Below are 56,924 nucleotides of genomic sequence, written 5' to 3'. Positions count from 1 at the left end.
TTATTTTTGGTTATGAATTTACAAACCATGATGCAAAAAGAAAGAGTTTGGTGTATTATAGTGCTGCACCTATTATAAACTATCATAGGATGACAACTTTAATGGATATGACTAAACAAAGTCATTCTATTTTCGCTCTTGATTCTCATAATTTTAATGAATTTTTTACTTTATCCGGTGGAGCTAGATATGAATTTAGCTCTTATGATACCGATAGATCTTATAGAAATGAAATGAGTATGAACATACCCCGACCCCCATCATCTAATATTATAGACTCAACAACCCTTTTTGATACCGATAAAAACACCAATAATTTTGCTTTTGAAATCACCCCTAACTTTAAATACTCTGACACAGGCAATCTTTATCTTAAATACGAAAGAGGTTTTGTTTCTCCTACACCTGCTCAGTTTGTCAATCGCAACAAAACTGGCAATGGAATACCACCCTATTATTCGTCGAACCTAAAAGCTGAGATCTTTGATACCTTTGAACTAGGTATTGATGATTTTTGGTGGGATTTTTACGGCTTTAATCTAACTTTATTTTACACCCTAAGCAAAGATGAAATTTCTTATCTTGGAAACCCTCATGCCACAGGTGGAGGATTTTGGCAATATTATAATATAGATCAAACTCGCCGTTTAGGAGTAGAATTAAGTCTGAGTCAAAATTTTTTAGATGATGATTTAATCTTTAGAGAAAGTCTAACTTATCTTGATGCTAAAATTTCTAAAGGTGTTAATGACGGCATGAAAATTCCTTATGTTTCAAAAATCAAAGCCACAGCTGGGCTCGAATACGCTTGGAATAAAAATTTCTCAAATTTTATTGATCTAACCTATTTTTCTAGAGCAAAAGATGGTGGAACTATAGATGAAAATACAGGAAAAATGTCTAAAAATTCTTGGATAAGGGATTATTTTTTAACAGATATTGGTATGAAATATAATTATAAAAAATTACAAATTTTAGCAGGAATTCGCAATCTTTTCGATAAAAGATACTACACCTATCAAGACAGTATAAATGATCAATACCTAGTTGGGAATGGCAGAAACTACTATGTTGAATTTAAATACGCATTCTAAAATTTTAGTGATTATAGGGCTTGTAGTAGCTTATATAATCGCTTCTTTTACAGCACTTTGCTTAGGAGATGAGAATTTAAACCCAAAAGAACTTTTTTCATATATCTTTAGCCAAGATGAAATTTTAAGACAAATCATCATAGATGGACGCTTGCCACGCATTATAATGGCGATTTTAATCGGTATGCTTTTAGCTAGTAGTGGGGCTATCACTCAAAATGTATTTTCAAATCCTATAGCCGATCCTTATATCATAGGTATAGCTTCTGCGGCAACCTTTGGAGTGGTTTTGGCGTATTTGTTAAAATTAAATGATTATTATTATGGAATTTTAGGTTTTGTTTGCTCTGCCTTTTTTGCCCTAGGAGTTTTTAAAATTTCTTCTAAAGCTTCTATAGCGACTTTACTCATTATCGGCATAGCAGCTTCATCTTTTTTAGGAGCTTTTACTTCTTTTTTCACCTATCTTATAGGCGAGGATTCTTTTAAAATAGTCGCTTGGCTTATGGGAAATATAGGCAATGCTTCTTGGTTTCGTGTGGGAATTTTAATCTTGCCTTTAATTTTTTGTTTGTTTTATTTTTACGCTCATAAAAACGAATTAAACATACTTTTAAGCGGAGATGATGAAGCTAGAAATCTAGGGGTAAATGCTCAAAAATTAAAGATAAATTTACTCATTGTCTCATCCTTGGCTGTATCTTTTGCGGTTGCTTTTAGCGGACTTATAGGCTTTGTTGGACTCATCATTCCTCATACTATAAGACTTTTGCTTAAAAATTATGATAATGCCTTAGTTATCCCTTTATGTACAGCATTTGGAGGATTATTTTTACTTATTTGTGATACTTTAGCAAGAACTCTTTTAGCCCCTGTACAAATTCCGATTGGAATCCTAACTGCATTTTTTGGAGCTCCTATTTTTTTATACTTGGCTTTAAGTGCTAGGAGATTTTTATAATGCTAAAAATACAAGATTTAAGCTTTGCTTATCACCAAAAAGATTTACTAAAAAACATTCATTTAGAACTTAAAAATCAGGCTTTTATAGGAATTTTAGGACCAAATGGCTCAGGTAAAAGCACTCTTTTAAAACTTATACTTAAAAATTTAAGTCCAAATAAAGGAGAGATAAGTCTTTTTAATACAAATATCAAAGATTTTTCTCTTAAAGAATTTGCCAAAATTTGTGGCTTTGTGCCTCAAAAATCAGAATTAAACACCCCTCTAAAAGTCATCGATGTGCTTTTAATGAGCAAATATGCGAATTTAAAACATGCTTTTAGTTCTTATTCTAAAGAAGATATTTTAGAAATTAAAGAATTTGCTAAGGATTTAAGACTTGAAAATTTTCTAGAAAGAAGCATACTTTCTTTAAGCGGGGGTGAATTTCAAAGAATGCTTTTAGCAAGAGCTTTGCTTAAAAAGCCAAAAATTCTTTTTTTAGATGAACCTACTTCAGCCCTTGATTTAAACTATGCTATAGAGCTTTTAACTCTTTGCGAAAAACTAGTTAAAGAAAAAAATATAGCCGTTGTTGCCATCTTGCATGATTTAAATTTAGCTTCTATGTTCTGCGATAAAATCCTTTTTTTAAAAGAAGGGGAAGTAAAGTATTTTGGAACGAGTAAAGAGCTTTTTACTCAAGAAATTTTAAAAGAAATTTATGATTTAAACTGCGAGATTATTTATAAAAATTCTAAACCTTATATTTTAGCTTTAAAGGAGAAAAAATGAAAAAAATTTTAATTATTATGAGTTTGTTTTTAATCACACTAAATGCAAAAGAACGCCTTGTAGTGCTTGATCCTGCAAGCATAGAAACCCTTTTTATGCTTAAGGCTGAAGATCAAATCGTAGGCATTGCCACTTTACAACACTCAAATATCTATCCTAAAGATCAAACCTCAAAACTTACAAGTGTAGGCACTTTTTCAAATCCTTCACTTGAAAAAATAGTAGCATTAAAACCAAGTTTGGTGATTTTAAGCTCTTATTCTTTAAATTTAGAAGAAGGACTTAAAAATTTTGGTATCAAAAGTATCAATTTAAAAGCCGAGCGTTTAGAAGATATAACAAAAAATATCACAACCTTAGGCCAAATCACCAAAAAAGAAAAAGAAGCAGAGTTTTTAAAACAAGAATTTACCCAAAATTTAAAAAAATTAAGCGATAAACCCCTAAATAAAAGTGCGATTTATCTTTATTCTAGTAACCCTTTAATGGCCTTTAATGATAATTCTTTAATAGCTGATATTTTAAGACTTATAGGGATTAAAAATTTAAGTCCGCAAAGTCAAATTTCAAGACCTGTTATATCAGCAGAATATATACTGAAACAAAATCCAGACATACTCATTCTTGGAATTAATGCTAAAAACAACCTTTTAGATACAAATGCTTTATTGAAAAATACCAAAGCAGTTAAAACAGGAAGTATTTATTTTAACAAAGATACACATATATTATTACGTCTTAGTCCTAAGATAATAGATAGAATTCAAGAATTTAAAACAAAGCTAGAAAATAACAATTTTTAATCACCCAATCTTGCTTTAAAAAATTCGCAAGTTTGACAAAGTTTTTCTATGCGTTTATCTTCTTCAAAAGCTTTTTTCATCATCTTTATACGCGGTGATTTAAAAAGCTTATCAAAGTTATTTTCAAAAACATTTCCCAAGTTAATATCTGCTTTAGTATCCAAACAGCAAGGCACCAAACTTCCATCACTTAAAATCCCAATTTGCTCTTTTAAAGCATGACATTTTCCTTTTTTATAAAGGGGTTCATCTTTTAAATTTGGCCATTTAAAAAGTTTATTTTGATGAAGCAAAATATGTCTTTGCAAGCGATTTTTACTTAAGTTTGTATCAATCTTAACTTCAAATTCTTTGGCTAAAAACTCATAAATTTTTAAATTTGACTTAGGTGCTTTAAAATTAGCATCTAAATTCCAAAGTCTTAGATTGATAAAAGAAAGGCTTTTTTGCTCTAAATGCTTTTTGCAAAGTTCTAAAATAGGCTTAAAATACTGTTCTAAAGAAATTTTGCTTTGACTTAAAAAAGACATTAAAGAAATATTGATTTGATGGATATTCTCATACCCTAACAATAAAGCTTGATTTTTAGAATTTAGATAAAAGCCACTTGTAGTGATTTCAAGTTTCATAGCTTCATCTTTTGCGATTTTTAGATAATTTTCCAAATTAGGTAAAAGCAAAGGATCGCCCAAAAGATGAAAGGTAAAAAGCTCGGCTTTATTAGAAATTTCATAAGCTAAGTTTTGAAATTTTTCTTCACTCATTACCCCGCGAATTCCTTTTTGAGAAGGACAAAAATCACATTTTAAACCACAAATATCGCTTAATTCTATATATATTTTTTTAAATTTCATTATATTTCCTAGAGTAAACATTTTACCAAAATTTATGAAATTTATTAAAATATGTAACATTTTTATCGATATTTTTATCTTTTTTATTTCTCTTCTTTATTTTTAAATATATTAAACAAAAATCACACTATACTTAAATAAAAATCTAAAATTAAGGAAGGGTTTATGCAAGAGCTTACTCGCACGAAAAAAATTCGCTCTATTATTGCTGCAAGTAGCGGAAATTTAGTAGAGTGGTTTGATTTTTATATCTATGCTTTTACAGCAACTTATTTTGCTCATACTTTTTCAACTTCAGATAATCCTGTTATCCAGCAAATCAATGCCTTTGGGGTTTTTGCAGCAGGATTTTTTATGCGTCCTATAGGCTCTTGGCTTTTTGGCTCTTTAGCTGATAAAGTAGGTCGTAAAAAATCTATGGTTATATCAGTGGTTTTAATGGCTTTGGGCTCTTTTATGATAGCAGCCTTACCAAGCAAAGATACAGTGGGCGATCTTGCTATTATCTTACTTTTAATAGCAAGACTTATTCAAGGTCTTAGTGTAGGCGGGGAGTATGGTATAGCAGCTACTTATCTTTCAGAACTTGCTACGGAAGGAAAACGCGGTTTTTACTCATCTTTTCAGTATGTAACCCTAATAGGTGGTCAACTTTTGGCCGTTGCAAGCATTAGTATAATGTTTTTATTTTTTAGCATTGATGATATGAAAGATTATGCTTGGAGAATACTTTTTGTAATAGGCGGAATTTTAGCACTAGGCTCGCTTTTTGTAAGAAAAATGATGAATGAAAGTGCTACAAAACTTCACCAGCATGAAGATCGTGGTACTTTAAAGGCATTATGCAAATCTTGGAAACCTTTTTTAATGGTACTTGGGGTTACCTCTGGAGGTTCTTTAGCTTTTTACACCATTACAACTTATACTAAAACTTTTATGGAAAATACGGGTATGGATAAAATGCTTGTTAATAATCTTTTCTTAGGTGCTTTATTTATACTAATGATCATTCAACCTCTTTTTGGATATATAGGAGATAAAATAGGTCACAAACGATCTTTAATTGTATTTTGTATTTTGGCATTGGTAGGAATTTATCCTATTTTTTCACTTATAGCCAATAACGCACAAAATAATCCTTCTTTGACATTTATGTTAGTGGTATTATTGTTTGTTATTTTAAGTTTTTATACTTCAGTTGCTGGGATTTTTAAAGCAAAACTTTTTCCTGAACATGTAAGAGCTTTAGGGACAGGTTTGGGTTATGCTATTTCAAATGCTGTTTTTGGAGGATCTGCTCCTTGGGTTGCTTTACAATTTAAAAATGCAGGTATAGAAAATGGCTTTTTTATATATATAGCTATTTTTACAATCATCATGCTTATAGCTACTTTATGTTTGCCTAAAAAATCAGAGCTTAATTAATTTTAACGCTTTTAAAGAAAGTGCCGAAAGTGCGGTACTTTCTAACTCTTTTAAGGTTTTAAATTCATAATTTTTATTTTCATTGTTTAAAATTTGATGATAAACCTTGATATTAAGTTTATACTTAGTATAGCTGTGCTTAAACTCCCCTACAAAACCCATATCTTTAGAAAGTTTATACTCTCCTTCTTTAAAAAAAGGAAAATTATACATACCCTTATAAAGCTTATCTTGGCTTTGCCCTATGGCAAATTTTTTATTAAATTCAAACAAAAAAAGATTTAAATTTACACTCTCATAAAGTATTTTTTTAGCTCTTGGATAAAGCTCTGTATGAAATTTGCCTTGACAAAAATCATACAAAGGACAAATCCCACACTTTGCATTTTTACTCACACAAACCAAAGCCCCTATATCAAGCAAGGCTTGGTTATGATCAAAAGCATGATTTAAATTTAAAAGCTCTTTAGCTCTTTTTTCAAGTTCTTTCATGCTAGGATTTTCTAAAGCAAAAAGACGAGAAAGCACACGGCGTATATTACCATCAACAAAAGAAACCTTTTGATCATAACCAAAACAAGCTATAGCACCTGCTGTATAAGCTCCTATACCGCTTAATTTTTTTAGATCCTCAACTTCTTTGGGTAATTTAGCTTCAAACTTATCCACACATTCTAAAGCTGCCTTTTTTAAATTTCTAGCACGAGTGTAATAACCAAGTCCTTGCCAAGCCTTTAAAAGCTCATCTTCATTAGCATTAGCCAAACTTTCTAAAGTAGGAAATTTTTGCAAAAAGGGGAAATAAAACCTTTCCAAAACTGATTTAACTTGAGTTTGCTGAAGCATAATTTCGCTGATATAAACTCCATAAGCTCTATCAATATGCTTTAAACTTTCATCACAATTTTGACTTTGTAAATTACGCCAAGGTAAAGTTTTGCGTCCATTTTTTTCATACCAAAGAAGTAAATTTTCTTGTAGTTTTTCAAGCTCTTTTTTTTGCATAAATGAGAGTATAACAAAAAATTTTAAAATTTTTTGCTAAAATTAGCTCAAATTAAATTATTAAGGATATCCATGTTAGCTTTTTTTAAAGGTTTAGGTATAGGTTTTTTATGTTTATTACTTTTTGTTGCAGGAGTAGTTTTTAATGTAGAATTTTTAGGCAAAAAAGACTCTAATCATGATTTATATTTTTCAAGAAATATAGAAGTAAGCAATACACTAAAACCCGATATTTTATATGCAAATATTAATTTTTGGGCAAATGAAAATTTAAGCTCAAAAATCACATTAGACAATAGTGAAAAAGCCGAAATCACAAATACTTTCAATCAAATTTTAGAACGCTCAAAAAAAGAAAATTTTTGTAGCGGAGGAAGTTTTTCTTTAGAACCTAATTTTTCCTATAAAGATGGTATACAAACTCCAAAAGGTCAAAGATTTGATGCGAATTTAGAATGTGAATTTAAAGAAAACCAACTTGCAGATTTTAACAAGCTTTTAAATGACATCAATTCTATCATAGCTAAAAATAATTTCATCAGCGTTTCAACACCAGCCATACAAACAAAATTTTCAAAAGATACACTAAACAACAACAAAGAAAATCTCTACAAAGAGCTTTTAAAAACATCATACGAATATGAAAAAACTTACTCTTTAGATCTTAATAAAACTTGTGTATTGAAAAATTTACAAGTAAATACAAATGCCAATATCACACCTAGAATGTTAAATGCAAAATCTGACAATATAGAACTTTCATCTCCAATTATCAGCGAAAAAGAACAAATTTTAAGCGCGAAAGCTTTATTTATTTGCAAATAACTTAAGGCAAAATAAACTCCTTTTAAGTTTATTTTGCTATACTTTTATCTTCAATTCTTTCAGAAATTTATGCGGGAATAGCTCAGGGGTAGAGCACAACCTTGCCAAGGTTGGGGTCGCGAGTTCGAATCTCGTTTCCCGCTCCATAATCACCCGCCCGGGTGGTGGAATTGGTAGACACAAGGGACTTAAAATCCCTCGGAATTTTTCTTCCGTGCCGGTTCAAGTCCGGCCTCGGGCACCACTTTTTCAACATTATCAGGGCGACATAGCCAAGCGGTAAGGCATGGGCCTGCAAAGCCTTGATCTCCGGTTCGAATCCGGATGTCGCCTCCAAAAAGGCAAAACTTTACTTTATCGGGAGATGGCTGAGTGGTCGAAAGCGGCGGTCTTGAAAACCGTTGAGGGTCACACCTCCAGGGGTTCGAATCCCTTTCTCCCGGCCACCAAAACTTTCTAGTTTATCAAGCTTATGTCATTCCTAAAATTATAAAGGATGCTACAGATGAAAAATAATTTCGGTCTTACTATTTTTGTTATATCCTAAAAAACTTAGAAAAACTATGGTTAATATAACTAAAATAAGAAATACAAATGGAAAATTTAGAATTTATTATCTTAAAACAAAAATATAAAATTTTAAAAATATGTCAAATTTTAAAATACAAGGTAGCCAAATGAAAGAATTTTATATGAATTTAGCTTTAAATGAGGCTTGGAAATATCAGTTTTTAACCTATCCGAATCCGGCTGTAGGCTGTGTAATCTTAGATAAAAATGAAAAAATTTTAGCCATAAAAGCTCATGAAAAAGCTGGATTGGCTCATGCAGAACTTAATGCCATAGCTCATGCTTTTAAAAGTTTAAGACCTGAAATTTCATTGCCTAAAGAAGCAAACGCTTTACATGAGTTTATTTGCAAAAACCATCAAGGTGTATTTAAAGATAGCATAGCTTTTGTAACGCTTGAACCTTGCTCTCATCAAGGAAAAACGCCTCCTTGCGCAAAACTCTTTAGCGAGCTAGGTTTTAAAAAAATTTTCATCAGCGTTAAAGATGAAAATAAAATCGCAAGCGGTGGAGCTAAGTTTTTAAAAAAACAAGGTGTAGAGGTTGAATTTGACATACTTAAAGAAGAAGGAAAAAAACTTTTAAAACCTTTTTTAAAATGGCAAAAAGGGCAATTTAAACTTTTTAAATTAGCCCTTTCTATGAACGGCTCACCTTTTGGTAAAATCGTAAGCAATGAGCTAAGTCGTACTTATGCACATAAAATTAGAGCGGTGATTGATTTACTTGTAGTCGGTGGAGAAACCATAAGAAAAGATCACCCTATACTAGATGCTAGGCTTTGCAAAGCAAAAGCGCCCAATCTTTGTATCTTAAGCCGTCAAAATATAGATAATTTTGATAAAAATATCCCTTTATTTAAAGTTCCAAATCGCCAAATTTATACCCAAATTCCAAGTGAAACTAAATTTTTAATGTATGAGGGTGGAGAAAATTTTCTCAAAACCTTTAAAGATGAAATAGATATGTTTTTGATTTTTCAAAGTTCAAGTTTAAATGATGAAAAAAATGTTACAATACCTTTAAATTTCAAGCCACTTTATAGGAATTTTTTAGGGAGTGATACTTATGGCATTTATGAACTTTAGTGGATTTTTTTATGCAAGAAATGATTTAAGATTATTTAAAATAGAAAAGAAAAATGAATTAAAATCCTTTTTTTACAAAGACTACACCTTATCAAGCTATAAAGATGCTTTAAATTTAAACAATGAAATCTTTTTTTATCAAAGTTTAAAAGAAGGCTTATTTAAAGAAAATGATGAAATTTTAGTTTCAAATTTGGGTAAAAAGATCATACTTTTTAGAAATTTCACTCAAAATTGCGATAATTTTAATGAAGCAAAATTAAAACAAATATTGCTTTTATTTTTTTTATTATTAGCGAGTGTATTTTTTGCAAGTTTGGCTATGATTAATGAATTTGGAGCCATAGATCTTGTTTTTTTAATGATTTGCTTATTGCTTTTAGTGATGGGAGTAATTAATCTTGGCTTGCTTTTTAAGCAAATTCGTATTCTTAAAAGTTTTTCCAAAGAAGAAATGAAAGAATTTTTAAGTCAAAGAATGAAAAAATACACTAAAGTGTAAAAACACTTTAGCATACTGTTTTTAAATTTGTAGCAAGACCACCTAAAGAAGTTTCTTTGTATTTATAATTCATATCTTTTCCTGTTTCATACATGGTTTCTATAACCTCATCAAGGCTTACCATAGGAGTAGATTTACGTGTCATTGCCATTCTAGCAGCACTTATAGCCTTAATAGCTCCAAAGGCATTTCTTTCTATGCAAGGAATTTGCACAAGCCCTGCAACTGGATCGCAAGTTAAACCTAGATGATGTTCCATTGCCATTTCAGCAGCATTGCATGCTTTAAAAGCATTAGCCCCTAAAACTGTTGCCATAGCCGCAGCTGCCATCGAACTAGCACTACCAATTTCTGCTTGACAGCCTGCTTCTGCTCCGCTAATACTTGCATTTTTCTTATAAAAAGAACCTATAAGCATTGCTGTTAATAAAAACTCTATAGCCTTTTCATCGCTAAAACCTATAGTATGATTTTTAAGATAAAGCATAACAGCAGGGATAACAGCACATGCTCCATTTGTTGGCGCGGTTACAACTTTTGCTCCGCTAGCATTTTCTTCAGCAATCGCAATAGCATATAAAGAAATAAAATCTATAATGCCCATAGGATCAGCTGTCATCGCCACTCTTTCTTTAAGTCCTTTGGCTCTACGCTTTAAATGAAGTTTTCCAGGCAAATAATCTTCATTTGGATGCGTACCATTATAATACACTTCTTGCATTACTTCCCAAATTTCAAGACAATAAGCACGAATTTCCTCTTTAGTGTGAAATTGCAATTCATAACGATAAGAAAGCTCTGCTAAATCCCAATCTCTTTTATCGCAAAGCTCTAAAGCTTCTTTTGCATTGTTAAGCTCTATATCTAGTTTTTTCTTTTTATTTTGGTTGGAATTTTTACCTTTTTTTTCTAATTGTGCAGCTGTTAAAACAAAGCCTCCACCTACAGAATAATAAGTTTCTTCATCAACTAACCCACCTTTACAATCATAAGCTTTAATCTTCATACCATTCTCATGTAAAGGTAAAAAATCTTTGGAAAATATCAAATCTTTTTCATAATTAAAACAAAGTTTTTTCTCACCACAAAAATCAATTTGAGCATTTTCAATAGCATTTTTATTTACTTCATCTTGTATTGCTGCGCTTAAATTTTTAGCTTCTAGGCCATTTAACCCCCAAATTACAGCCTTATCACTCAAGTGTCCTTTACCTGTTAATGACAAAGAACCATAAAGAGTAACCTCAACTCTATCAATTTCATCAAGCTTTTTAGCAACTTTTTTACAAAATAAATTTCCAGCAAGCATAGGCCCTAAAGTATGAGAAGAAGAAGGACCGACACCTATTTTAAAAATGCTTAAATTACTCATTTTTTATCCTTAATTTATAAAAGATTGTGAATTGCAGCAGAAATTGCAACTATTCCCATTACCAAAATAAAAAGATCTAAAAATTTATTACGAAATCTTGCCAAAATATCAAAACGATAAATACAATAAAGCGGCATCAAGAAAAGCAAAATAGCCAAAACAGGACCACCAATAGCCTCAATAATTCCTATAACACTTGGATTTTTATACGCAACAAGCCAAGCGATAACAAAGGTAATGATCGCTGTTAAAGTTTGAGCGAATTTACCTTGAATTTTACCATTACTTGCTTTATATAAAATACCGTTTAAGCCTTCTTGAGAACCAAGATAATGTCCTAAGAAACTTTTACTAATGGCCACAAGTGCAACAATAGGCCCAACATAAGTCAGCAAAGAAACTTCAGGAAATTTATTTGCTATAAAGGTAAGAATATTGATATTTTGATCTTTTGCTGATGCAAAATCTTCTGGTGTAAAAGTTAAAGCGCAAGAAAAAACAAAAAACATTACAACAAAAACCATAAGAATAATTGCCAAAGAAATAATTTTTCTAGCGCGAGGTTCAGCATAATCACCATATTCTTTTTTACAATAACAAGCAAGTGAAGAAATAATAGGAGAGTGATTAAAACTAAATACCATCACAGGAATAACAAGCCATAAAGTAACCCAAAAATTACTTGTTGAAATTACGGAAAAATCAACATTTGTAAATAATGATGAATTCCATTGTGGAATTAAAAGCAATGAAAAAATAAATAAAAATATAATAAAAGGAAAAACAAGAAAACTCATTGCTTTTGTTACAACATTTTCACCAAGAATAGAAATCAAAACCAAAACTCCAACAATCAAAAAACTCACCCACCAACGAGCAGCATGAGTAAGATCTGCATTGAAATTAAACTGATTGATTAAGAACTCAAGCAAAGTTGTTGTAAGATTAGCACTATAAACCAATAAAATAGGTAAAATAGCAAAAAAATACAAAAGTGTAATTAAAAATCCACCGCCCTTGCCAAAATAACTTTCTGCAACAAAAGTAATATCATCTTTTGGATTAGAACTTGAAAGCACAAAGCGACATAAATTTCTATGAGCTAAGTAAGTCATAGGAAAAGCTAAAACAAGTATAACTAACAAAGGTATCAATCCACCAAGCCCAGCACTAATAGGTAACAAAAGTACACCGGCTCCAATAGCTGTTCCAAAAAGAGATAAAACCCACCTTGTATCGTGACTAGTCCATTTAGGAGTATTCATTATTCTTCCTTAAATTTAAGATTACATCTCTTTTATTTTAGCAAAATATTTATAAATAATTATTTTTTAAAAAAAATATTTTAAATCTTATGTAACATTTTGTAAATTTAATTTTATAAAAAAACAATCACTTGTATCAATAAAGTATTATTTTAAAACTAAATATATTTTGGGTTTTGCAATCAAAAAAGAAAAAATTTGGAAGACTATGCTTCCAAATTTTTGCATCAAATTTTCTAAGGGAGTTAAATTTTCAAAAATTAATCTAATTTTTGACCTAGGACATTTCCTTGCATATCCGTATAAACTTTCATGTTATTATTAAACTTAAATTTATAACCATTAATTTCTTTATCTATTTCAAGAATTTGAGCATTTGGTTGAGTTGCGCTTACTTTTTTCATAACACTAGGTAAAATAGTATGCGGTAAAGCCTTATATTTTCCATCAACTTCTTTCCAATCTCCATTGATCGTAAAATCAATTTCAGTTCCATCATTTAAAATTACATCATAAGAATCTATATCTTTTTTCACTAAACCAATTTGAGCGGTTTTAAAATTTTTAGAAATAAATTCTTTGGCATTATTTGGAAGTTCGCTAGCAGGAACAACCATATCTTTAGCTAAAAGCACCGTAGCGCCCAACAAAGCAAGTAAAGTTAATTTTGCTTTCATAGTTTCTCCTTTTTTGTCTTGGTTGGCGAAAGTTTAACTCAAAACTGTGAAGTGAATGTGAAACTTAAAAAATAATTTTCAAGCTTTCGTTCTCAACACTTATGCCTTGACTTTTTATAAATTTTATTTCTTTTCCATCTTCAAATTTTAAAATATCTTTATCTTTTAGATTAATATCATAAGTTAAAATATGTAAAACAATATCATAAATACAAAAGAAAAGTTCTTTTTCTTCTATGTTTAAATCACAAACTTCAAGTTCTAATTTATCAAAATTTCTAAGCCCACAAGTATAAGCATTGACTCCATTTTCACTAGGATAAACACTAACATATATCCAATTATATACCGGCAAGCGATTATCATCTAACATTTTTGCATTTTCTATATAAAAACTGGGCTCTAAAACAACTGCACCTGTATAAAAACCTAAAGCATGTTTATTATCCAAACATAAAGCTGCAATTTTCGTAAACATTTTAGCTTGTTCTAATTTGCTTTGATCTTGACTTAACACCGCTATAAGAAGATGAGCTTTATGTTTTTTAGTTTGCTCTAAGGCATCTTTCCACATAAAATTAAAATTTGCATAGTATTCTGCTTCGTGATTAGGTATAGGATTTTTAATCAAATTTAGAGTAACCAACATATTTTCATATAAAAAAATCACGCCCTCTTTGGTAAAATTTTCATCAGCTATTTTTATATTAAATTTATATTCTAAAATGCTTTTTAATTCCGAAAAATTAAAATCAACTTCATCAAGAAGAACAAAAGAGGTAAAATTGTGATTTAAATCTATAGTCATGTTAAACCCTATTAAATTTTTATAAATTATAACCTAATAAAAATAAAAACTATAAACAAGAATTTCTTAAAAATTATGATAATTGATATTAATTATAAATTTATTTTTTATATAGTATAATCTTCTAAAATTTAGTAAGTATATTTTTGGAGAAAAATGTGGAATTTCTAAAAGATTACATCGATTTAATTATCTTTTTAATTCTAGGAATTATGGCATTTATAGCTTTTTGGTGTGTTGTAGAAAGAATGCTATTTTTTAGAAAAATTAACTTTAAAAATTATGAGAATCAAGAGCAATTTGATGATGCGATTAGTGAAAATTTAACCACTATATATATCATCTATTCCAATGCCCCTTATATAGGACTTTTAGGCACTGTAATAGGCATCATGGTTACATTTTACGAAATGGGCTTAGCGGGCAATATAGATGTCAAATCTATAGTCGTAGGACTTTCTTTAGCTCTTAAAGCTACAGCCTTGGGACTTTTGGTTGCTATTCCTGCTTTAATGGCTTATAATGCCTTACTTAGAAAAGTTTCCCTCTTAAGCAATGCTTATAAGGCAAATAAAAATGCTTAAACTACCAAAAAATGAAGGTTTAAATATAGTTCCATTTATAGACATTATGCTTGTTTTGCTTGCTATAGTACTTAGTATTTCAACCTTTATTGCGCATGGAAAAATTCAAATCTCACTTCCTTCAAGTGAAAATGCTACCAATATAAGTAATAATGAAAAAAAACTTCTTATAGCCATAGATGAAAAAAATACTTTTTATTTAAATGATAAATTAGCTGATTTAAATGAAGTTAAAAATGCTATTTTTTCGCTTGATAAAAAAACCATAGTAGAACTAAAAAGCGATAAAAATGCTAAATTTGAAAGTTTTGTAAAAATTATAGATTTTTTAAAAGCCAAAGAACATGAAAATTTTCAAATTCTTACTGAGAAAAACAAATGAAAACTTTATTTTTAAATCATAAATACCAAGCTTCTTATATAACTTTTATAGTCTTTATACCTTTACTTTTTGTCATTTTTCACTCAAATGACTTTTTTAAAATGGAAATTGAAAATGAAGATTCTTTTTCTTTAGCAATAAAACAATTTACCCAAACTAATCCAACAAATGAGACTAAACCAACAGAATCCATTATAGAACCCATCAAACCAAAACCTCAGCCAAAAGTTATTAAAAAAACTCCTGAAAAAATTCAAAAAAAGATAAAAAAAACACCTCCACACCCAATACCAAATCAAACCCCAATAGCACCAACTCAAGAAGTTAAAACTTTTACAAAAACAACTGATACAAATGTCAAACCTAAAATCACCCAATTAACACAAGGAAAAGATAATCACCCTGTATTAAAAGAAATCCAAAAAGCTATACAACAAGCACAATTTTATCCAAGGCAAGCAAAAAAAATGCGTATGCAAGGAACTGTAAAAGTAGAATTTTTATGGAAAGAAAATAAAACTTTAGCAGATTTAAAAATCATAGAAAGCTCAGGATATGATTTGTTAGATAAAAGTGCTTTAGAAAGCATAAAAAAAGCTTCTTTAAATTTTCCACACTATAACGGGGATTTAAGAATTACACTACCTATTATATATGATTTTAAAACCCTAAGAGGGTAAAATTATAATTTACTACACTCTCTTATCTACAATTTGTGTTTCTTGATTTTCAATTTTATTTTGAAAATCTTTACTTAAATTCTGACTTAATTCTTGCAAAGATTTTTGCTTCAGTTTTTCAAATTCTTCAGGATTACTAGCCTCAAGCTTTGCCTGCTCATCAGCACTTAAAGCACTTAAACCTTTTTCTTGGGCTTTTTGAAGCAAATCTTCGTCTTCTTTTTCTTTGATATTATTTTCCTTATCATCTTTTTTATTGATTTTTTGCGGATCTATGGTTTTCATAGCATTAGCTCCACCACCTGATACCTCTTTAATGTCACTTAAAATTTCTCTCATGCTAGGTTCTTTAACATCACTATCATCAACTTTACCATCTTTATTTACATCTTTATCAATAAAAAAATTTAATTTTTCTTCTATATTTGCATCATCAGATATTTTTTCATCGCTTGTTTTAAAGCCTAAATTTTGCATACTTTGTTGGAGAGTACTTGTATTAAAATTTAATTTTACACTTTGTTGTTTATTATTTAAATTTGAATTTAAAGAACCAAAATTATCTTTTACACTTTCAAACCAATTTGAAACAAATTGATTTGCTTCGCCATTAAGCCTTATGCTACCATCATTTCTAGCAACATAATTCATATAAGAACCAAAATTTTTTTGCAAACTACTATAATTTTCATTGCTTAAATTTAAAGCTATAAGTTCACCTTGCTTATTTTCAAAAACAACCTTAACACCATCGTTATTTAAACTCGAAAGATCTTGCACGGGAATTTTATCTTGATCTTCTTTTTTTAATACGCTAAGCTCTTTTTTATCAACATTATTAGTTAAAGAATGAGTTAAACTAGTAGAAGTATCGATTTTCATTATTTATCCTTTTTTACATTTTGCAAATAAACCTAAACGACACATTTTTCTCTCATGTGAATTTTTTAAAGAATTACACTTTTTAAGTTCTTGCTCGTAGTTAGCACAAGAATTTGCAAAAGCAAAAGAACTCAAAATGCTTAAAACCAAAATTATTTTTAACATTTTCCAATCCTTATTTTAAAGATTTTTTAGTTAAAATTATACCTTTTATAATCGACAAAATCTTAAAAAATTTTATAATCTCAGAAAGGAATCAATGAAAGCATTAGCTCTTTTTAGCGGTGGGCTTGATAGTATGCTTGCAATGAAACTCATCACTGCACAAGGCATAGAAGTTAAAGCTCTAAATATCAACATAGGTTTTGGAAGCACAAGTGATAAAAGCGAAATCATGAAAAAGCGTGCGGCAATGGTAGGTGCAGATTTTGAAATGATAGATGTAAGAAATTCCTATCTTCAAGAAGTGCTTTTTAATCCACAATATGGCTATGGCAAACATTTTAATCCTTGTATAGATTGTCATGCTTTTATGTTTAAAACTGCTCTTGCTATGTTAAAAGAAGAAAATGCAAGCTTTATCATCACAGGAGAAGTTTTAGGACAACGCCCTATGAGTCAAAGAAGTGATGCGATGGCAAAGGTTAAAAAACTTGCTCTTGATGAAGAAGATTTAATCTTACGTCCTATGTGTGCAAAAAACCTACCTCTAACCAAACCTGAAAGAGAAGGTTGGGTAGATAGAGAAAAACTCGAAGGTATTAGTGGAAGAAGTCGTAAAAGACAACTTGAACTTGCAGCTAAATTTGGCTTAGAAGACTTTGAAAGCCCAGGTGGAGGTTGTTTGCTAACTCTTGATAGTTTTGCTAAAAAAATTCGAGATTTCATAGAATTTGACAAAGATATGCAGGTTAATGACGCACAACTTTTAAAATATGGTCGTCATTTAAGATTACCCAATGGAGCTAAAATGATCATAGGTAGAAATGAACTTGAAAATACTCTTTTAAAAGGTTTAAAAACTCCTAAATATGAAGTAATAGAACTTGGAGATTTAATCGGAGCTTACTCTTTGGTAGATGAAAAAATTTCAGAAAAAGACTTAGAACTTGCCTTAAAAATAGCCCTTACCTATACTAAACACGAAGTAGGAAAAAGCCATGAACTTAAATTTAAAAATCAAGCTTATACAAGTATAGCTTTTGAAAATAAGGCTGATATTAATCAATTTTTTATTAGTTAAAGTATAAAGTATTTAGCAAAACAAGCGATATAGTATTTGAATCTTTTCAAAATATTGCAATCAAGCCCATGAAAATGGGCTTTTTTATTTTAATCCATAAGCATTTTTTAAATTGTTTAAATTCGCACTCGCATTCAAAAGCAAACAATCAGCCAAAACCAAACGCACCATAGCACTAGCTACAACACTTCCTCTAACACCTACACAAGGATCATGCCTACCTTTGAGTTCAAATTCCAAATTATTGCCAAATTTATCTATACTTTCTTGCTTGGCAAAAATAGAAGGAGTAGGTTTAAAATAAGTTTTTAAAATAAGATTTTCTCCATTTGAAATTCCTCCTAAAATTCCTCCACTATGATTGCTTAAAAACTTGCCATCTTTTAAAGCATCATTATTACACGATCCGCGCATTTTGCTTGCATTAATACCTTCGCCTATTTCAACTGCTTTAACAGCATTAATTCCCATTAAAGCATGAGCTAATTTAGAGTCTAACTTATCATAAAGAACTTCTCCAAGTCCCACAAGCATACCACTAACTTTTGTAAAAACAGCAGCGCCTACACTATCTTTTGAATTTCTAGCATTTAAAATTTCATTTTTAAAGTCACTTTCTAGTTTTGGATCAAGGCAAAAAATTTCACTTTTCTTAGCAAATTCAAAATCAAATTCTTCTTCTTTCAAATTTGATACAAAAGTTCCTATTCCAAAAACACCACTTTGAACACAAATGCCAAATTCACACAAAAGCATCGCTGCAACTGCACCACCAGCCACTCTAGCAACACTTTCTCTAGCGCTTGATCTACCTCCACCCCTATGATCTCTTATGCCATATTTATAAAAATAAGCAAAATCCGCATGAGCAGGACGAAATAGATCTTTTAAATTATCATAATCCTTAGAATGAGCATTTTCATTAAAAACTACTATAGCTATAGGATGACCCGTTGTATATCCTTCAAAAACTCCACTTAAAACCTGAGCTTTATCGCTTTCTTTTCTTGGTGTTGCAAATTTACTTCCGCCTTTGCGTTTATCAAGCTCATTTTGTAAAAATTCTTCATCAAATTTAACTCCAGCAGGCACTCCATCAATAATACATCCAACAGCCACACCATGAGACTCACCAAAACTTGTAAATTTCAATCTCGTACCAAAGGTATTCACTATAAAGCTCCTAATTTCTCAAGTGCAATTTTTGCTGCCATTTGTTGTGCTTCTTTTTTGCTTCCCGCAATAGCTCTTGCAAGTTCTTTACCATCAAGCATTAAAGCGATTTCAAATTGCTTTAAATGATCAGGACCAAAAGCACGCACTGTTTCATACTGCGGAGTTTGTCCGATTTTTCCTTGTGTAATCTCTTGTAATTTTGTTTTATAATCTTTTATAAGAATTTTTGCATCAATTTGAGGGAAATTTTTTTCTATAAGCCTTAAAGCAATAGTTTTTGCAAACTCAAACCCAGCTTCTAAATGTATAGCACCTATAATGGCTTCTAACGCATCTGAAAGTATAGAAGGCTTTTCTTTTCCTCCATTGTTTTCCTCAGCAACACTCATAAAAATAAAATCGCCCAAATTTAAACTATTTGCAATTTTTGCAAAAGACTTTTCATTCACTAAAGCCGCTCTAAGCTTAGATAAATCTCCTTCGGCATCTTTGGCGAATTTATGAAAAAGGTATTCACCCACAACTAAATCAAGCACGGCATCACCTAAAAATTCCAAGCGTTCGTTGTTGTAAGATTTTTTAAAACTTTTATGGGTTAAAGCATGTATAAGAAGATTTTTATCTTTAAATTCATAAGTTAAACTCTGCTCTAGTTTTTCAATGTTTTTCATCATTTTCCCTTGCAATTTTCAAAGCAGCTTCACGCGCCAATGTATCACATCTTTCATTTTCCAAATGTCCATTATGTGCTTTTACCCAAAAAGCCTTAATCTTATGAGATTTTGCCACTTTAATATATTCCTTCCATAAATCTATATTTTTTTTACCTTTAAAATCCTTTTTTATCCATCCTTCTAGCCATTCATTAATACTTTGAACCATTAGGTTAGAATCTGTAAAAAGCGAAATTTCACAAGGCTCTTTTAAAGCCTTCAAAGATTCAATAATTGCCATTAGCTCCATTCTATTGTTAGTGGTATTAGCCTCAGCTCCAAAACCTTCCTTTTGATACTCCTTATAACGCAAAATATAAGCCCATCCGCCAAAACCTGGATTATTAAGACATGAACCGTCTGTATAAATTTCAATGTGTTTCATTGTTTTTCACTTCATAAATAATTGTACAAGTATTAAACTCATAACAAATAGGACAGTGATAAAAAAATAAAGGCATAACATTTTTACACTCAGAACAACGATATGAAAATTCTAACCCCGCATTAAAAGAATTATCTTTTAAAATTTTTAACATTTTAAAATTAGAATTTTTAAAAACAAACTGATGTGTATCATCATGCTTTGAAATTTTACCCAAAGCATAAAAGAATTCTAAAAAATCTTGATTTTCTAAATTAAACGCTTCATTTTCTCTATAAAGCAAATCACAAATATCAAAAAAATTTTGCCCTAAAAACATATGATATTTTTCAAAAACTAAACGCCCTAACATAGGATTATCTTCTATTTTAAATTCTAAAAGTTTTTTCTTTTTTTCTTCATCAGTGATATTAAAAGTACAAAGTTCTAAAGCTTTGATAAAATCATGCTCTTTTTGTACATCTTCATTAAGCTCAAAAAGACATTCTAAAAGTTCTAAATTTTCTTTATAAGAACGAAGTTTTAAATAAACAATTTTTAAAAGTTTTAAGGCTTGTATATTTCTTGGACGCAGTTTTAAAACTTGTAATAAAACTTCTTTTGCACGCTCTAAAAATCCTGCTTTAAAATAAACTTTTGCCAAAGAAAGGAAAATAAATTCTCTTTCTTGTTTATCTTTACATTTTTCAAGAGCAATCAAATAAATTTGAGTTGCTTTTTCAAATTCTCCGCTTTTAGTAAAAATTTCGGCCAAAAAACTTAAATTTCCAAAACTCAAGCTACTATTTCTTAACAACTCTTTATGAGCGTTATCCATTTCAAATTTTTTTATAAATTTTTCAAGCTTTTGTTCTTCATCTTTGTTAGCAAATATTTTCCAAATATAATTTGCAACAGCTACAACAAATACTAAAATGGTTAAAATTATAAGCCCTACTAAAGGGTCTCTGTATTCTACAAAGAAAAAATCCATAGTCTCGCTCTAAAAATTTTATGCCAAATTATAGCCAAATCTTTGTATAATTTTAACAAGGTTTGTAAAATGATAACTAAAGAAAGTATAGAAAATTTATCCCAAAGACTTAATATTGTTGATGTTATAGAAAATTATATTGAAGTAAAAAAACAAGGCTCTAGTTTTGTATGTATCTGTCCTTTCCATGCAGATAAAAACCCGTCTATGCATATCAATCCTACCAAAGGTTTTTATCATTGTTTTGCTTGCAAGGCTGGTGGAGATGCTTTTAAATTTGTAATGGATTATGAAAAATTAAGTTTTGCCGATGCAGTTGAAAAAGTTGCAAGCCTTAGTAATTTTACTTTGAGCTATACAAAAGAAAAACAAGAAAATAAAAAAGAGCTAAAATCTATACTACCAAGCTTAAATGCGTATTTTAAAGATAATCTCAAACACCACAAAGAAGTTTTAACCTATCTTTACCAAAGAGCTTTAAATGACAAAGATATAGCCAAATTCGAATTAGGTTTTGCAGGAGCAAGTGAAGATAGTATAAGATTATTGCAAAATCAAAAAATTCCTTTAGAAGATGCTATGAGTGTTGGAGCTTTAAAAAAAGATGAAAATAATGAATTTTACGCAAGTTTTATATGGCGTATCACCTTTCCAATCTACGATCATAAAGACTTATTAGTAGGGTTTGGAGGGCGTACTTTAAATCCCAATGCACCGGCAAAATATGTAAATTCACCCCAAAATATACTTTTTGATAAAAGTAGAATTTTTTATGCTTTTAACATCGCTAAAGAAAATATAGCCAAAAAAAAAGAAATAATAGTATGTGAAGGCTACATGGATGCAATAGCTTTTCACAAAGCAGGATTTAACAATGCTGTAGCAGTTCTTGGAACAGCATTAACCGAACATCATCTACCTTTAATCCGCCGTTATGATGCAAAAGTGATTTTATGTTTTGACAATGATGAAGCAGGATTAAAAGCTGCGACACGATCTGCATTTTTATTAAGCACAAACAAAATAGACGGTAAAGTGGCAATTTTACAAGGCGGAAAAGATCCCGCTGAGCTCGTAGCAAAAAATGAAAGCACAAAACTCCATAATATACTCGATGAAGGAATAGAGCTTGGTGAATTTTATATCAGACGCTTAATATCCACTCATTCCATAATTTCTGCTCTTGACAAACAAAAAGCTTTAGAAACTATACAAAAATTCACCTTTAATCTTGAACCTTTAGTGGCAAATTCTTACGCTGGTCTAGTTTCAAATTTATTAAAAGTGGATGAAAAATTTATCGTCTTATCGCAAAATTCAAAAAAAACCATACAAACCCCTTTAATTTCTCAAAATAAATACAATTTTCCTAAAGAAAAAATTCACATTGCAGAATTAGAACTTATAGCTTTTTTAAAACAGCATCCAGATATATGTAACGATTTTAAGCAAATTAGTGATAGTGTTTGTTTTAAGCATAAAATTTTATTGGATAAAATTTTAGAAAAAAAAGGTTATGAAGATAGTGATATTAGAGAATTTGAAAGTAAAAATATTCGAAAAAATTTAAACTATAGCGAATTCTTGTTAGGTATTTGCAAGGTTAATTTAGCTTTTTTAAACAATGTAAAAATTAAAAATTCTACACTCGCATTAAAAAAACAACTTTTTACGCTTATTGATAAAAATTTAAATCTTCTAATTAAAAATTTAAATACCGAAGAATTAAATAATTTTTTAAAAGAATATTTAAGCTTCTTAAAATATGAAAAAAACGAAGAAATTCTGCAACAATCATTTAGAAACTTAAATGGAATTTTTAGTAACAAAAACTTTACAGCTTATGATTTAGGATTTAGCGCACAAGATAATGACGAACCTTTTTAATTTATTTAAATTTCAAGCCTTAATTTACCTTTTTTTAAACACAATCACGCTAAAGTATATAAAAATTTTTAAGGATAAATTATGATGCCTTTTAGTGATGAAGAGCTTATAAATCCTGTTAAAGCAAGTTTAGAAAAGAGCTTGCCTATGCTTGAACGTGATGGCGGAGGGCTTGAATTTTTAGGGATTAAAAATGGGGTTGTTTATGTCCATTTAATAGGAGCTTGCAAAGGTTGTGCATCAAGTGGAACGACACTAAAATACGGTCTTGAAAGGCAACTTAAGATTGATATTCATCCAGAAATCACTATAATCAATTTAAACGGCGGAGCAGACGAATTTGCAAAATTATAAAAAACTTGGAATTGAACATTTTTACAAGAAAGATTTTAAAACTGCAAAAATGTATTTTTCTATGGCTTATGAAAAACGCAAAAATAAACGCTTGCTAAATTTTATCTGCCTTTGTGATCTTGCTTTAAAATCTCCTAAAGAAGCTTCTTTACTTTTTGATTTTTATATAGAACATTACAAAATCTCTAGCATTGATAAAGACTTAGAAGAAATTTTAAGTACGATTGAATTTAAAAAACAAGAAAACAAACAGGAAAACGAATTTGAAGATGGGCATGCGTTAAATTATCAAGATTTTTTAAAAAGCGAAGAAGAACTTGGTTTTCAAAAAAGTTTTGAAAATATCATTAATAGCACTAAGTTAGTTATTGATAATCGTGATGATTTTTTAGATTTTTTGGAAAAATTACTTGATAATGGCTATAAAGATATGACTTTAAATTATATAGAAAATGTTATGCCTCATTTTTGGGCAAATGATAGATTTATCAAACTCCAAGAAAAACTCATAGGATTTAAAAGTGAAATTAAAACTTGAAAATTCATTCATTACAGATAATACCTTAGAGTGTGAAAAAGAATGCTTTTTTTTACAAACCACACAAAATGCTAAATTTCACGCTCAAGCCTTAGAAAAAGGTGCAAAAATCATTGATGTAAATGAGTGTAAAAAACTTTTAAAAATCGATGAAAAGATTCAAATCATAGGAATCACAGGAACCAATGGCAAAACCACAACCGCAGCAGCGATTTATTCTATCTTATTGGATTTAGGTTATAAATGCGGGCTTTGCGGGACAAGAGGAGCTTTTATCAACGATGAACAAATTGATGAAAAATCCTTAACCACCTCCCCTATTCTTAAAACCTTAGAGTACCTACAAATAGCCACTCAAAAAAAATGTGATTTTTTCATCATGGAAGTAAGCTCACACGCACTCGTTCAAAACCGTATCGAAGGCTTAAATTTTGCTGCTAAAATTTTTACCAATATCACTCAAGATCATTTAGATTTTCACGGTACTTTTGAAAATTACAAAGAAGCAAAAGAACTTTTTTTTACAGATGAGAGTTTAAAATTTATCAACAAAGATGCTTTGGCTATTAAATTTAATGTGCGTAACGCTTTTACTTACGGCATAGAAAATCCTGCTTTATATCAAATCAAAGCTTATTCTTTAGAAGAAGGCATTAGTGCTATTGTAACAAATAAAAATCAAACTTTTCACATAGACTCGCCCTTACTAGGACTTTTTAATCTTTACAATCTTCTAGTTGCTAGTGCTTGTGTGAATGAACTTGTAAAGCCTGATTTAAAAGATTTGGAAAAAGCTATCAGTGGATTTGGCGGAGTTTGTGGCAGGGTAGAACAAGTAGCAAAAGGTGTGATTGTGGATTTTGCTCATACGCCTGATGGCATTGAAAAAGTGCTTGACGCTCTTAAAAATAAAAAACTCATCGTTGTTTTTGGAGCAGGTGGAGATAGGGATAAAACCAAACGCCCTTTAATGGGAAAAATCGTCGAACATTTTGCAAAAATTGCTATCATTACAAGTGATAATCCACGCAGCGAAGAACCAAAAACCATCATGGAAGAAATTTTATCAGGCTTTGCTAAAAAAGAAAAAGTTTTAACGATAGAAGATAGAAAAGAAGCCATAAAAAAAGCTTTAGAACTAAAAGAAAATGACGATTTAGTCGTTATTTTAGGCAAAGGTGATGAAACTACTCAAGAAATTAAAGGGATAAAATATCCTTTTAGTGATAAAGTAGTTGTTAATGAAATTTTAAAAAATCAAGGATAATCAATGTTTGAAAATATGGATTTTTCTAAAATGGGTGAACTTTTAAATCAAGTTCAAGAAAAAGCAAAAAATATAGAACTAGAACTTGCAAATCGTGAATTTAGCGCCAAAAGTGGAGCAGGACTTGTTAAAGTAAGCGCTAATGGAAAAGGTGAAATTATCGATGTTAGCATTGATGATTCTTTACTTGAAGATAAAGAGTCCTTGCAAATTTTACTTATTTCTGCAATTAATGATGTTTTGGCTATGGTTGCGCAAAATCGTTCCAATATGGCGAATGATGTTTTAGGCGGTTTTGGAGGTATGAAATTATGAAAAAAATTTTAATTATTTGCATGCTTTTTACTTTATCTTTTGGTATAGAAAGACCTAAATTTGAAGATTTTTTAGCAGGTTATGAAAGAAATAAGGCAAGCATGCTCAACTATGAAGGAATGCCAGCTTTTGCACTCAGTGAAAATTTACTTGCTGTATTAAAACAACCTAATGCTAAGCTCAACAAATATGTAAAATACGATCCATTTTTAAATTTATATCTTGTAAGAACTGACTTTAGCCTAATCCCTACTCCTATGGGCGATGAAGAAAAACTTACTCGCAATGATTGGGTTGGAATTTGGGATCCTAATAAACCCTATATAGGGCATATTAAGTATTTAGCTCAAAATATTGATGAAAAAGATCAACTTGATTTTAATTCTAAAATAGGACTTTTAGGGACTCCATGCTGTGAAATGATGGGGATTGCTTTAAATAATAGCTCTTTTATAGGCAATCGCTATTTAAAACATTTTATGAAATATAACGATGTTTATTGGGGAGATATTGGCGTTGATTTTGTTGTTCGAGAAAATAAAATTTATGTTAACAATGTAAGAAAAAATCCACAATTTTTAATCAATGATCAAGTTATAAGTGTTGATGGTTTGCCCGCCAATGATTTAAGAAAACTCAATGAAAAAATTCTTTTTGCGGATCGCGGAAGTACTCTTTATTTTCAAGTGTTGCGTGATAATATGGATTTAAATATTTCTACCGAAGTTTTTGCAAAAGATTTGAGCAAATTTAACCTTCCTGATTCTAAACCAAAACCAAAAATTACAAATTTCACAAGCAATCTTGGTTTAACAGTTAATACTAGTCTTGTTGTAACCAAAATAGATCCAAAATCAAAAGCATCAAATGCAGGATTTATGGTAGGGGATAAAATTTTACGCGTTAATAATATTATTTTAAATAATTTTAAAGAATTACAAAATATTTTAAGCGCTGGTAATGACTTTAGCATCTTGATTGAACGCAAAAGTACTAAATTACCTTTATCAAATTTCAACAGTGAATTAGGCGGAAATGCCAACTCAGGTGGCGATGGTAAATTTCAATTTTTCATAAGGCTTACTAAGTGAATTTAAAAGAACTTTTTATCCATCACTTAGAAAAAAATCTACCCAAAGTTGAAAGCTTTCATCCTTTTTTCAATGAAGCTTTAGCTCTTATGCTAAAAGCAGGAGGAAAGCATTTTCGCGCACAATTGCTTTTAAGCGTAGTACAAAGCAATAAACCTGAACTTTTAAATCAAGCTTTAGATGTGGCTTTAGCTTTGGAATTTATCCATACTTATTCACTCATACACGATGATTTACCCGCTATGGATAATGCGGACTTTAGACGAGGAATTCCAACCTTACACAAAAGCTACGATGAAACTACAGCCATCTTAGTAGGTGATGCTTTAAATACTGAAGCTTTTTTAGCTCTAAGTCATGCTCATTTAAAAGATGAAATCAAAATCAAACTCATAAAAACCCTTGCCTTTAATGCAGGACTTAATGGAATGGTCATAGGACAAGCTATTGATTGTTTTTTTGAAGAAAAAAGACTGAGTTTAAATGAACTTGAGTTTTTGCATACACATAAAACCGCAAGATTGATCGCTGCAGCTTTAAAAATGGGTTGTGAAATTTGCGAACTTAACAACGAAGAAAGTAATCAAATTTACAAACTTGGATTGAAGTTAGGACTGATTTTTCAAATCAATGATGATATTATCGATGTAACTACAAGTCAAGAACAAAGCGGAAAGCCTACTAACAACGATATTCATAAAAATTCTTTTGTCAATTTGCTTGGACTTGAACAAGCCATAAAAACAAAAGAAAATCTTCTTAGTGAATGCGAACAAGACTTAGAAAAACTTAATGAAAAACTCGCACAAATGATACAAAATTTAATAATTCAATACTTATAAAGGCAAAAAATGGACATTCAAATTTTACAAGAACAGGCAAATACTCTAAGATTTTTAAGTGCTGATATGGTGCAAAAAGCAAACTCAGGACACCCAGGTGCACCTTTGGGCTTAGCAGATATTTTAAGTGTTTTAAGTTATCATTTAAAGCACAATCCTAAAAATCCCACTTGGCTAAACCGTGATAGACTTATATTTTCAGGTGGACATGCAAGTGCTTTGCTTTATAGTTTTTTACATTTAAGTGGCTATGATTTAAGCTTGGAAGATCTTAAAAATTTCCGCCAACTTCATGCTAAAACCCCTGGACACCCTGAAATTTCAACTCTTGGAGTAGAAATCGCTACAGGCCCTTTAGGACAAGGCGTTGCCAATGCCGTAGGCTTTGCTATGGCAGCAAAAAAAGCACAAAATTTACTAGGTAGTGATTTAATCGATCATAAAATTTATTGTCTTTGTGGAGATGGAGATTTACAAGAAGGCATTTCTTATGAAGCTTGTTCTTTAGCAGGACTTCACAAACTTGATAATTTCATACTCATTTACGATAGCAACAATATCTCTATAGAAGGCGATGTAGGTTTAGCCTTTAATGAAAATGTAAAAATGCGTTTTGAAGCACAAGGATTTGAAGTTTTAAGTATAAATGGACACGATTATGAAGAAATCAATAAAGCCTTAGAACAAGCTAAAAAATCCACAAAACCTTGTCTTATCATCGCAAAAACAACTATAGCAAAGGGTGCAGGAGAGCTTGAAGGCAGTCATAAAAGCCATGGTGCACCTTTGGGCGAAGAAGTGATTAAAAAAGCCAAAGCACAAGCAGGTTTTGATCCAAATATCAGTTTTCATATCCCACAAGCAAGCAAAATCCGCTTTGAAAGTGCTGTAGAACTTGGGGATTTAGAAGAAGCAAAATGGAAAGATAAGCTTGAAAAAAGTGGTAAAAAAGAACTTTTAGAAAGGCTATTAAATCCCGATTTTAGTAAGATAGTTTATCCTGATTTTAAAGGAAAAGATCTTGCTACAAGAGATAGCAATGGTGAAATTTTAAATGTTTTAGCTAAAAATTTAGAAGGATTTTTAGGTGGAAGTGCGGATTTAGGCCCTTCAAATAAAACAGAACTTCACGGTATGGGAGACTTTATAGAAGGTAAAAATATCCATTTTGGTATCAGAGAACACGCTATGGCAGCGATTAACAATGCTTTTGCAAGATATGGAATTTTCTTACCATTTTCAGCAACTTTTTTCATCTTTAGTGAGTACTTAAAACCTGCCGCAAGAATAGCAGCTCTAATGAAAATCAAACATTTTTTTATTTTCACGCACGATAGCATAGGCGTGGGCGAAGATGGGCCAACACACCAGCCTATAGAACAACTTAGCACTTTTAGAGCTATGCCAAATTTTTTAACCTTTAGACCTGCTGATGGGGTAGAAAATGTCAAAGCTTGGCAAATAGCTCTAAATGCAGGTATTCCAAGTGCTTTTGTACTTTCACGCCAAAAACTCAAAGCCCTAAATGAACCTGTTTTTGGAGATGTAAAAAATGGAGCGTATTTACTCAAAGAAAGCAAAGATGCTAAATTTACACTTTTAGCGAGCGGAAGTGAAGTTTGGCTTTGTTTAGAAAGTGCGAATGAACTTGAAAAACAAGGTTTTGCTTGTAATGTTGTTTCTATGCCTTGTTTTGAACTTTTTGAAAAACAAGATAAAGCTTATCAAGAAAGATTGTTAAAAGGTGAAGTTATAGGCGTTGAAGCAGCACACTCTAATGAACTTTATAAATTTTGCCATAAAGTGTATGGCATAGAAAGTTTTGGAGAAAGTGGCAAAGACAAAGATGTGTTTGAACACTTTGGCTTTAGCGTTTCAAAGCTTGTAAATTTTATCCTTAGCAAATAAAATGAATACAAATTTCAAATTTCAAAATAACACTCTTTTTATCTTTGGAATTTGGGATAAAACAAGCATTTATAAGTTAAAAATAAAAGATTTTTTAGCTTTGATCCAAAGCAAGGAAGTGATTTTTGATTTTAAAGATCTAAAAGCAATCGATACCGCTGGAGTGAGATTTTTCCTTGCTTTGGAAAATGATCTTAAAGATAAAAATATTAAAATCACCAAAGAAGGCTTAAATTCACGCTTTCAAACCCTTTTTGAACTTTGTGAAAAAAACTACCAAAGACTAAGCAAAACAAAAAAATCACATAAAAATTTCAGTGAATACTTTATCGATCTTGGAAAATTAAGTTTGGAACTTTTAAAAATTTTAAGAAAATTCATCAATTTCACAGGAGCTTTTTTCACAAGTCTTTTTTTATGCCTTAAAAATCCTAAAAATTTTCGCTTTATTGCTTTTTTATATCATATAGAAAATTCTGCTTTTAAAGCTTTGCCTATAGTTATTTTAACCGCTCTTTTAGTAGGAGTGGTTTTAGCCTATCAGGCCGCTTATCAACTCGCACAATTTGGAGCCAATATTTTCATAGTAGATTTGATGGGAATTTCAGCCACTAGAGAACTTGCACCTTTAATCGCTGCCATAGTGATCGCAGGAAGAAGTGCAAGCTCTTATACCGCACAAATTGGAGTGATGAAAATTACTGATGAAATTGCAGCTATGAATACTATGGGTTTTCGTTCTTTTGAATTTATTATTATTCCACGTGTTATGGCTTTGGCAGTGGCTATGCCTTTAATCGTTGCCATTAGCGATGCGATCAGTATTATAGGCGGAATGATGGTTGCAAAATTAAATCTTGATATTTCTTTTGCCGAATTTTTAAGACGCTTTAGAGAAGCTGTAGATATAAAACATATCTTTATAGGACTTGCAAAAGCACCTATTTTTGGATTTTTAATAGGGCTTATTGCTTGTTTTCGTGGTTTTGAGGTAAAAAACACTACACAAAGCATAGGAATTTATACCACAAAAAGCGTTGTAAATGCTATTTTTTGGGTGATAGCTTTTGATGCTTTATTCTCTGTTATTTTAACTTCTGCAGGAATTTAAATGGTTATTAAAGCGCAAAATATCATTACAAAATTTGGAGAAAAAATCGTCCATGATGGCGTAAGTTTTGAAATCAAAAAAAACGAAATTTTTGGTATTTTAGGAGGTAGCGGAAGTGGAAAATCCGTCCTTTTAAAACAAATGCTTATGCTTGAACATTTTGATGGTGGAGAATATGAAATTTTAGGCTATAAACTTAAAAATATCAGCGAAGAAGATGCACTTGCTTTGCGTAAAAAATGGGGTGTGGTTTTTCAGTTTGCTGCACTTTTTAGCTTTTTTAATGTTTATGAAAATATCGCCATTCCTTTAAAAGAATACACTCATTTAGATGAAAACAGCATACAAGAACTGGTTTTAATGAAGTTAAAAATGGTAGGTTTAAACGAAAGTGTTTTAAAACAATTTCCAAGCGAACTTAGTGGTGGTATGCAAAAAAGAGTGGCAATTGCTAGAGCTTTAGCACTTGATAGTAAGTTACTTTTTTTAGATGAACCTACCTCAGGACTTGACCCTCATAGTAGTCGCGAATTTGACGATTTGGTTTTAGAATTAAAAAAAAGTTTTGATTTAAATATCATTTTGGTTACACATGATAAAGAAAGTATGAAAAATTTACTCGATCGCTTTATCATTTTAGAAAATAAAAAAGTTGGATTTTGCGGTACTTATGAAGAATTACGCCTGCAAAATGAACAACTTTTTAAAAGATTTATGGAGTAAAAGTGGAAAATAGAGCAAATTATTTTTTTGTAGGACTTTTTGTTTTTGGAGTGTTTTTTGCAAGTCTTGGTTTCATACTTTGGCTTGGTGGATACTCTAAAGAAGAAAGTTTTAAGTATTATGAAATTCACACACAAGAATCCGTTGCAGGACTTGGCATAAAAGCACCCGTAAGGCTTTTGGGCGTGGAAGTAGGTAGCGTAGAAGAAATCAGCATTTACAATCAAGATGAACTCGGCGTTAACATACGCATTAAGGTCAAAAACAATACCCCTATAAAAGAAGACACCTTTGCTACTTTGCAACTTCAAGGTATCACAGGACTTAAATTTGTCCAACTTCAAGGCGGAAGTAAAAATAGCAAAGATTTAGTATCTATACAGGGAAAACTTCCAGTCATTCCTTTTAAAGAAAGTTTTTTAGCAACCATAGACAGACAAAGTGAACATATTTTTTCTTTGGTTAAAACGGCCGATGATAAATCAAAAGAACTTTTAAGCGAAAAAAATCTTAAAAATCTAGAAATCTTTTTGCAAAATCTAGCAGAATTAAGTGCAAATTTAAATGCTAATTCTAAAAATTTAAGCCTTAATCTTTCAAACACAAGTTTAAAAATAGGAAAAATGGCTGATAATATAAGCCTTAGTGCGCAAAATTTCAACTCCAGTCTTAAAGACATAAAAGAAAGCACGATGATTTTAAAAAATTTCATAAAAAAAGCTGATGAAAAATTAAACACTTATGATGATATTAAAGCATCTTTGATGCAAAATTTAGAGCTTTTTAAACGAATTTTAATTGAAAGCAATATTCTAATAGAAAATTTACAAAACAGCCCTGCTGATTTGATTTTTAAAGAAACTAAACCTAAACTTGGACCAGGAGAAAAATAATGCTAAAGCAATTATTCTGTATTTTGACTTTTATTTTTATGTTATGTGGATGCTCTTTAAGACACGAAACCATCAATAAAAATGAAAATATCATATTAAAAGACGAAGGAATAGACTCAAATATTTTTTTTAAAAAAACTGGTAAAATTCTTAAAATTCGCAATGCAAATGCACCTTTATATTTAAACTCAAGAGCTATTGTTTATATAGATAATGGTTTTAGCAACAAATACGCACATTATTTCTGGGGAGATTTACCAAGCAATCTTTATTCTTTTTTAATTTTGTCAAAATTTGAACAAAGCAATATTTTTACAACCTTGCTTTCTTCAACAAGCTCTTTAAGTGCGGATTATGCCCTTGAAAGCAGGATTAACTCTTTTGAACAAATTCTTAACAACAATGAAAACTACGCTCAAATTTCTATAAGCGTAAATTTCATAAATCTTGAAAACAATCAAATAATAGCTCATAAAATTTTCAATACTAAAGAAAAAATAGAAAAAAAAGATATCCGCTCTACTTATAATGCTTTTCAAAAAGCCTTAAATAAAATTGGAAATGAGATTGTTTTTTGGGTAAATTCTAATTTATCCTAATTTAGGAACACTTTTTGCTTTTTAAATATTTAGCAATATTTTTGAAAGGTAAACAATGAAAAGTGATTTAGATATATTTAAAAAACACTTAGGCGAAATTCAAAGCGTGGATGAATTTAAAGCAAATCAAATTTGCTCTCAAATCAATGATGCAAATGATTTTATAGGAGCACTTCAAGTACTTGATATGTCTTTAAAAAAAATAGAAAAAAGCATTCTAGAAAGAATAGATGAAAATTCAGATGATATGCAAAAAAGAACTCTTGATGCCACAGCATCACAACTTATACAAAACTGCTCTTTCATGGGAACAGCCCTTTTTGGAAATATTTTCAATGTTTATGTTGGTAAAAAACTTTTTGAATTTGAAATTGCTAATCCACTTTTAATTCTTCAAACAAGTAATTACGAAGGTGTATTGGCCTATATACAAGATAAAAGAGATGAAATAAAAATCATTCTATCAGAGTTAGCAACCGCAATCACCATGGGCGAAACTGTGGATAATGCTGGAATTTATAACTCTACAATGGATTTTAAAAATTTATTTAAATAAGAATAGTAATCATTTGTTCTCTTTAAGCAAATATAATATATTTTAGCTTAAAGAGATTTTCCAAACTCTAAAAGAGAGTTAGGCTACGAATAAAAAGGGGGAGGGAAATAGCCTAACCCAAACGAGATCTTAAAAGATCTCTTTAAACTAAAATAAATATTTAGATAATTTAATAAAAATTATTAAATTATCTAAACCATATTTATGTTTTAGTTTAATACGATGTGACACTTTATTCTAATAACACTTAATATATGATAAAAATATTATTTAGTAACTTAAATTATTAAAGAATATTACTACAATATTATTTAAAAAATTTTAAATTTTTAGGATTTTAAGAAAAAAATATTATTTTTATAATTTAATATCATATCATAGAAAGAATTTCAGCACGCCCATTAATCACAGCAACACAATGTTCATAATGAGCCGCATTAAGCCCATCAATACTTCCAGCATCCCATTTTCCATTATAATGTTTTGGTGTTCCATCTTTTTGGCATATCATAGGCTCTATGCAAAACACCATTCCATTTTTAATTTTAGGGCCACTTTTTGCACTCGCACCTTTTTCTAAATAGTTTAAAATTTCAGGCTCTCCATGGGGCTTTCGTCCTATACCATGTCCACAATATCCACGAAGCGGGACAAAACCTCTTACATGGATAAATTCGCCTAAAGCAGCTGAAAGTTCCTTAAAACGCATTCCATCATGAATAATATCTATAGCATGATATAACGCGTCTTTAGCGCAAGAGATTAAAGCTTTATCAGTGGGTGAAACTTCTCCTATAGCAATAGTTCTTGCTGCATCCCCATAATACCCATCAATCAAACTTCCCACATCAAGACCTAAAATATCACCCTCTTTGATAATTTTATCATCTGGAATTCCATGGATACAAACTTGATTTAAAGATGTACAAATGGCACCTGGAAAACCATAAAGCCCCTTAAATGATGGCTTGGCACCAAGGCTTAAAATATAATCTTCTGCCATTTTATCAATTTGTTTTAAACTCATTCCTATTTTAATTTCATTCTCTAAAAAATTTAAAGTTTTTGCTACAATTTGATTTGCTATTCTTAATTTTTCTATTTCATCTGGTTTTTTCAATTCTATCATTTTATTTCCTTATAAATTTAGCCAAATTTTAGCAGTATTTTTTAAAGATTCAACATCGCTTGAAGCATAAAAATGCAATCTTGCTTTATGATTTTTCAAATCTATATTTTCTCTTTCTTTAAGAAATTCAACTATAGCATCTCCTGAATGAATTAATTTTGTTTTATCGCCAAAATACTTACTTAAAGAACGACCTAGTAAAGGGAAATGAGTACAAGCGAGTATCAAAGCATCTGGAGTTGTGATATTTTTAAAATAATACTCCATAGCACTTTGCAAAAAATCTCCTTCAAAAATACCTTCTTCAACCATAGGCACAAAAAGCCCTGTAGCTAAAGCATTTATATTTGTATATCCTTGAGATAATAAACGCTTTTGGTATTCTTCTGATTTAATGGTTGCTTTTGTTGCAATGACTAAAATTTCTTTATTTTTATCATGTAAAGCTTTTATCGTTGCTTCAACCCCTGCATCAATTACGCCATATACTGGAAAATGTGCTTTTGCTTTTAAAGCATCTAAAGCATAAGCACTAGCAGTATTACATGCAATGATAAGCATATCAATTTGAAATTGTTCAAAAAATTCCAATGCTTCAAGACAGAACTTGATAATAGTATCTTTATCTTTTACCCCGTAAGGAACTCTTGCGGTATCTCCATAATAGATAATTTCATCAAAAAGTCTAGCTTCATAAAGAGATTTTAAAACACTAAGCCCCCCTACTCCGCTATCAAATACACCTATTTTCACTTTAATACCTTCTTGCTCCTATATAACGAGCCTTCCAATAAGAACTATTTAACTCGACTTCTTTTACTCCACCTTTAGTAGATAAATGTATAAATTTTCCCTTGCTCGTATAAATACCAACATGCATACCATTTGGCCCTCTACCTGTCTTAAAAAATACCAAATCTCCTGTTTGCAATTTTGATTTAGAAACTTTTCTCCCAGAACCTAATTGAGTTTTTGTAGTGCGAGGTATGCGTATATTAAGCTGAGCTAATGCACTCTGCGTAAATCCTGAACAATCAGCACCTTTTTTAGTAGTTCCACCTAAAACATAAGGAGTTTTTTTCCATTCATTTGCTATAGTCTTAAGTTTTGTTTCTTTATTTGTATTATAAATCGGGCGAGTATAGTTTAAATTCTGATAAAAACTACATCCACTTATAAAGAATACAATCGCGATGATGAAAAAAATATGTCTCATCAGTCCCCTTAAGATCGAGTAGCAAAGAATTTAAGATAAATAAAACCCCAAATCCCAGAACAAAATGAAGCTATGAGAATAGCTAAATTATCTGCATAATTAAAAATATCACTAACTTCATACGCCAAACCATCGATAAACAAACTCATTGTAAAACCGATACCTGTAAGTATACAAACCCCATAAAGTTGTTTCAAATTTGAACCTTGGGGCAAGGCTGCAAATTTAAAGCGGATTGCCAAATAAGAAAACAAAAATACACCCACTTGTTTACCCACAAAAAGCCCCAAAAAAATACCTATACTTACACCTGAAAAAATTGCTCCCATATCGATATTGGATAAATTTACCCCAGCGTTAGCAAAAGCAAATAAAGGCAAGATAACAAAAGCGAGCCAAAATTTTAGACTTTCATAGATTTCTTCTAAAAATGCTTCTCCATTTTTAGTTTGCATCGGTATAAAAAATGCTGTTATGATTCCAGCTAAAGTTGCATGCACACCACTTTTTAAAACACTAATCCAAAGAATAACTGAGCAAATAAAATAAAAAGACTTTCTTGTTATTCCTAAAATATTTAAAACAAGCATTACCAAAATAGCAATTCCTGCAACGACAAAAGCAACTATTGATAATTTTGTCGTATAAAAAATAGCTATAATTAAAATAGCACCCACATCATCAAAAATAGCCAAAGAAAGTAAGAAAATTTTTAAACTTGATGGAATATGCTTACCACACATCATTAAAATCGCTAAGGCAAACGCTGTATCTGTAGCTGTAGGTATAGCCCAACCTTTTAAGGTATAAGCATCTCCTATATTCACCAAAGCAAACAACATTGCTGGTATGAGTATACCCCCTAAAGCAGCCATAAAAGGTAAAACAATATTTTTAGGATTTTTAAAATCCCCATGCAAAAATTCCTTCTTAAGCTCAAGCCCTATAGCAAAGAAAAATATAGATATAAGCCCATCATTTATCCAAAGCAAAAAAGGTTTATTAAGCTCAAATTCACCTACACTAAATCCGACTTTTAAATTTAGAAATTCTCGATAATGTTCGCTAAAAGATCCATTTTGCACAAGCAAAGCAAGCAAAGTACAAACTATAAGTAAAACACCACCAAAAGCCTCGTTTAAAACTAAAGTTTTTAATTTATGTACTATATTATTCATTTAACAATCTTAAGATAAATAAAACCAACAATGGCACTTAAAAAACTAGCTATTAAAATAGCAAGTTTATCCGCATGTTCAAAAATATCACTATTTTTATAAGCCAAACCATCAATAAACAAGCTCATCGTAAAACCGATGCCTGTTAAAATACATATACCATAAAATTTTCCATATTTAATATTTTCAGGTAATTTTGCAAGTTTAAGTTTGATAGCAATAAAACAAAAAGTAAAAACACCTAGTTGCTTTCCTAAAAATAATCCTAGAATAATTCCAAGGCTTACAGGCGAAAATACTGAACCAAGATGCATATCTCTAATATCAATTCCAGCATTGGCAAAAGCAAATAAAGGTAAAATAAAATAAACTACCCAAGGATTTAAATCCTTAAGAACTTCATGTAAATAAGGTTTTTTATTTTTTGTATCAAGAGGTATAAACAAAGAAATGATCACACCAGCCAAAGTTGCATGCACTCCACTTTTAAGCATAGCTATCCACAACACAACACCTACCAACACGTACAAAGAAAGATGGGTGATGTGATAATAATTTAACAAAAGCAGAGCAAATATACAAAACAAACAAATAATAATTGCCAAAGCTGAAAGCTGATCTGTATAAAATAAAGCAATAATAACAATAGCACCCAAATCATCAAAAATAGCTAAAGAAAGTAAAAAAAGCTTTAAACTTGTAGGAATTTTATTTCCTAAAAGCATCAAAATACCCACTGCAAAAGCTATATCGGTTGCTGTAGGTATTGCCCAACCTTTCATAGCAAAATCATGAGAATAATTAATAGCAATAAAAATTAAAGCAGGAGTAATCATACCCCCCAAAGCTCCAAATATAGGTAAAGACACAGCTCTTATATTTTTAAGCTGTCCGCGTAAAATTTCATATTTTAACTCAAGCCCTATACATAGAAAAAATATAGCTATCAAACCATCATTTATCCATAAATCCAACGACTTTGAAATTTGAAAATGATCAAATCCTACTGTAAAATTAGCATGAAAAAAATCTGTATAAATAACACTTAAAGAAGAATTTTTACATAATAAGGCTAAAAATGTAAAAAATATAAGCAAAATACCAGGGAAAGTTTCACTTAAAACCATCTTCTTTATCATTTGCATCCTTGCTCCTAAATAAATATTATAAAAATTTAATACGATAAATAAAATGGCAAAATTATAACGAAAAAATACTAAAAAAATAATTATTTAAAAAAACAAGCTCAAGATACCAACAAGTTCTTAAGCTTGTTCTTAAGATATTTAAGCGTAAATATCCAAACCACTAGAGCTAGAAACTTGTGGAGCGGAGGCTTGAGAGACACCTTCCATACCTTCGATGAGTTCATTCATCAATGCCTCGTTTGTGTCCATAGATTTTTTCAAAACTGAAGTATTAACAGCAGTCATTAAATTAGCATTACCCATAGAAACATCTGAAACCATATCATCCTCCTTTTAGATTGAGTCTTAAGACTTTATTTAAATCGGATGATATTTTTAAAACTTAATATTTTTTACTAAACTTTTTAAAATTTTTCAAGGAAACCAATATCTGAAATTAAAAATCATAAATTTTTTAAGATAAAATCCTATTTTAAAAATTTTTACACTATGAAACAATAAGCAAAATATAAATGGTTGATACTTTTAGAAGCAAATGAAATAGATAAAAATTTTACTTCAATAAATTTAAGTTTTATCTTATTTATACGATTTATAATATAATCAAAAATTACAACTTAAAAAGCTATTGCAATTATATAGGAGTTTGCTAATGTTACTTAATACACCTTGTAGGGGAATAGTAGATACAAATTTTGAAAGTAAAAGAATTAATATAACTTCAACTTTAAAATTTCAAGAAAAAAAAGAAAAAGTAGAAGCTAAAGCTGAGAAAGAAGAAGCAAATAAAGACAATAGCAATTCTACAGACACAGATACCAACAAAAAAGATAAACTTTTGGATATATCTGCTTAATCTAAAATATGCTATAACCATCTCCTTGAAGAATACAATAAATGATTTTTTGATTTTTATTAAGCTTTTAAAACACTAAAAAATGAAAAATTAAAAATACAAAAACAATATCCCAAAGTGCATAGCTTAGAAGAAAGCCTTGCGATACTTAAAAACAACCCATATTAAATCACAAAAATAAGATATATTTAAAAATTTATTAAAATATATCTTAAATATAATTAATAAAAAATATTATCGATACAAAAGCTTATTTTTTAGTTCTATTTAAGATTTTTAATATTATACTAGCCATTATTTATTTTGATAATAAATATTATTTTTATCAAAAACCAAGGGTAATGATAATGAAAATTTTTAAAATTATATTTTTAATTATAAGTATTTTTTTATCAAGCTCAGCTTTTGCTAGAGTAGATGATTATATTAATGAAGCAAATCTTATCAAAGATATGCTAAAACAAAGCATAGAAACTTATAAAAAGGGTGATAATCTAGGTGCTAAAAAGCTTAGCGAAGATGCGTATTTTCAACATTTTGAAAATATGGAAGGCCCTATAGGAAGAAATATAGGAAGAAAAGCCATCACCATGGAGCGTAAATTTGTAAATTTGCGTCGTATGTATAAAGATGAAGCTCCTTTGACACAAATTAATGCTTTAATTGATAGTCTTTATTATGATCTTGATGAAGTAGCCCCAATCTTACAAAATGGATATCGTTTAAAAGCAGAAGCAAGCGATACAAACTATGATAAGGCTAAAGCTGAAAAATCAAGCCTAGAATCCAATGCCAAACGCGAAGCTGATGCAGAAGCTTTAATCGCACAAATGATGGGCGTGGATAAAAAAGATTTAGCACAAAGTTCTTTAACCACCCAAGCTTCTACACCTGCAAACAACGACACAAGCAAACTTACAGATGATAATGCAAGCGCTGATTTACAAGCTGCTGCTGCAATGGACGCAAGATTGCAATTTATACTAGATAATATCTCTACCAAATTTTCACAGGCAGCTAATGCTTTTAAAGAAAAAAACTACCAAGCTAGTAAAGATTTTTTAAATGATGCCTTATTTAGTGATTATCGCAATACCAAAGTAGAAATTTTAGTAAATAAATTTACCAAAGCAGGAAACGATCAAAAAATTCAACAAGCCATACGCACCCTTATACGCAAAATCAACGATGCAAAAATAGATGAAAAAGGCTTAAGAGATGGCTTAGATAACATAGAAGAACAAATTTTTGATGTTTTCTTACAAATTCCAAATTCAGAACTTTCAAGTTTGCAAATTTCAGGCTTTAATGATGAAACAAAAGGCAAAGATTATGCCAAAGTTTCTAATGATATCAAACTTGCTTTAGATGGAATTTTAAAAAATTATGATGGCTTTAGCGCTTCTATAGTAGATGATTTACAAGGAATTTATCTAGATATTTTTGAAGCAAGCGGTATGGAAAATAAAATCGGTGCTGTAGATAGCGGCTTAAAACTTAAAATAGAAAGTTTATTTTCCAAAGGCGTAGCACTGATTAAAGCAAGTGCAGATAAAAAAGAGCTTGAAGCTACTTTTAATAACTTAGAACAACTCATAGCAAACAGTGTAGATAAAATTCAAGATTCTACTCCTTATTCGCTATTTATATGGGCTTTAGGCATTATTATCCGTGAAGGATTGGAAGCTTTGATTATCGTTGTAGCCATTGTTTCTTATCTTGTGCAAAGTGGTAATAAAAATCGCCTAAATATCGCCTATAGTGCTCTTTTTACAGGAGTGATTTTAAGTTTTGTTACCGCTTTTGGAGTTTCTTGGCTGTTTAAAGAAAACGCAGGACAAAGTAGAGAGCTTATAGAGGGTATTACCATGCTTATAGCCGTATTGCTACTCTTTTATGTGGGCTTTTGGCTGCTTTCAAACGCACAAAATAAAAAATGGACAAGCTTTATCAAACAAGGTGCTATAGATGCTATATCAAATAATAGCGCAAAAACCCTTTGGATCACCGTATTTTTAGCTGTTTATAGAGAAGGTGCAGAAACTGTGCTTTTTTATCAAGCCTTGCTTTTTGATGCTAAAACAAGCACTGATTTTAGTGCTGTTTTTGGCGGGCTTGGACTTGGAATTTTAATACTTATTGTTTTATATTTTCTTTTAAAAGCAGGAGCCATTCGCATACCTGTAAAACAATTTTTCTATATCACTTCTTACATTATTTTTTACATGGTTTTTGTTTTTACAGGCAAAGGCATAGCTGAACTCATAGAAGGAAAAGTCATTATTCCTAGTCTTATACCTATGAATTTTGAACCGATTTTATGGCTTGGAGTTTATCCTTACTATGAAACCTTAATCCCTCAATTTATAGTTTTGATCATGCTAATTATTGGCATTTTAATAACAAAACAAATTTCAAAAAAAGGAGTAAAATCATGATAAAAAAAGTTTTATCAGTAGTTGCTGCAGCTGCGGTTATTAGCACAAATTTATTTGCAGGCGAAGTGCCAATCGGTGATCCAAAAGAACTTAATGGTATGGAAATAGCCGCTGTTTATTTACAACCCATTGAAATGGAGCCAAGAGGTATTGATTTAGCTGCATCTTTAGCAGATATTCACCTAGAAGCTGACATTCACGCACTTAAAAACAATCCAAATGGTTTTCCAGAAGGTTTTTGGATGCCTTATTTAACTATAGCTTATGAACTTAAAAATACCGACACAGGTGCGATTAAACGCGGAACTTTGATGCCTATGGTGGCTGATGATGGTCCTCACTATGGTGCAAATATCGCTATGGAAAAAGATAAAAAAGGTGGCTTTGGCGTAGGAAATTATGAACTTACTTTTTATATCTCAAATCCAGAAAAACAAGGTTTTGGACGCCATGTTGATGAAGAAACAGGCGTGGGTAAGTGGTTTGAACCTTTTAAAGTAGATTATAAATTCAAATACACAGGCACGCCAAAATGATTTTACGCTCGGATTTTCCGAGTGTTTAAATATTTTTATTTTTATTTGAAAAATTAAAATAACAATGTTTAAAGAGTAAATTATGAGTATATATTTTGTGCATTTTCTTATCAGTGTTTTACCGCTAAGTATTTTAATGGCCTTTATCACTCCTGATAAAAAATATATTTTTAAAAGTTTTTTAGTAGTTTTTTTAGGCTTTTTATTTGGATATTTTGCTTTTTTTATCGCAGCACAATTTTTAAAAACCGAAAATTTAATCTTTAATTTTGATTTTGTTTTTATAGGTTTATTGCTAGTAAGCTTTATATTTTATTTTTGGAAAAAAATTGAAATTTTAAATTTTATTTTATTGGGAATTTTAAGTTTTTGCACCGCTTTGCATTATTATTTTTTAAGTCAAGATTTCCCTATTTTTACTAGTTCTTTAATCGATAGCGAAGGTATAAGTTCTTTAGGTTTTATTGCTTTAGCCTTGCTTGTTTGTATTTTGATTTTCTTCTTTTTAAAATGGCAAAAAAATTTTAATCAAAAAACAAGCTTTATGCTGTTTTTACTGCTTATCCTTATAGAAAGCGATAAAGCTCTAGCCAATATCTTGCTTACTTTAATGCGAAATTCTATCATAGAAACTCATACTTTTTTGGTGAGTTTTGTAGGAAAAAGTAATTATTTTGGTGTTTTTGGAATTTATGTTTATTTAATTTTCATCACTTTTTTAGCATTCTTAAGCTTAAAAATTCGCAAAAAAAATATAAGCAAAAAACAAATTTTAGATATAAATTATCGCAAAAACGAAGCTAAAACAAGTCTTATTAATCGTTATTTTTCCAGTGTTTTTATCTCCTGTGTTATAAGTTTTTGCATTATTTTATACTTTTTTATGGTAAGCTCTAAGCCTTTAACCATAGATGAGCCTAAAGAAATTTTACCCGATAAGAATGGCAAATTTATCTTTGATATAGCTCTTTTAAGGGACAACAAACTCCACCGCTTTGCTTATATCAGTGCTGAAGGTAAAGTGATAAGGTTTTTTCTTATCAATAAAAGAGAAGATAGGGATTCTCCTGTAGCTGTTTTTGATGCTTGTATGATTTGTGGAGATATGGGCTATATCAAAAAAGATGGACAACTCATTTGCATTTCTTGCAATGTGCGTATTTTCTTGCCTAGTGTAGGCAAAAGCGGGGGTTGCAATCCTATCCCACTCAAATACGAATACGATGGTAAAAAAATTACCATAGATGTTAAAGATGTAATAGCAGGATCTAATTATTTTAGTCAAATCAAGGAAATTGAAGTGCAAGATCCTGTATCAAAAACAAAGGTTATAAACACCCAAGCTCCTTTTTCTTATAGCTATAAAGGGATTACTTATTATTTTTCAAATCAAAACAACTATGAAGAATTTAAAAAAGATCCTACAAAATATGTAGAAGAAAATGAAGCGAAATTTTTAATCCAAAGGAGAAACGATGTTGGCTAAAATGATTTTTAACTCTATATTTAAAAACAAAATTCAAAAATTTTTAGCCTTTCTTACTTGTTTTTTAGCCACGCTTTTGCTCTCTACTATGCTAAATATTACCCTAAGTATAGGCGATGAAGTAACTAAACAACTCAAAAGCTATGGCTCTAATATCCTTGTTTTACCCAAAGGCTCAAGTCTTAGTATAGAAATAGGTAATGAACTTTATGAACCCTTAAAAAACAAAAACTACCTAGAAGAAAAAAATTTATATATGATTAAAGACATTTATTGGCGTAACAACATCACCGCACTTGCTCCTTTTTTAGAAGGTAAAATCGCAATTGAAAACTCCCAGCAAAAAGCACTTATTTATGGCACTTACTTTCAAAAAGCCATAAAAATTAAAGATGATGATGATGATTTTATCACAGGTATAAAAAGTCTTTATCCTTATTTAGCAGTGCAAGGAGAATGGGCAAAAGATGATAGCAATGAAATCATGCTAGGCGAAGACTTTACTAAAAACAATAAACTAAAATTAGGAGATACTATCAAACTCATAGGAGAAAACAATCAAAGCAAAGAAGCAAAAATCGTAGGCATTTTACTTCATGCCAATCCTAAAATGTCAAATAAAATCATCGCTCCTTTAAATTTAGCTCAAGATTTACTCAACAAACAAGGGCTTTACTCAAGTGCAGAAGTAAGAGCTTTTACCATACCTGAATCAGCCCTTTCTGAAAAAGTGCGTCGCATGGGCGAAGAAAAATTAGATCAGTTAGAATATGACAAATGGTATTGCTCAGCTTATGTAGGCTCAATCGCTAGTCAAATTAGCGATGGCTTACCAGGTGCTGATGCAAAAGCTCTAAATGCTATAAGCGATGCTCAAAGCTTGGTGGTTAAAAAGATCCAATCCTTAATGGGCATTACTTGTATTATTTGTCTTATTGTTGCAAGTATTGCGATTTCAAGCCTGATGAGTTCTGAAATTCATCGTAGAAAAAAAGAAATAGGACTTTTAAAAGTGCTTGGTGCTAATACTTTTCAAATTTATCTCATCTTTGCTAGTGAAAATTTAATCGTAGCTTTATTTGCTGCTTTATTTGGATTTATTTTTGGCACAGCACTTTCTCAAATCATCAGCCTTAGCATTTTTGGATATTTTATTGATATAGCCTTTGTAGCTTTACCTTTAAGCTTTATTTTTGCAGGACTTATTGCCTTACTAGGTTGCTTGCTTCCTATAAAAAATATCACACAACTTTCAGCTGCAGGAGTGCTTTATGGTAGATAAGTTTTTCCTTAATGAGCTTTTTAAAAGCATTAGCTTTTCTTATCAAAGACTTTTTATAATAGTTTTAAGTGTTTTTATAGGAGCACTTACTTGCTCAGCTTTTTTAAATATTTATTTTGATATTGACACCAAACTTTCTAAAGAATTAAAAGCCTATGGAGCAAATGTAATGATAAGCCCTAAACAGGATGAAAATTTTATCTCCAATGCTGAGTATGAAAAAGTAAAAGAAAATTTAAAGGCTAGAGCTTTAACTCCTTTTTTGTATGATTTTTTAAATTTAGGCAGTACAAGCGGGGTAGTTTTAGGCACTGATTTTAGGGCTTTAAAAATCACCAAACCTTTTTTAGAAGTTAAAGAAGGAAGCTTTTCTCTAAATGATTTTGATGAAAATTCAGCCTTTTTAGGGGTTAATTTAGCCAAGCAACTAGGCCTAAAAACAGGCAATGAACTTCAAATTTACAATCCAAACAACGGAAAAAGCATAAAACTTACCATAAAAGGCATACTTTCAAGCAATGATGAATTTGATAGCATTGTTTTAGCCCCTTTAAGCGTGGTGCAAAATTTAAGCGATAGAGCCGGTATTAACTATGCTAATGCTGTAGTTTATGGAAATTTTGATGAAGTTAAAGCCAAAACACAAGCAATCAACAATGAATTCATCGATGCAAAACCTATATCTTCAGTATCCTTAAGCGAAGGTTTGGTACTTGGAAAAATCAAAGCTTTAATGTTTTTAATCATACTTGTAGTATTGATCATAGTCACTACTAGCGTTAATACGACCTTAAGTTCTATTATATTTTCTCGCAAAAAAGAAATCGCACTGCGTTTAGCCTTGGGTGCAAAAAAAAGTGAAATTTTTAAACTTTTTGCTAGTGAATGCTTTATAGTAAGTTTTTTTGCTAGTTTAATCGGAGCTTTTTGTGGGATATTTTTAGCCAATGTCTTTGGTTATTTGATTTTTAATTCTAGTATTGATTTTAGATTTATAGCTGTTTTTATAGCCTTAATCATTTCTTTGATTTTTGCCTTTTTGGCTGCATTTTTTCCTATAAAAAGAGCATTAAAAATCAATGTGTGTGAAAATTTGAAAGGTGAATGATGAAAAAAGAACTTATTAAAATAAACAATTTAAATAAAGAATTTGGCAAAGTTAAAGCCTTAAACAATATCAACTTAAGCGTCTATGAAGGAGAATGGCTTGCCATCATGGGTCCATCAGGAAGTGGAAAATCAACGCTTTTAAACATACTATCACTCATGGATACTCCAAGCTCTGGAGAGTATATCTTAGACAATGAAAACCTAGAGCAAATGGATGAAGAGCAAAAAATCACCTTGCGTCGTGAAAAAATAGGACTTGTCTTTCAACAATTTCATCTTATCCCCTATCTTAACGCCTTAGAAAATGTTATGCTCTCTCAGTATTATCACTCAAGCGTAGATGAAGAAGATGCTAAAATGGTTCTTGAAAAAGTAGGACTTTCACATAGACTCACTCATTTACCTAGCCAATTAAGTGGCGGGGAACAACAAAGAGTTTGTATAGCAAGAGCTTTGATCAACAACCCAGAGCTTTTACTCGCAGATGAACCCACAGGAAATTTAGATGAAGCTAATGAACAAATCGTTCTTCAAACCTTACAAAAATTAAAAAATGAAGGCAAAACCATAGTTTTAATCACACACAATCCTGATTTGGCTAAATTCGCAGATCGAACCCTTATCTTACAACATGGGGTGTTAAAATGAAAAAAAGCCTTTTAATCTTAAGCATTTTGTTTTTACTCAATGCTTGTTCTTTTGAAAATTCAAAAGATACTGGAAAAGTTGGAGAAAAAAGTGCTGAAATTTCAGCTAAAGATACTTTAGGAAAAGCTGTAAAACTTGCTGATGATAATACAAGTTTAAAAGTCTTAGTCTTTTTTCAAAATGGCTGCCCTTCTTGTTTAAAAGAACTCCCTTCTTTGGATGAATTCATACAAAATCATCCCAATAAAATCAGTGTTTATGCTATAAATTCCATCGATAATGCTAATGTGGTTAAAGTTTTAGCCGAACAATTTGACTTTAAAAATGTAAAAGTTTTAAAAGACGATCTTAAAATCACCAATGATCGTTATGCTGTGTTTGCAACCCCTACTACCATCATCATTAAAGATGGGATGATAAAAGATAGAATTTTAGGAGAAAAACCATGGGAATTTTTCGAATCCAAGCTTATTTCTTTGCTTTAATCATAGCTTTATTTTTTGTAGCTTGTGATAGTGGAGAAAATTTTAAAGCTTTAAATAGTGATAAAACCTATAATTTTGCCTACAATGGTTTTGAAAAAAGCCTAAAAATAAATGATAAAGCACAAAATTTTGCCTTAGTATTTTTCACAAAAAATTGTGGAGTTTGTAAAGAACAAATTCCTATTTTACAGAATTTGGCTAAAAATTATGATTTTAATATCTTTGTGGTTTTAGGCGATGCAAATGATGCAAATGATGCAAAAGCTTGGGCTAATGAAAAAGGTTTATCTAATTTAGCAATGTTTTATGAAAAAAGAGCAGCTAAATACCTTTCAAGTGCCATTGGGGAAATATATGGAGTGCCTGTACTTAGTTTTTTCAAAGAAGGAAAAATGGATGAAAAATTCATAGGCTTAACTCCTTATAGCATACTTGAAAAAGAAATCAAAAAAGTAAAAAGCTAAAAATTTACTTTAAAGCTTTTTATCCCCTATAAAATATCCATAAAGCTCATAGCTTCCATCTTTTTTCATCAAAATTACAGGATATTTTTCACTATAACCTTGTTCCATTCCTGGGCTCCCTTGCGGCATGCCAGGAGCTGAAATTCCTATAACATCTTTAGGTTTGTTTTCAAGCAACCAGCTTACAGCACTTTCAGGAACATGCCCTTCAATAGCATAGCCTTCAATCACACCTGTATGGCAACTTTGATACTCATCTTTTATACCCATTTTTTCTTTGATTTTAAGAAAATCATTGGTTTTATGAACACTAACCTCATAACCCTTAACTTTCATATAATCAGCCCAAAGATCACAACAGCCACAAGTAGGACTTTCATAAACTTGTATTTCCTTAGCTTGCGTAAGAGTGAGTAAAAAAAGAATGGTTAAAATTGTTTTTTTCATAATTGCTATCCTAAGTAAAAAATATATAATAATACTTTTATAAAGTTAATACCATCACATTTTTAACACTAAAAATGAATTTACAAAAATTTAATCAAAAAAAGATTTTTAATAAGTGCTGATTTTGTCTTTACAGCAAAGATATAAAAGATAAAACGATTTTAAAAAACTAGAAATTTTTAACTTAAAAAACCTAAAATTTAGATATAATGCTACTTTAAGATGCTTAGAATGTTTTTTCATTCTAAAAGCCTTTAATAGTGGATTTCCGCCAAGAGTGAAAACTCAAGGCGGATTTTTATTTGCAATATTTACTTAATAGAATAATTATGTTCAGCTGTTCCTCCACAAAAATATCCCTTACTAGAAGTTGTAGCTACATCGCAAGTAAGAGTAGATAATCTAGCTCTTTTGCCATCACTAGTTAATATAAGAACTGGCTTATAATAAACATATTTGCTTTTATCTGAATAATAGTCTTTTATCATACTTTGATTTACTTTATAAGTTCTTGGATCAACTTTTGCAACAATATCTGCTTCATAAAAAGTTGCCTTTTTAAAAAGTGGCTGATCTATAATTGGTTTGATGCTCTCTTGGAAATATTTGTTTTGCATTTCGCTTGCTGAAACTGGAACTAAATCTTTTTTATTGATAACTATCAAATCTGCAAATGCTGACACATTTAAAGCAACTAAAGCTGCTAACGCTAAACCTAATTTTTTCATTTTATCTCCTTGAATTGAATTTTGTATATTTTAATTATTTTTCAAATCTTTTGCAAGATAATTTTTAAATTTATCTAAATTAAATTTACATTTTATCTAACAATCATAAGAAATTTTAAAATGAAATAAAAATTTATGAGAAATCAACTCTTGTTTGAAAATGATAAAAGTAAGTGGTGCGGATGAAAGGACTTGAACCTTCACGCATTGCTGCACCAGATCCTAAGTCTGGCGTGTCTGCCAATTTCACCACATCCGCTAAAGTGGTACGCCCAAGAGGATTCGAACCTCTGACCTACGGCTTAGAAGGCCGTTGCTCTATCCAGCTGAGCTATGAACGCATATAAAATCTTGGTGGTGCGCCCGATAGGAATCGAACCCATAACCTACAGATCCGAAGTCTGTCGCTCTATCCAGTTGAGCTACGAGCGCTAGTGGGGTGAGTGATGGGAATTGAACCCACGACCCTCAGGACCACAATCTGATGCTCTAACCGACTGAGCTACACTCACCATTTTGTATAAATTTATAAAAAATGGTCGGGGTGAAAGGATTCGAACCTTCGGCCCCTTGGTCCCAAACCAAGTGCGCTAACCAGACTGCGCTACACCCCGAATAAATAAAAGGAAATATTTTATCACAAAATAATTTTAAAGTCAAGGATTTTCATCTCTTATTCTTAAAAAAACCGGAAAGCGAGGTAAGGAATTTTTGGTCAATCCATTAAATTTATAAGTCACAATACTACCAATTTTTGGAGGATTTTTTCTATCTTCATCTTTTAAACCACTGCCTATTTTAATGATTTGTCCATTAGGCATTTTACAAAGTAAGGCACCTACTTGATTTTCAAATTTACCCTTACCCTTGCGAAATCCTACCAACTCACATTCTGCATCATCATAGGGTTTTAATTTCATAGCATTTTTACTTCTGCCTTTTTCATAAGGACTTAAATTTTTGCGTATGACAATACCTTCACCTTGATTTTTTATAATGCTTTCGTAAAATTGATTTAAATTATTTTGATTTTCAACTGGAATTTGAGGAATAATTTTTATATAGGCACTAGGATATTTTTGCAAATACTCTTCTAAAACAGCCAAACGATTTTTAAGAGTACAAGTAGAAATTTGAAATTCTTCGCAAGCATTTGGCACATCAAAAATATTATAAGTTACTTCCTTCCATAAGGTCAAATTGCTATCGCCACTACGAATTAAAGCTGAAATTTCATCAAATTTATTTCTTGCTATCCAAAGCTCACCATCAATAGCAAAAGGAGGGAAATTTTTTGTAAAAAAGTCAGGAGTTTTTATTTTATAATTTTGGCGAGTTTTTAGATATTTTCCATCCCAAATTCCACGTACTCCATCAAATTTTTCGCTCATCAAGTAAGCATTAAAATCTTTAGAGTTAAAATCTTGCTTATCGAATTTGCTAAGAAGTAAAATTTCATTAGCAAAAACTAAACAAGCACAACATATTAAAAAAATAAATCTCATCAAAGCAGATTAATCATATATCCAGTTGCATCTTTTTGAATATTATAATTATAAGTTCCATCAAGATATATTACAAGTCGATAATATCCTTTGTGAGATCCAAAGTCTATGCGTTTAAAAATAGAATTGCTAAGGCGTATGTTTTTTGTAGGACTAATCAAGTTAGATCTAAAATCTATAACGATTTTGCTTGGATTTCCTACTGAAAAATCTGTGATCATTTCATCACTAGTGTTAAGTTTTATTTTGTTTTTATAAACCGCGTAAGAAATAAAATCATAAATCTTTGCAACCTGTAAAGGTATTTCAACATTGGCTGTTGAGTTTGATTCTTGTTTAGAGCTATTTTTTTCAGGTATAGTAACTGAAACATCGAGTACTTTTGAAGGATCAGGGCTTTTAAATCTTGATATAGTATAAGTATCGTGCCAATCAATACTTTTATTAACATCTAAATCAATCTTATCTTCACTTCCGTCTAAATTGATATAATTAAAAGTGATGCTTTTTAAAATTCTTGCACTAGAATTAAATTTAACTTCCTCTTTTTGAAATTCAGGTGGAGCAACCAAGGTTATATTTTGATCTGCCTTGAAAGGATTTTCATCAGAATATAAAAGAGAGGTAAAAATAAAAAATATTGCTAAAATTCTAGTTTTCATTTGGATATAATCCTTTTAATTCAAAATAATCTTTTTGTGCTTTAGCGTTTTGTTCTTTAAGTAAAATAATCTTTTTATTAAGCTCTTCTTTGGTATTTTCTAAGCTTAATAAAGTATCCAAAGAATACTGCCCAAAAAACATATTGCCAAAATAAATCGCTCCAATTACAACAAGAAAAGCCCAAAAAATCATTTTTATAACATGGGTATAAAAACTTTTTTTTCTTGTGCTTTCATCGTATTCTTTAAGTAAATCGCTCAGAGCTTTTCTCCTAAGTATTCATCGCTTTCAAGTTCAATTTCAAGCAAGCGATTGTATTTTGCGGTTCTTTCGCCTCTTGCTAGAGCTCCTGTTTTGATTTGTCCTGTATTTAAAGCTACGGCAAAATCTGCTATAAAAGCATCTTCACTTTCGCCGCTTCTATGACTCATCACACATTTATAGTTATTTCTTTGCGCTAAACGCACAGTTCTCATAGTTTGGGTAATAGTTCCGATTTGATTTGGCTTGATAAGTACAGCATTTGCCATTTTTTTGATGATGCCTTCTCTTAAAATATCTTCATTGGTTACAAATAAATCATCACCCACAAGCTGAATTTTATTGCCCAATTTTTCAGTAAGCTTGATCCAACCTTCAAAGTCATTTTCAGCTAAGCCATCTTCGATACTGCAAATTGGATATTTTGCACAAAGTTCTACATAGCGTTCGATCAAATCCTCGCTTGAAAAAGCCTTGCCTTCCATGTGGTATTTGCCATCTTTGAAAAATTCTGTACTTGCTACATCAAGAGCGATTTTTACACGATTTTCATAACCTGCTTTTTTGATACAAGTCATTAAAAGATCGATAGGTTCTGTGTTGTTAGCTAAATTTGGAGCAAAACCGCCTTCATCACCTAAAGCCGTAGAATGTCCAGAATTTGCGAGTTCTTTTTTTAATATCGCATAAATTTCACAAACTGAACGCAAAGCTTCTTTAAAACTAGTAAAACCAAAAGGCATGATCATAAATTCTTGAAAATCTACATTGTTGTTTGCATGAGCACCGCCATTTATGATATTACACATTGGTACAGGCAAAATGCTTGCATTTGCACCACCTAAGTAGCGATACAAAGGCATTCCCAAAGCAGCCGCAGCTGCACGAGCTGTTGCCATAGACACGCCTAAAGTCGCATTTGCGCCTAAATTTGAGTAATTATTTGTTCCATCAAGCTCACGCAAAGTATCATCAAGTTGAGTTTGATTAAAAGCATCTAGCCCTAAAATTTCATCTGCAATGGTTTCATTGACATTTACAACAGCTTTTAAAACGCCTTTTCCGCCAAATCTTTCATCATTATCACGCAATTCTAAAGCCTCTTTTGAACCTGTACTTGCACCACTTGGAACTATGGCCGCACCTACACTTCCATCGCTTAGCGTAACTTCAGCTTTTACGGTTGGGTTTCCTCTACTATCAAGAACTTCATAGGCTCTAACATCTTCAATTACTAACATTATTCTTCTCCTTCGTCATCTTCGCTACCGCTGAACATACCTTCTATTCCCATAGAATTTTGAATCGCTTTTGTGATTTCATCTGCAATTTCAGGGTTTTCTTTTAAGAAAGCTTTTGAGTTTTCTCTACCTTGTCCAAGTTTTTTATCTTTATAAGAGAACCACGCACCACTTTTATCTACGATATCAAGTTTTACACCGTAATCAATCAACTCACCTTCACGGCTTAAACCCTCTCCAAACATCACATCAAATTCAGCTTGTCTGAATGGAGGAGCAACTTTATTTTTAACTACTTTTACTTTAACGCGGTTTCCTATAGGTTCTTCGTTTTGTTTTAAGGTTGCTACTTTTCTAACATCTAAACGCACAGAAGCATAAAATTTTAACGCATTTCCACCTGTTGTGGTTTCAGGAGTACCATAACCCATAGCGCCGATTTTCATACGAATTTGGTTGATGAAAATTACTGTGGTATTCATTTTATGAACTATACCTGTAAGTTTTCTTAGAGCTTGAGACATAAGTCTTGCTTGAAGTCCTACATGTTGATCACCCATATCGCCTTCAATTTCTGCTTTTGGGGTAAGTGCTGCAACGCTATCTACTACGATAAGATCTACTGCACCACTTCTTGCTATAGTTTCTACAATTTCTAAGGCTTGCTCTCCAAAATCAGGTTGTGAAACATATAAATCATCTGTATTTACACCTAAATTTTTAGCATATTTTACATCAAGCGCATGTTCTGCATCGATAAAAGCACAAACTCCACCTGCTTTTTGGCATTCTGCGATAATGTGTAAAGTTAGAGTGGTTTTACCTGAACTTTCAGGCCCATAAATTTCTATGATTCTTCCTTTTGGAACACCGCCTATACCTAAAGCAAGATCAAGCCCAACTGAACCTGTACCTATGCTATCGATTTGCTCGACTTCTTTATCCCCTAGTCTTAAGATAGTGCCTTTTCCAAAGGTTTTATCTAAACTTTTTAGGGCAGCATCTAGGGATTTTCTTTTATTATCATCCATAACTTTCCTTAAAAATTCTAAATTTTTAGTTAGAATTCTAACAAAATAAAATTAAATAATGGTTTATTTTGCTAGAATTAAAGCAAAGATTTACAAGGAAGCATAGATGAAAAAAATTACTATTGCACATTCTCCTGATGCTGATGATATTTTTATGTATATGGCTATTAAATTTGGGTGGATGGGGAATGATTTTGCTTATGAAAATACAGCTTTAGATATACAAACTTTAAATGAATTTGCCTTGAAAAATGAATTTGATGCTACAGCTATTTCTTTTGGGCTTTATCCTTTAATCGCTTCTGAGTATGCGCTTTTACGCACAGCAGTGAGTTTTGGCGAAGGTTATGGGCCAAAACTCATCAAGAAAAAAGATACGCATTTAAAAAGAAATTTTAAAGTCGCTTTGAGTGGAGCAAATACCACCAATGCTTTGATTTTTCGTATGAAATATCCTGAAGCTAGAATTATTTATAAGAATTTTTTAGACATTGAAAATGCAGTTTTAAGTGGTGAAGTAGATGCAGGAGTTTTGATCCATGAAAGCATTTTAGAATTTGATCAAAGTCTTTGCGTGGAAGCAGAACTTTGGGATATATGGCTTGAATTTACTAAAGAAAATTTACCTTTGCCTTTAGGTGGAATGGCTTTGCGTCGCTCTTTGCCTTTAAGCGATGCGATTAAGATCGAAAAGGATTTAACCAATGCTGTAAAAATCGCCGATGCAAATCGTAAAATTTTAGCCCCTATGCTTATGGAAAGAAAACTTATCCGTGTTGATGAAGAAAAACTAGATACTTATCTTAATCTATATGCCAATAAAAACTCCATTAGCATGAATCAAACTCAACTTTTAGCTGTAGATACGCTTTTTAAACTAGGATATGATTATAAATTTTATGATAAAATCATACATGTAAATGATTATCTTATCCCTAGCGAATACGAAGAAGCTAGAAATTCTTAAAAAGGATAAAAATGGATGAAAGTACCTTAGTTGCTCTTGGAGTGCAAACCTTTAAAATCACACTTTTACTTTCCTTGCCTATGCTTTTAGCAGGGCTTATTGCAGGGCTTATAATCAGTATTTTTCAAGCAACTACACAGATTAACGAAATGACACTTTCTTTTGTTCCTAAAATCATCCTGGTTGTAGTTATTTTAATCTTTTTAATGCCTTGGATGACCACAACTATGATTGACTTTACCGAAAACATACTAAATCAAATTCCAACTTTTATCAAATGATCATTGATTTTAAAAAATACTCTTCTGTGCGCATAGGAAATAAATTTGAAGTTTTAGTTTTGGATCAAATTTGTGATTTTGATGGTTTTTTAATAGGCGGTGCAAATAACCTTTTAGTTAGCCCAAAACCTAAAAATATAGGAATTTTAGGAGATAGTTTTGATTTTATACAAATTTTAGATCAAAATAAAGATTTTATACATCTTCGCATAGGTTGTAAAACAAAATCAAGCAAAATGTATCGTTTTGCCAAAGAAAATAATCTTAAGGGTTTTGAGTATTTAAGCAAAATTCCTGGTACACTTGGCGGGCTTTTGAAGATGAATGCAGGACTTAAAGGAGAGTGCATTAGTCAAAATTTAATCAAAATTGCTACTTTTCAAGGCGAAATTTTAAGAGAAAATATAAATTTTGATTATCGTTTTTGTCCTTTAAATATGCCTTTTTTTTGGGCTGAATTTAAACTAAATTTTGGCTTTGATACCCTTAAAGATAAAACTTTAAAAAATGCAAGGAGCAACCAACCTAGTGGGGCAAGCTTTGGCTCTATCTTTAAAAATCCAAAAAACGACTTTGCAGGACGTTTAATCGAAGCTGTAGGACTTAAAGGATTTAGCAAGGGAGATGCTATGTTAAGCGACAAACACGCAAATTTTTTAATCAATAAAAAAAATGCAAGTTTTGAAGATGCGTTTTTTCTTATCGAATTAGCTAGAAAAAAAGTCTTTGAAGAATTTGGCATAAACTTAGAAAATGAAGTGATTATAATCTAAACACAGAAAACAATAAAAGTCTAAAAATTTACTCTTAATCTAACTTTAAATAAAACATAAATTCAAACCATATAGTTTTATTATAATAAGTATTTAATAATATTTTAAGTATAACTATTTTAATATTCTGTCGTTTTATTTTGTATTTTATATTATTTTTAAAAAATATAATATATAGAACAAATTATAAAGGGAGGAAATTCTTATGAAAAATATCACATTAACTAAAACACCTATAGGAGAGGGTAAAGAATCCTGTTTAAATTCTAAAAAGATAGTTTTATCTTTGGCTGCTATTTCTTTCTTAGCTAGTTGTGCAAATGCTGCACCTACTCCTGAAATAAAAACTTATGATGAAATAAGTAAAAATACTAAAGCTAGTTCAGCAAGTGTTTATGCTCCTCAAGCTAGGATTAATACGACTGTAAGTAGTTCAATCAACAATCAAATCAACATTTCTGATTCAGGTGTGCATACCATAATAATTGAAGCAGGTGGAACTTTAGGTAGTATAGGTAATAACAATAAAATCATCTATGCCCATGCTAGTGGTAACAACACTCTTACTCTTGCTAATCTTACCAATAAAGGAACTATTAACGGTAAGGTAGCTGTAGAACATGATCGAGGTTTTACAGGAACCATCACTGTTAACACCTTTGAAAATACAGGTCAAGTTAATGGTCAAATTTATATGGGAGTTTGGGGAGGTCAGGGAACTCTCACTGTGGATCAGTTTGATAACAGTGGAACTATAGCTTCAAGCGATAAAGGAGTTTTTTTCGAAGGCGGTGCTAATAATAAATCCACGATTAATAATTTTAACAATACTGGAGTTATAACAACTTCAACAAATAAAGAAGCTGTTCGATTTAATCATACTGATGTTAAAACCATTACCAATAGTGGAAACATTAAAAGCGAGGGACATAGAGGTATAAGCATAGATAATTCAAGTGTACAAACTCTTAATAATAGTGGCACTATTCAAACCAGCAATCAAGATGTAAATAACTGGGATACGCAAGCAATATATATTGGCTATTCTACAATCCAAACATTTATCAATAGCGGAACCTTAAAAGGCGATGGAAGAAAAGATCCAGGAGGACCTAATGGGGCTATGTTTGCTAGCTCTGGGGTAAATCTTTCTGGTTCTACTATAACAAATTTTGATAACTCAGGCATTCTTTCAGGAAGAGTAGGTATAAATATATCAAGTACTACTATAGATAATTTTAAAAACACTGGTACTATAGAAGGAACATCTGGAGCCAAACAATTATCAGGAGCAGTATTCATTCAAAGTTGGGGAACTTCAAGCTCCACTATTAAAACTTTTGAAAACACAGGCCTAATCAAAAATCAAAACGGCAATGCTATCTTCATAGGTGATGGCAACAAGATAGAAACCCTTACAAATAAAGGAACTATAGAAGCAGGCAACAATGGTATAACTTTTTATGCATTTGATACAAATAAAAAGCCCGTTAATATTGGTAAAATCACTATAGAAAAAGATGGTGTTATTAAAGCAGGCAATGATGCAATCCATATAGATGGAAGTAAAAATGGTATTGAGGGTGAAGGCATTGAAGTTAAAGAAGGGGGTAGATTAGAAGGTGGTAATGCAGGTATTTATATAGGCGGTGGTAAGCAAGTAAATACTAGCATCAATGTATCTGGAACTATCCAAGGTGGTAATGGGGGTATTATAAATACTGGAACCATTGGAAAAGAAGGACAAGAAAAACAAGAATACGGAATCACTATTGAAAATGAAGGTCTTATTGCTTCGGCAAAAGGAAGCGGTATTTTAAATACTGACAATGGAATTATTTATGGTAATATCTTCAATAAAAGTAATAATAATTTAAGTTTAAAAAATGATTCTGATGCGACTATTACAAGTGGTATTAAAAAT

At 30.8% G+C, this 56,924-nt stretch carries 62 protein-coding genes, 9 tRNA genes and 1 pseudogene (1 of these 72 running past the window's edge); 42 read left to right on the top strand and 30 right to left on the bottom strand.

The features are described from left to right. The 4 genes in view from AJN64_RS07025 to AJN64_RS07010 are tightly spaced (each overlapping or abutting the next) and all read left to right on the top strand, a layout consistent with a single transcriptional unit that may run on beyond the window. On the top strand, positions 1 to 1,094 hold the 3' portion of the coding sequence (locus tag AJN64_RS07025) for a TonB-dependent receptor (protein ID WP_070292842.1). It extends 1,036 nt beyond the left edge of the window; only the last 1,094 of its 2,130 coding nucleotides appear in the window; its start codon lies off the left edge, out of view; the stop codon is at positions 1,092 to 1,094. Beyond that, positions 1,069 to 2,055 (top strand): FecCD family ABC transporter permease, encoded by a 987-nt coding sequence (locus tag AJN64_RS07020; RefSeq protein WP_070292841.1) that lies wholly within the window; start codon positions 1,069 to 1,071, stop codon positions 2,053 to 2,055. Before AJN64_RS07025 ends, AJN64_RS07020 begins: the two co-directional genes overlap by 26 nt. Beyond that, the gene (locus tag AJN64_RS07015; RefSeq protein ID WP_070233517.1) at positions 2,055 to 2,831 is read left to right on the top strand and encodes an ABC transporter ATP-binding protein; all 777 of its coding nucleotides are present in this window, start codon (positions 2,055 to 2,057) and stop codon (positions 2,829 to 2,831) included. The genes AJN64_RS07020 and AJN64_RS07015 overlap by 1 nt, the downstream gene beginning before the upstream one ends. Further along, the gene (locus AJN64_RS07010) at positions 2,828 to 3,634 is read left to right on the top strand and encodes an ABC transporter substrate-binding protein (protein WP_002866595.1); all 807 of its coding nucleotides are present in this window, start codon (positions 2,828 to 2,830) and stop codon (positions 3,632 to 3,634) included. The genes AJN64_RS07015 and AJN64_RS07010 overlap by 4 nt, the downstream gene beginning before the upstream one ends. Here the strand turns inward: AJN64_RS07010 and AJN64_RS07005 are convergent. Then, positions 3,631 to 4,488, bottom strand: coding sequence for a radical SAM/SPASM domain-containing protein (locus tag AJN64_RS07005; RefSeq protein WP_044278227.1), 858 nt, complete (start codon positions 4,486 to 4,488; stop codon positions 3,631 to 3,633). The genes AJN64_RS07010 and AJN64_RS07005 overlap by 4 nt on opposite strands. 165 nt (positions 4,489 to 4,653) lie before the next feature. Between AJN64_RS07005 and AJN64_RS07000 the strand changes: the two genes are divergently transcribed. Next, a complete protein-coding gene (locus tag AJN64_RS07000; RefSeq protein ID WP_002851199.1) occupies positions 4,654 to 5,913 on the top strand; it encodes an MFS transporter in 1,260 nt (419 codons plus the stop codon). Here AJN64_RS07000 and mutY read toward each other — a convergent pair. Then, positions 5,899 to 6,918 carry an A/G-specific adenine glycosylase gene (gene mutY, locus AJN64_RS06995; RefSeq protein WP_002868837.1) on the bottom strand — a complete coding sequence of 340 codons (1,020 nt, stop codon included), beginning with the start codon at positions 6,916 to 6,918 and terminating at the stop codon, positions 5,899 to 5,901. The genes AJN64_RS07000 and mutY overlap by 15 nt on opposite strands. Before the next feature lie 72 nt (positions 6,919 to 6,990). Between mutY and AJN64_RS06990 the strand changes: the two genes are divergently transcribed. The 7 genes from AJN64_RS06990 (at position 6,991) to AJN64_RS06960 (ending at position 9,903) form a co-directional block, all read left to right on the top strand. Next, positions 6,991 to 7,743: a hypothetical protein gene (locus tag AJN64_RS06990; protein ID WP_002856158.1), complete on the top strand. Its 753-nt coding sequence runs from the start codon at positions 6,991 to 6,993 to the stop codon at positions 7,741 to 7,743. Positions 7,744 to 7,814: 71 nt separating this feature from the next. Beyond that, positions 7,815 to 7,889, top strand: a tRNA-Gly gene (locus tag AJN64_RS06985). A gap of 9 nt (positions 7,890 to 7,898) precedes the next feature. Beyond that, positions 7,899 to 7,987 (top strand) — tRNA-Leu (locus tag AJN64_RS06980). A gap of 18 nt (positions 7,988 to 8,005) precedes the next feature. Next, positions 8,006 to 8,079, top strand: a tRNA-Cys gene (locus AJN64_RS06975). Between the two features lie 22 nt (positions 8,080 to 8,101). After that, a tRNA-Ser gene (locus tag AJN64_RS06970) sits at positions 8,102 to 8,189 on the top strand. A gap of 201 nt (positions 8,190 to 8,390) precedes the next feature. Further along, the gene (gene ribD / locus AJN64_RS06965; protein WP_079396962.1) at positions 8,391 to 9,401 is read left to right on the top strand and encodes a bifunctional diaminohydroxyphosphoribosylaminopyrimidine deaminase/5-amino-6-(5-phosphoribosylamino)uracil reductase RibD; all 1,011 of its coding nucleotides are present in this window, start codon (positions 8,391 to 8,393) and stop codon (positions 9,399 to 9,401) included. After that, positions 9,382 to 9,903, top strand: coding sequence for a hypothetical protein (locus tag AJN64_RS06960; RefSeq protein ID WP_002862267.1), 522 nt, complete (start codon positions 9,382 to 9,384; stop codon positions 9,901 to 9,903). Before ribD ends, AJN64_RS06960 begins: the two co-directional genes overlap by 20 nt. A 7-nt stretch (positions 9,904 to 9,910) precedes the next feature. On the opposite strand, the gene AJN64_RS06955 is transcribed toward AJN64_RS06960, so the two are convergent. The 4 genes from AJN64_RS06955 to AJN64_RS06940 form a co-directional block, all read right to left on the bottom strand. Next, positions 9,911 to 11,275, bottom strand: a complete 1,365-nt coding sequence (locus tag AJN64_RS06955; protein WP_002855898.1) for an L-serine ammonia-lyase — start codon at positions 11,273 to 11,275, stop codon at positions 9,911 to 9,913. 14 nt (positions 11,276 to 11,289) lie between these two features. Beyond that, positions 11,290 to 12,540 (bottom strand): aromatic amino acid transport family protein, encoded by a 1,251-nt coding sequence (locus tag AJN64_RS06950; RefSeq protein WP_002862268.1) that lies wholly within the window; start codon positions 12,538 to 12,540, stop codon positions 11,290 to 11,292. A gap of 260 nt (positions 12,541 to 12,800) precedes the next feature. Beyond that, positions 12,801 to 13,217 (bottom strand): PepSY-like domain-containing protein, encoded by a 417-nt coding sequence (locus AJN64_RS06945; protein ID WP_044779888.1) that lies wholly within the window; start codon positions 13,215 to 13,217, stop codon positions 12,801 to 12,803. Positions 13,218 to 13,281: 64 nt separating this feature from the next. Beyond that, positions 13,282 to 14,025, bottom strand: a complete 744-nt coding sequence (locus AJN64_RS06940; protein ID WP_070292840.1) for a DUF4261 domain-containing protein — start codon at positions 14,023 to 14,025, stop codon at positions 13,282 to 13,284. 158 nt (positions 14,026 to 14,183) lie between these two features. Between AJN64_RS06940 and exbB the strand changes: the two genes are divergently transcribed. From exbB to AJN64_RS06925, 3 genes are read left to right on the top strand one after another with little or no spacing between them, the layout of a single operon-like run. Next, positions 14,184 to 14,609, top strand: a complete 426-nt coding sequence (gene exbB, locus AJN64_RS06935; protein ID WP_002851166.1) for a TonB-system energizer ExbB — start codon at positions 14,184 to 14,186, stop codon at positions 14,607 to 14,609. Continuing rightward, positions 14,602 to 14,991, top strand: a complete 390-nt coding sequence (exbD, locus tag AJN64_RS06930; protein ID WP_053872417.1) for a TonB system transport protein ExbD — start codon at positions 14,602 to 14,604, stop codon at positions 14,989 to 14,991. Before exbB ends, exbD begins: the two co-directional genes overlap by 8 nt. Next, a complete protein-coding gene (locus AJN64_RS06925) occupies positions 14,988 to 15,671 on the top strand; it encodes an energy transducer TonB (RefSeq protein WP_070292839.1) in 684 nt (227 codons plus the stop codon). The genes exbD and AJN64_RS06925 overlap by 4 nt, the downstream gene beginning before the upstream one ends. A 12-nt stretch (positions 15,672 to 15,683) precedes the next feature. Here the strand turns inward: AJN64_RS06925 and AJN64_RS06920 are convergent, their stop codons facing one another. Together AJN64_RS06920 and AJN64_RS06915 are read right to left on the bottom strand one after the other, a co-directional pair. After that, positions 15,684 to 16,553, bottom strand: coding sequence for a hypothetical protein (locus AJN64_RS06920; protein ID WP_053872415.1), 870 nt, complete (start codon positions 16,551 to 16,553; stop codon positions 15,684 to 15,686). A 3-nt stretch (positions 16,554 to 16,556) separates the two neighbouring features. Further along, a complete protein-coding gene (locus AJN64_RS06915) occupies positions 16,557 to 16,718 on the bottom strand; it encodes a hypothetical protein (protein ID WP_002778908.1) in 162 nt (53 codons plus the stop codon). 94 nt (positions 16,719 to 16,812) lie between these two features. On the opposite strand from AJN64_RS06915, the gene AJN64_RS06910 reads away from it, so the two are divergent. Next, positions 16,813 to 17,796 carry an MnmA/TRMU family protein gene (locus tag AJN64_RS06910; protein ID WP_002862273.1) on the top strand — a complete coding sequence of 328 codons (984 nt, stop codon included), beginning with the start codon at positions 16,813 to 16,815 and terminating at the stop codon, positions 17,794 to 17,796. Between the two features lie 84 nt (positions 17,797 to 17,880). Here AJN64_RS06910 and aroC read toward each other — a convergent pair whose 3' ends face one another. The 4 genes from aroC to AJN64_RS06890 are packed head-to-tail and all read right to left on the bottom strand — an operon-like array spanning position 17,881 to position 21,043. Next, entirely contained in the window at positions 17,881 to 18,969 is a 1,089-nt protein-coding gene (gene aroC / locus AJN64_RS06905; protein ID WP_002862274.1) for a chorismate synthase, read from the bottom strand. Further along, the gene (gene rnc, locus AJN64_RS06900) at positions 18,969 to 19,643 is read right to left on the bottom strand and encodes a ribonuclease III (RefSeq protein ID WP_002862275.1); all 675 of its coding nucleotides are present in this window, start codon (positions 19,641 to 19,643) and stop codon (positions 18,969 to 18,971) included. Before rnc ends, aroC begins: the two co-directional genes overlap by 1 nt. Then, positions 19,630 to 20,070: a ribonuclease HI gene (gene rnhA / locus AJN64_RS06895; protein WP_002851277.1), complete on the bottom strand. Its 441-nt coding sequence runs from the start codon at positions 20,068 to 20,070 to the stop codon at positions 19,630 to 19,632. The genes rnc and rnhA overlap by 14 nt, the downstream gene beginning before the upstream one ends. Further along, complete coding sequence (locus AJN64_RS06890) at positions 20,057 to 21,043, bottom strand: hypothetical protein (RefSeq protein ID WP_044779894.1); 987 nt, start codon at positions 21,041 to 21,043, stop codon at positions 20,057 to 20,059. The genes rnhA and AJN64_RS06890 overlap by 14 nt, the downstream gene beginning before the upstream one ends. Positions 21,044 to 21,112: 69 nt before the next feature. On the opposite strand from AJN64_RS06890, the gene dnaG reads away from it, so the two are divergent. From dnaG to AJN64_RS06825, 13 genes are all read left to right on the top strand, one after another. Continuing rightward, complete coding sequence (gene dnaG, locus AJN64_RS06885) at positions 21,113 to 22,930, top strand: DNA primase (RefSeq protein WP_053872414.1); 1,818 nt, start codon at positions 21,113 to 21,115, stop codon at positions 22,928 to 22,930. Positions 22,931 to 23,011: 81 nt separating this feature from the next. Continuing rightward, a complete protein-coding gene (locus AJN64_RS06880) occupies positions 23,012 to 23,284 on the top strand; it encodes a NifU family protein (protein WP_002866611.1) in 273 nt (90 codons plus the stop codon). Next, positions 23,271 to 23,822 (top strand): hypothetical protein, encoded by a 552-nt coding sequence (locus AJN64_RS06875; RefSeq protein ID WP_002855727.1) that lies wholly within the window; start codon positions 23,271 to 23,273, stop codon positions 23,820 to 23,822. Before AJN64_RS06880 ends, AJN64_RS06875 begins: the two co-directional genes overlap by 14 nt. Beyond that, on the top strand, positions 23,806 to 25,089 hold the full coding sequence (locus AJN64_RS06870) for a UDP-N-acetylmuramoyl-L-alanyl-D-glutamate--2,6-diaminopimelate ligase (protein ID WP_070292838.1): 1,284 nt from the start codon (positions 23,806 to 23,808) through the stop codon (positions 25,087 to 25,089). The genes AJN64_RS06875 and AJN64_RS06870 overlap by 17 nt, the downstream gene beginning before the upstream one ends. A gap of 3 nt (positions 25,090 to 25,092) precedes the next feature. Next, positions 25,093 to 25,404, top strand: coding sequence for a YbaB/EbfC family nucleoid-associated protein (locus tag AJN64_RS06865; protein ID WP_052949887.1), 312 nt, complete (start codon positions 25,093 to 25,095; stop codon positions 25,402 to 25,404). Continuing rightward, positions 25,401 to 26,495: a PDZ domain-containing protein gene (locus AJN64_RS06860; protein WP_070292837.1), complete on the top strand. Its 1,095-nt coding sequence runs from the start codon at positions 25,401 to 25,403 to the stop codon at positions 26,493 to 26,495. Before AJN64_RS06865 ends, AJN64_RS06860 begins: the two co-directional genes overlap by 4 nt. Continuing rightward, positions 26,492 to 27,337 carry a polyprenyl synthetase family protein gene (locus AJN64_RS06855; RefSeq protein ID WP_070292836.1) on the top strand — a complete coding sequence of 282 codons (846 nt, stop codon included), beginning with the start codon at positions 26,492 to 26,494 and terminating at the stop codon, positions 27,335 to 27,337. Before AJN64_RS06860 ends, AJN64_RS06855 begins: the two co-directional genes overlap by 4 nt. 9 nt (positions 27,338 to 27,346) lie before the next feature. Then, complete coding sequence (gene tkt / locus AJN64_RS06850; protein WP_070292835.1) at positions 27,347 to 29,245, top strand: transketolase; 1,899 nt, start codon at positions 27,347 to 27,349, stop codon at positions 29,243 to 29,245. A gap of 1 nt (position 29,246) precedes the next feature. Beyond that, positions 29,247 to 30,356, top strand: coding sequence for an ABC transporter permease (locus AJN64_RS06845; protein ID WP_070292834.1), 1,110 nt, complete (start codon positions 29,247 to 29,249; stop codon positions 30,354 to 30,356). Then, entirely contained in the window at positions 30,357 to 31,079 is a 723-nt protein-coding gene (locus AJN64_RS06840; RefSeq protein WP_070292833.1) for an ABC transporter ATP-binding protein, read from the top strand. Positions 31,080 to 31,081: 2 nt separating this feature from the next. Continuing rightward, on the top strand, positions 31,082 to 31,972 hold the full coding sequence (locus AJN64_RS06835; RefSeq protein WP_002862284.1) for an MlaD family protein: 891 nt from the start codon (positions 31,082 to 31,084) through the stop codon (positions 31,970 to 31,972). Next, the gene (locus AJN64_RS06830; protein WP_070292832.1) at positions 31,972 to 32,571 is read left to right on the top strand and encodes an ABC-type transport auxiliary lipoprotein family protein; all 600 of its coding nucleotides are present in this window, start codon (positions 31,972 to 31,974) and stop codon (positions 32,569 to 32,571) included. Before AJN64_RS06835 ends, AJN64_RS06830 begins: the two co-directional genes overlap by 1 nt. Before the next feature lie 55 nt (positions 32,572 to 32,626). After that, on the top strand, positions 32,627 to 33,127 hold the full coding sequence (locus tag AJN64_RS06825) for a flagellar FLiS export co-chaperone (protein ID WP_070288026.1): 501 nt from the start codon (positions 32,627 to 32,629) through the stop codon (positions 33,125 to 33,127). 370 nt (positions 33,128 to 33,497) lie between these two features. On the opposite strand, the gene map is transcribed toward AJN64_RS06825, so the two are convergent. The 6 genes from map to AJN64_RS06795 all read right to left on the bottom strand — a co-directional run bounded on the left by map (position 33,498) and on the right by AJN64_RS06795 (position 38,119). Beyond that, entirely contained in the window at positions 33,498 to 34,256 is a 759-nt protein-coding gene (gene map, locus AJN64_RS06820) for a type I methionyl aminopeptidase (RefSeq protein ID WP_070261500.1), read from the bottom strand. A gap of 9 nt (positions 34,257 to 34,265) precedes the next feature. Beyond that, positions 34,266 to 35,009: a glutamate racemase gene (gene murI, locus AJN64_RS06815; RefSeq protein ID WP_002871264.1), complete on the bottom strand. Its 744-nt coding sequence runs from the start codon at positions 35,007 to 35,009 to the stop codon at positions 34,266 to 34,268. A gap of 1 nt (position 35,010) precedes the next feature. Beyond that, complete coding sequence (locus AJN64_RS06810) at positions 35,011 to 35,472, bottom strand: C40 family peptidase (protein WP_002871265.1); 462 nt, start codon at positions 35,470 to 35,472, stop codon at positions 35,011 to 35,013. Between the two features lie 8 nt (positions 35,473 to 35,480). Next, positions 35,481 to 36,650, bottom strand: a complete 1,170-nt coding sequence (gene nhaA / locus AJN64_RS06805; RefSeq protein ID WP_032603390.1) for a Na+/H+ antiporter NhaA — start codon at positions 36,648 to 36,650, stop codon at positions 35,481 to 35,483. Continuing rightward, entirely contained in the window at positions 36,647 to 37,795 is a 1,149-nt protein-coding gene (nhaA, locus tag AJN64_RS06800; RefSeq protein ID WP_038816440.1) for a Na+/H+ antiporter NhaA, read from the bottom strand. The genes nhaA (AJN64_RS06805) and nhaA (AJN64_RS06800) overlap by 4 nt, the downstream gene beginning before the upstream one ends. A 141-nt stretch (positions 37,796 to 37,936) precedes the next feature. Beyond that, positions 37,937 to 38,119, bottom strand: coding sequence for a YjfB family protein (locus tag AJN64_RS06795; RefSeq protein WP_002856010.1), 183 nt, complete (start codon positions 38,117 to 38,119; stop codon positions 37,937 to 37,939). A 331-nt stretch (positions 38,120 to 38,450) separates the two neighbouring features. On the opposite strand from AJN64_RS06795, the gene AJN64_RS06790 reads away from it, so the two are divergent. The 9 genes from AJN64_RS06790 to AJN64_RS06750 all read left to right on the top strand — a co-directional run bounded on the left by AJN64_RS06790 (position 38,451) and on the right by AJN64_RS06750 (position 47,103). Continuing rightward, complete coding sequence (locus AJN64_RS06790; protein ID WP_070261504.1) at positions 38,451 to 38,654, top strand: hypothetical protein; 204 nt, start codon at positions 38,451 to 38,453, stop codon at positions 38,652 to 38,654. A 347-nt stretch (positions 38,655 to 39,001) separates the two neighbouring features. After that, positions 39,002 to 41,092 carry an FTR1 family protein gene (locus AJN64_RS06785; protein WP_070292831.1) on the top strand — a complete coding sequence of 697 codons (2,091 nt, stop codon included), beginning with the start codon at positions 39,002 to 39,004 and terminating at the stop codon, positions 41,090 to 41,092. After that, the gene (locus tag AJN64_RS06780) at positions 41,089 to 41,628 is read left to right on the top strand and encodes an iron transporter (protein WP_002778842.1); all 540 of its coding nucleotides are present in this window, start codon (positions 41,089 to 41,091) and stop codon (positions 41,626 to 41,628) included. Before AJN64_RS06785 ends, AJN64_RS06780 begins: the two co-directional genes overlap by 4 nt. Positions 41,629 to 41,710: 82 nt before the next feature. Further along, entirely contained in the window at positions 41,711 to 43,114 is a 1,404-nt protein-coding gene (locus AJN64_RS06775; protein WP_052858744.1) for a Fe-S-containing protein, read from the top strand. After that, complete coding sequence (locus AJN64_RS06770) at positions 43,104 to 44,396, top strand: ABC transporter permease (RefSeq protein ID WP_070292830.1); 1,293 nt, start codon at positions 43,104 to 43,106, stop codon at positions 44,394 to 44,396. The genes AJN64_RS06775 and AJN64_RS06770 overlap by 11 nt, the downstream gene beginning before the upstream one ends. Next, entirely contained in the window at positions 44,386 to 45,504 is a 1,119-nt protein-coding gene (locus AJN64_RS06765; RefSeq protein WP_002870592.1) for an ABC transporter permease, read from the top strand. The genes AJN64_RS06770 and AJN64_RS06765 overlap by 11 nt, the downstream gene beginning before the upstream one ends. Then, the gene (locus AJN64_RS06760; protein ID WP_002860103.1) at positions 45,501 to 46,154 is read left to right on the top strand and encodes an ABC transporter ATP-binding protein; all 654 of its coding nucleotides are present in this window, start codon (positions 45,501 to 45,503) and stop codon (positions 46,152 to 46,154) included. The genes AJN64_RS06765 and AJN64_RS06760 overlap by 4 nt, the downstream gene beginning before the upstream one ends. After that, complete coding sequence (locus AJN64_RS06755) at positions 46,151 to 46,639, top strand: TlpA family protein disulfide reductase (protein ID WP_002851267.1); 489 nt, start codon at positions 46,151 to 46,153, stop codon at positions 46,637 to 46,639. Before AJN64_RS06760 ends, AJN64_RS06755 begins: the two co-directional genes overlap by 4 nt. Beyond that, entirely contained in the window at positions 46,600 to 47,103 is a 504-nt protein-coding gene (locus AJN64_RS06750; protein ID WP_070292829.1) for a TlpA family protein disulfide reductase, read from the top strand. The genes AJN64_RS06755 and AJN64_RS06750 overlap by 40 nt, the downstream gene beginning before the upstream one ends. Positions 47,104 to 47,112: 9 nt before the next feature. Here the strand turns inward: AJN64_RS06750 and AJN64_RS06745 are convergent, their stop codons facing one another. From AJN64_RS06745 to recA, 12 genes are all read right to left on the bottom strand, one after another. Next, entirely contained in the window at positions 47,113 to 47,550 is a 438-nt protein-coding gene (locus tag AJN64_RS06745) for a DUF411 domain-containing protein (protein ID WP_070261510.1), read from the bottom strand. A 311-nt stretch (positions 47,551 to 47,861) separates the two neighbouring features. Next, on the bottom strand, positions 47,862 to 48,278 hold the full coding sequence (locus AJN64_RS06735; protein ID WP_070261511.1) for a hypothetical protein: 417 nt from the start codon (positions 48,276 to 48,278) through the stop codon (positions 47,862 to 47,864). 174 nt (positions 48,279 to 48,452) lie between these two features. Further along, positions 48,453 to 48,537: transfer RNA gene (locus AJN64_RS06730), tRNA-Leu, on the bottom strand. 5 nt (positions 48,538 to 48,542) lie between these two features. Further along, positions 48,543 to 48,619 (bottom strand) — tRNA-Arg (locus tag AJN64_RS06725). A gap of 14 nt (positions 48,620 to 48,633) precedes the next feature. Continuing rightward, a tRNA-Arg gene (locus AJN64_RS06720) sits at positions 48,634 to 48,710 on the bottom strand. Between the two features lie 3 nt (positions 48,711 to 48,713). Further along, positions 48,714 to 48,790: transfer RNA gene (locus AJN64_RS06715), tRNA-His, on the bottom strand. Positions 48,791 to 48,814: 24 nt separating this feature from the next. Beyond that, positions 48,815 to 48,892 (bottom strand) — tRNA-Pro (locus AJN64_RS06710). A 42-nt stretch (positions 48,893 to 48,934) separates the two neighbouring features. Then, a complete protein-coding gene (locus tag AJN64_RS06705; protein WP_044794075.1) occupies positions 48,935 to 49,783 on the bottom strand; it encodes a DNA ligase in 849 nt (282 codons plus the stop codon). After that, on the bottom strand, positions 49,783 to 50,445 hold the full coding sequence (cgpA, locus tag AJN64_RS06700) for a glycoprotein CgpA (protein WP_070283286.1): 663 nt from the start codon (positions 50,443 to 50,445) through the stop codon (positions 49,783 to 49,785). Before cgpA ends, AJN64_RS06705 begins: the two co-directional genes overlap by 1 nt. After that, positions 50,435 to 50,638 carry a hypothetical protein gene (locus tag AJN64_RS06695; protein ID WP_002839177.1) on the bottom strand — a complete coding sequence of 68 codons (204 nt, stop codon included), beginning with the start codon at positions 50,636 to 50,638 and terminating at the stop codon, positions 50,435 to 50,437. Before AJN64_RS06695 ends, cgpA begins: the two co-directional genes overlap by 11 nt. Before the next feature lie 65 nt (positions 50,639 to 50,703). Continuing rightward, a complete protein-coding gene (gene eno, locus AJN64_RS06690; protein ID WP_070277714.1) occupies positions 50,704 to 51,948 on the bottom strand; it encodes a phosphopyruvate hydratase in 1,245 nt (414 codons plus the stop codon). Then, complete coding sequence (recA, locus tag AJN64_RS06685) at positions 51,948 to 52,979, bottom strand: recombinase RecA (protein WP_002862302.1); 1,032 nt, start codon at positions 52,977 to 52,979, stop codon at positions 51,948 to 51,950. Before recA ends, eno begins: the two co-directional genes overlap by 1 nt. Positions 52,980 to 53,085: 106 nt before the next feature. On the opposite strand from recA, the gene AJN64_RS06680 reads away from it, so the two are divergent. The 4 genes and pseudogenes from AJN64_RS06680 to AJN64_RS09575 all read left to right on the top strand — a co-directional run. Beyond that, positions 53,086 to 53,946 (top strand): menaquinone biosynthesis family protein, encoded by an 861-nt coding sequence (locus tag AJN64_RS06680; RefSeq protein WP_070292054.1) that lies wholly within the window; start codon positions 53,086 to 53,088, stop codon positions 53,944 to 53,946. Between the two features lie 11 nt (positions 53,947 to 53,957). Further along, entirely contained in the window at positions 53,958 to 54,227 is a 270-nt protein-coding gene (gene fliQ / locus AJN64_RS06675) for a flagellar biosynthesis protein FliQ (protein WP_052802172.1), read from the top strand. Continuing rightward, positions 54,224 to 55,000, top strand: coding sequence for a UDP-N-acetylmuramate dehydrogenase (locus tag AJN64_RS06670; protein ID WP_070292057.1), 777 nt, complete (start codon positions 54,224 to 54,226; stop codon positions 54,998 to 55,000). Before fliQ ends, AJN64_RS06670 begins: the two co-directional genes overlap by 4 nt. A gap of 205 nt (positions 55,001 to 55,205) precedes the next feature. Beyond that, positions 55,206 to 56,924 (top strand): annotated as a pseudogene (locus tag AJN64_RS09575) (hypothetical protein); the annotation flags it as partial.

The organism is Campylobacter sp. BCW_4332 (assembly GCF_001763175.1).
GTDB lineage: Bacteria > Campylobacterota > Campylobacteria > Campylobacterales > Campylobacteraceae > Campylobacter_D > Campylobacter_D jejuni.
The sequence above is the reverse complement of the archived record's forward strand: the minus strand, read 5'-3'. Positions and strand labels throughout refer to the sequence as shown.

Coding starts and splice junctions, on each gene's coding strand:
- rnhA (WP_002851277.1), bottom strand. CDS start 20,070: ATGAAACACATTGAAATTTATACAGACGGTTCATGTCTTAATAATCCA.
- dnaG (WP_053872414.1), top strand. CDS start 21,113: ATGATAACTAAAGAAAGTATAGAAAATTTATCCCAAAGACTTAATATT.
- ribD (WP_079396962.1), top strand. CDS start 8,391: ATGTCAAATTTTAAAATACAAGGTAGCCAAATGAAAGAATTTTATATG.
- AJN64_RS07020 (WP_070292841.1), top strand. CDS start 1,069: ATGTTGAATTTAAATACGCATTCTAAAATTTTAGTGATTATAGGGCTT.
- AJN64_RS07010 (WP_002866595.1), top strand. CDS start 2,828: ATGAAAAAAATTTTAATTATTATGAGTTTGTTTTTAATCACACTAAAT.
- AJN64_RS06680 (WP_070292054.1), top strand. CDS start 53,086: ATGAAAAAAATTACTATTGCACATTCTCCTGATGCTGATGATATTTTT.
- AJN64_RS06860 (WP_070292837.1), top strand. CDS start 25,401: ATGAAAAAAATTTTAATTATTTGCATGCTTTTTACTTTATCTTTTGGT.
- AJN64_RS06840 (WP_070292833.1), top strand. CDS start 30,357: ATGGTTATTAAAGCGCAAAATATCATTACAAAATTTGGAGAAAAAATC.
- AJN64_RS06940 (WP_070292840.1), bottom strand. CDS start 14,025: ATGACTATAGATTTAAATCACAATTTTACCTCTTTTGTTCTTCTTGAT.
- AJN64_RS07005 (WP_044278227.1), bottom strand. CDS start 4,488: ATGAAATTTAAAAAAATATATATAGAATTAAGCGATATTTGTGGTTTA.
- rnc (WP_002862275.1), bottom strand. CDS start 19,643: ATGAAAAACATTGAAAAACTAGAGCAGAGTTTAACTTATGAATTTAAA.
- AJN64_RS06955 (WP_002855898.1), bottom strand. CDS start 11,275: ATGAGTAATTTAAGCATTTTTAAAATAGGTGTCGGTCCTTCTTCTTCT.
- AJN64_RS06780 (WP_002778842.1), top strand. CDS start 41,089: ATGATAAAAAAAGTTTTATCAGTAGTTGCTGCAGCTGCGGTTATTAGC.
- AJN64_RS06775 (WP_052858744.1), top strand. CDS start 41,711: ATGAGTATATATTTTGTGCATTTTCTTATCAGTGTTTTACCGCTAAGT.
- AJN64_RS06845 (WP_070292834.1), top strand. CDS start 29,247: ATGAATACAAATTTCAAATTTCAAAATAACACTCTTTTTATCTTTGGA.
- nhaA (WP_032603390.1), bottom strand. CDS start 36,650: ATGAATAATATAGTACATAAATTAAAAACTTTAGTTTTAAACGAGGCT.
- recA (WP_002862302.1), bottom strand. CDS start 52,979: ATGGATGATAATAAAAGAAAATCCCTAGATGCTGCCCTAAAAAGTTTA.
- AJN64_RS06795 (WP_002856010.1), bottom strand. CDS start 38,119: ATGGTTTCAGATGTTTCTATGGGTAATGCTAATTTAATGACTGCTGTT.
- mutY (WP_002868837.1), bottom strand. CDS start 6,918: ATGCAAAAAAAAGAGCTTGAAAAACTACAAGAAAATTTACTTCTTTGG.
- AJN64_RS06990 (WP_002856158.1), top strand. CDS start 6,991: ATGTTAGCTTTTTTTAAAGGTTTAGGTATAGGTTTTTTATGTTTATTA.
- AJN64_RS06920 (WP_053872415.1), bottom strand. CDS start 16,553: ATGAAAATCGATACTTCTACTAGTTTAACTCATTCTTTAACTAATAAT.
- AJN64_RS06925 (WP_070292839.1), top strand. CDS start 14,988: ATGAAAACTTTATTTTTAAATCATAAATACCAAGCTTCTTATATAACT.
- AJN64_RS06810 (WP_002871265.1), bottom strand. CDS start 35,472: ATGAGACATATTTTTTTCATCATCGCGATTGTATTCTTTATAAGTGGA.
- AJN64_RS06735 (WP_070261511.1), bottom strand. CDS start 48,278: ATGAAAAAATTAGGTTTAGCGTTAGCAGCTTTAGTTGCTTTAAATGTG.
- AJN64_RS06785 (WP_070292831.1), top strand. CDS start 39,002: ATGAAAATTTTTAAAATTATATTTTTAATTATAAGTATTTTTTTATCA.
- AJN64_RS06915 (WP_002778908.1), bottom strand. CDS start 16,718: ATGTTAAAAATAATTTTGGTTTTAAGCATTTTGAGTTCTTTTGCTTTT.
- AJN64_RS06755 (WP_002851267.1), top strand. CDS start 46,151: ATGAAAAAAAGCCTTTTAATCTTAAGCATTTTGTTTTTACTCAATGCT.
- AJN64_RS06750 (WP_070292829.1), top strand. CDS start 46,600: ATGGGAATTTTTCGAATCCAAGCTTATTTCTTTGCTTTAATCATAGCT.
- AJN64_RS06770 (WP_070292830.1), top strand. CDS start 43,104: ATGTTGGCTAAAATGATTTTTAACTCTATATTTAAAAACAAAATTCAA.
- AJN64_RS06830 (WP_070292832.1), top strand. CDS start 31,972: ATGCTAAAGCAATTATTCTGTATTTTGACTTTTATTTTTATGTTATGT.
- AJN64_RS06890 (WP_044779894.1), bottom strand. CDS start 21,043: ATGGATTTTTTCTTTGTAGAATACAGAGACCCTTTAGTAGGGCTTATA.
- tkt (WP_070292835.1), top strand. CDS start 27,347: ATGGACATTCAAATTTTACAAGAACAGGCAAATACTCTAAGATTTTTA.
- nhaA (WP_038816440.1), bottom strand. CDS start 37,795: ATGCAAATGATAAAGAAGATGGTTTTAAGTGAAACTTTCCCTGGTATT.
- AJN64_RS06760 (WP_002860103.1), top strand. CDS start 45,501: ATGATGAAAAAAGAACTTATTAAAATAAACAATTTAAATAAAGAATTT.
- AJN64_RS06705 (WP_044794075.1), bottom strand. CDS start 49,783: ATGAGATTTATTTTTTTAATATGTTGTGCTTGTTTAGTTTTTGCTAAT.
- AJN64_RS06790 (WP_070261504.1), top strand. CDS start 38,451: ATGTTACTTAATACACCTTGTAGGGGAATAGTAGATACAAATTTTGAA.
- AJN64_RS06745 (WP_070261510.1), bottom strand. CDS start 47,550: ATGAAAAAAACAATTTTAACCATTCTTTTTTTACTCACTCTTACGCAA.
- AJN64_RS06670 (WP_070292057.1), top strand. CDS start 54,224: ATGATCATTGATTTTAAAAAATACTCTTCTGTGCGCATAGGAAATAAA.
- AJN64_RS06960 (WP_002862267.1), top strand. CDS start 9,382: ATGGCATTTATGAACTTTAGTGGATTTTTTTATGCAAGAAATGATTTA.
- AJN64_RS06865 (WP_052949887.1), top strand. CDS start 25,093: ATGTTTGAAAATATGGATTTTTCTAAAATGGGTGAACTTTTAAATCAA.
- AJN64_RS07000 (WP_002851199.1), top strand. CDS start 4,654: ATGCAAGAGCTTACTCGCACGAAAAAAATTCGCTCTATTATTGCTGCA.
- AJN64_RS06950 (WP_002862268.1), bottom strand. CDS start 12,540: ATGAATACTCCTAAATGGACTAGTCACGATACAAGGTGGGTTTTATCT.
- fliQ (WP_052802172.1), top strand. CDS start 53,958: ATGGATGAAAGTACCTTAGTTGCTCTTGGAGTGCAAACCTTTAAAATC.
- AJN64_RS06765 (WP_002870592.1), top strand. CDS start 44,386: ATGGTAGATAAGTTTTTCCTTAATGAGCTTTTTAAAAGCATTAGCTTT.
- eno (WP_070277714.1), bottom strand. CDS start 51,948: ATGTTAGTAATTGAAGATGTTAGAGCCTATGAAGTTCTTGATAGTAGA.
- AJN64_RS06825 (WP_070288026.1), top strand. CDS start 32,627: ATGAAAAGTGATTTAGATATATTTAAAAAACACTTAGGCGAAATTCAA.
- AJN64_RS06945 (WP_044779888.1), bottom strand. CDS start 13,217: ATGAAAGCAAAATTAACTTTACTTGCTTTGTTGGGCGCTACGGTGCTT.
- AJN64_RS06910 (WP_002862273.1), top strand. CDS start 16,813: ATGAAAGCATTAGCTCTTTTTAGCGGTGGGCTTGATAGTATGCTTGCA.
- map (WP_070261500.1), bottom strand. CDS start 34,256: ATGATAGAATTGAAAAAACCAGATGAAATAGAAAAATTAAGAATAGCA.
- AJN64_RS06880 (WP_002866611.1), top strand. CDS start 23,012: ATGATGCCTTTTAGTGATGAAGAGCTTATAAATCCTGTTAAAGCAAGT.
- exbD (WP_053872417.1), top strand. CDS start 14,602: ATGCTTAAACTACCAAAAAATGAAGGTTTAAATATAGTTCCATTTATA.
- AJN64_RS07015 (WP_070233517.1), top strand. CDS start 2,055: ATGCTAAAAATACAAGATTTAAGCTTTGCTTATCACCAAAAAGATTTA.
- cgpA (WP_070283286.1), bottom strand. CDS start 50,445: ATGAAAACTAGAATTTTAGCAATATTTTTTATTTTTACCTCTCTTTTA.
- AJN64_RS06695 (WP_002839177.1), bottom strand. CDS start 50,638: ATGATTTTTTGGGCTTTTCTTGTTGTAATTGGAGCGATTTATTTTGGC.